Source organism: Stenotrophomonas tumulicola (assembly GCF_014117215.1).
Lineage (GTDB): Bacteria > Pseudomonadota > Gammaproteobacteria > Xanthomonadales > Xanthomonadaceae > Stenotrophomonas > Stenotrophomonas tumulicola.
The window spans coordinates 56430-113043 of record NZ_JACGXS010000012.1 but is presented as its reverse complement, the minus strand read 5'-3'; the positions used below and the strand labels follow the sequence as shown (position 1 = coordinate 113043).

Sequence of the window (56614 nt, the reverse complement as noted above, 5' to 3'; positions counted from 1 at the left end):
CCGACGTTTCCGTCGTTGCGAGCCGCCCATTATAGCCGGCTTTTCCGCTTCGTCAACACCTTTTTCAAGGTCGTTTCGCCGTAGCGATCCGTGGTTGACTCTGCTGCTTCAGCGGTCTGCCCGAAGGGCTTTCCGTTGAAGCGAGCCGCCTATTATGACGGACTTTTCCAGTCCGTCAACACCTTCGTTCGATTGGATCGTCCGGCGGTGCTGGCGTCCCTCTTTGTCGCTGGAGGCCCCTGTTGGCGACCCCTGCGACGGGGGAGGGAAAGTATGTCCCTTTCCGTAGGGTTTGGGAAGGGGTTCGAGCAATTATTTTCACATATCTGAAGGAAGTGGCCGGCCATGCCCGCCATCGCACGGCATGGCCAGTCACGGCGGGGCATCGCCCCGCCCGACCGGCCCTTGTTCAGCCCGCGACCAGGCGAACCCGGGCGAAGGTGCGCTTGCCCACCTGCAACAGGCCTTCAAAGCCTGGCTGCAGGACCTGCTGCGCGTCTTCCACCACCCCGCCATCCACCTTTACCGCGCGTTCCTTGAGCTTGCGGTTGGCCTCGGAGTTGCTGGGCGTCAGCCCGGCCGCGGTCAACAAGGCGACGATACGCAGGCCTTCGGCCGGCACCACCACGTCCTGCAACGGCAGTTGGGTGATGTCGCCCTGCCCGGTCACGGCAGCGTTCCAGCCGATGACCGCCTGCTCGGCGGCGGCCGCATCATGGAAGCGGGTGGCCAGCTCGCGCGCCAGCCGCAGCTTCACCTCGCGCGGGTTCAGCCCGCCCGTGGCGACCTGGTCACGCAGCGCGGCGGCCTCGGCCTGGCTGATGTCAAAGGACAGCAGCTCGATCCAGCGCCACATCAGGCTGTCGTCCACCTTCATGGTCTTGGTGACGATGTCGATGGCCGGTTCACTGACACCTATATAGTTGTCGAGCGACTTGGACATCTTGTTCACCCCGTCCAGGCCTTCCAGCAGCGGCATGGTCAACACCACCTGCGGCTTCTGCCCGTGGTGTTCCTGCAGGCCACGGCCCATCAGCAGGTTGAACTTCTGGTCGGTTCCACCCAGTTCGACATCGGCCTCCAAGGCGACCGAGTCATAGCCCTGCACCAGCGGGTAGAGGAATTCATGGATGGCGATGGACTGCTGGGCGGCATAGCGCTTGGCGAAGTCGTCGCGCTCCAGCATGCGTGCCACGGTGTGCTGGCCCGCCAGCCGGATCATGTCGGCCGCGCCCATCTTGCCGAACCACTCCGAATTGAAGCGGACTTCGGTCTTTTCGCGGTCCAGCACCTTGAACACCTGCTCTTCATAGGTGCGCGCATTGGCCAGCACGTCTTCGCGGCTGAGCGGCTTGCGGGTCAGGCTCTTGCCCGACGGGTCGCCGATCATCCCGGTGAAATCGCCGATCAGGAAGATGACCTGGTGGCCCAGGTCCTGGAACTGCCTCAATTTGTTCAGCAGCACGGTATGGCCCAGGTGCAGGTCCGGGGCGGTGGGGTCGAAGCCTGCCTTGACCCGCAGTGGCTTGCCGCTTTGCAGGCGCGCGCGCAGGTCCTCGATCTTCAGGATCTCGTCGGCTCCGCGGCCGATCAGGGCAAGGGCTTCTTCAATGGACGACACGTGACTACTCCCGGCAGAGGCCGTTTTTACGATGGGGGTGTTAATAGCAAGTTAACCGAATCGGCTTCACAAAAGCCAATAGGCACAAGGGTTTGACGCGCTTTTCATACCTGTCTATGGTAACCGGCGAACCAGCCCGCGCTCCCGGGCCAGCCAGGAAAAATCGTCTGATGCTCAATTCCGATCATGGCCATGCGCGTAAACAGCGCTTCAAGGAACGGCTCCACGTCCTTCACGACAACGCCCTGCACCGGAAACTGAGGCAACATCTCCCCGCCGCCTTCAATGAGCGCTGGACGCGCCGCCATTGGATGCACGCGACCCTGTTCGCGACCATCGGCGCGCTGGTGGCGACGATCGTGCCCGGTTTTTCCAGCACCATCGATTCGCCATTCCCGGATGCACATACCAGCCTTGCGCTGCCCCTGCCGCCGATCGCCACTTCGCGCCAGCAGCACACCCCCGGCGACAGCTGGCACGTGCTGCGCGTGGAGCGTGGCCAGACCCTGAGCGACCTGTTCAACGAGGCAGGTATCCCGGCGACCACCATGCACCGCGTGCTGGATTTCCCTGGCGCGCGCGACGCCCTGGTGAAGCTGCGGCCAGGCACGGAGATCGCCTTCGACATGCCGCTGTCGGGCGAGCTGCGTTCGATCCGCTTCAACCGGGACAACGAGAACCGGGTGGAGCTGGCATTGACCGGTGACACCATCAAGGAAACGGTCAGCAAGCGCGAGACCAGCACCCGCACCGTGGTGACCAGCGGCGAGATCACCAGTTCGTTGTATACCGCTGCACGCAAGGCAGGCCTGTCACCGTCGGCGATCGCCACGATGACCGACGAAATCTTCAAGTACGACATCGACTTTTCCAAGGAAGTACAGCCAGGCGACCGCTTCAGCGTGGTGATGGACGAAACCTGGCGCGAAGGCGAGCGGGTGGACACCAGCAACATCCTTGCGGCCACCTTCACTTCCGGCGGCAAGACCTATTCCGGCTTCCGCTTCGATCGCAACGGCAAGTCCGAGTACTTCGATGCTGACGGCCGGCCGTTGAAGAAAAGCTTCATCCGCATGCCGATCCAGTTCGCGCGGCTGAGTTCCAACTTCGGTGCGCGCAAGCACCCGGTACTGGGCAAGATGCGCATGCACAAGGGCGTGGATTATGCCGCCCGTACCGGCACGCCGATCATGGCCGCCGGCGACGCACGCGTACAGTTCGCCGGCGTGCAGCGCGGCTACGGCAACGTGGTGATCCTGGACCATGGCCGTGGGCACACGACGCTGTATGGGCATATGTCCCGCTTCGCCAAGATCAAGACAGGCCAGCGGATCAACCAGGGCACGGTGATCGGCTATGTCGGCTCGACCGGCCTGGCGACCGGCCCTCACCTGCATTACGAATTCCGCGTCAACGGCGTGCACCGCAATCCGCTCAGCGTGACCATGCCGCCGCCCGAGCCACTGAAGGGCGCCGAGCTGGCCGCGTTCCGGGCGCAGACGTCGCCGGCCCTGGCGCGCATCCAGGGCATGGAGAAGATGATCTACGCCGATGCCAGCCCGGCATCGAAGCCGCGCGAGGTGGCCAGCGCGGCACCCCGCAGCAACGGCAACAAGCGCGGCTGAGCAGCGCATTGACGGGTAACGACGGGGCGCCCAAGCTGGCGCCCTCGTCGTTTCTGGAGCCACGATGGCCGCTTCCCATGACCCCACTGCCCCGCTCTACCTCGGCCTGATGTCCGGCACCAGCGCCGATGGCATCGATGCGGCCCTGGTGCAGTTCCCCGCAGCGGGTGGCTGCCGCTTCGTCGACGGGCTGACCACGGCGTGGGAGCCGACATTGCGCAGGCAAGTGGTGGCGCTGGGCGAAGGCGGCGAGGTGGCCTCGCTGGACGAGCTGGGTGATGTCGACGCGCGCATCGGGCTGGCCTTCGCCGGGGCCGCCAACGCACTGCTGGCGCAGGCCGGGTTGCCTGCAGCGGCCGTCCGCGCGATCGGCTCGCACGGGCAGACAGTGCGCCATCGCCCCACTGCATCGCCTGCCTTCACCCTGCAGCTGGGTGATGCCAATCGCATCGCCGAAGGCACCGGCATCACCACCATCGCCGACTTCCGCCGCCGCGACGTCGCCGCAGGCGGCCAGGGTGCGCCGCTGATGCCGGCGTTCCACCTGGCCATGCTGGGTACCGCCGACGAAGACCGTGCGGTGCTCAACCTCGGGGGTATCGCCAACCTGAGCCTGATCCCACGCCAGGGCACGCTGCTGGGTTTCGATACCGGTCCGGCCAATGCGCTGCTGGATGGCTGGTGCCAGCGCCACACCGGAAGGCCCTTCGACGCCGACGGTGGCTTCGCGGCCAGCGGCAGGGTAATCGAAGGATTGCTTGCACGCTGGCTGGCCGACCCCTGGTTCGCACTGCCGCCGCCCAAGAGCACCGGGCGCGAACAGTTCCACCTGGCCTGGGCCGAAGCCTCCATCGGCGAGGGGCAGCATGCCGCCGCCGACGTGCAGGCGACGCTGCTGGAACTGAGCGCGGCGACCGTGGCCGATGCGCTGCTGCGCTACCAGCCGGCGACGCGCCGGGTGCTGGCCTGTGGCGGTGGGGTGCGCAACCGGGAGTTGATGCGCCGGCTGGCAGCACGCCTGCCGAATGCCGTGGTCGAATCCAGCGCCGGGCACGGACTGGACCCGGATTACATGGAGGCGATGGGATTTGCATGGCTGGCCCATCGCACCCTGACGGGGCTGCCGGGCAACCTGCCCAGCGTTACCGGCGCGCGCGGACCGCGCATCCTCGGCGCGATCCATCCGGCCTGATTTGGCCTGATTTGGCCTGGAAAGGACCGCGCCATGGTCGCCGGGCATGGCCCGGCCGTTGCGGCGCCAGCCGACGCGTTGCCGCCGCCTAGAAACCTTGCCCGGCCGGCAGCGCCTGCAGGGCGACGATGGCATCGGCCAGCGCATCCACTTCCCGGTCGGCAAAGCCACTGCGCACTTCCAGCTCGGTCGAAAACAGCCCCTGCTCCAGCACCGCCACGCAGGCCTGCGCCTGCGTCCAGCCACGGGCCACGGCCAGCCGATCGATCCGCTCCAGCATCATGGGATCCACTTCCCGCAACAACAGCTCCGCCATGCTCACTCCCCATTCCGCAGGGCGCCGCCCCCTCGGCGCTGAGGGCCGATCATCCCGCACGGCGCGCGTGCAGGCAATCAGGGGGCAGGTGCACCACGATCGGACAGCCGCGGCCACAGCCATGCCAGCAGCAACAGGGTAGGCACCACCGTCACCGCACTGAGCATGAAGAACGTGCTGTAGGACGTGGCCTCGACGATGTAACCGGACACGCCGCCGACGAACTTGCCCGGCAGGTTCGCCAGCGACACCAGCAACGCATACTGCGTAGCGGTGAAGTTGCGGTCGGTCAGCGAGGACATGAAGGCCACCAGCACCGTGCCGGCAAACCCCTGGAACAGGTTGTCCGCACTCAGCGCCGCGTAGAACGCCCACAACTGGCCCGGGTTGTGCGCCATCAACAGGAACGCCAGGTTGGACAGCGCCACGCCCAGCGCCGCCACCAGCAGCATGCGGCGGAAACCGAAGGCGGCCACCGCGATGCCCCCAAGGAACGCACCGCCAATCCCCATCCACACGCCGAACAGCTTGGAGACAGTGGCGATATCTGCCTTGTCGAAGCCTGAGTCCAGGTAGAAGGGACCGGCCATCACCCCGATCACCTGGTCGGGGAACTTGTACATGCCGACGAAGGCCAGCAACGCCAGCGCCAGCACGATGCCATTGCGGGTGAAGAAGCTGGTGATCGGCTTCAGGAACGCCTCGCCGACGTCGATGCGCCGCTGCACGGCGTTCGCCGGACGCGCTGGCTCACGGCACGACAGCGTGGCCACGATGGGCAGCAGCATCAAGGCAGCCATCGCCAGGTAGGCGATGATCCAGCCTTCGTACTGTGCCAGGTAGAGCGCTCCGGCGCCGGCCAGGATCAGGCCGATGCGATAACCCAGCGTGTAAGTGGCCGCCAGTGCGGCCTGGGAGGTTTCCGGCGCGATCTCGATCCGGTACGCATCCACCACCGAATCCTGGGTGGCGCCGGCAAAGGATGCGATCAGCACCCACGCCACCAGCGGCCAGACGCCCTGCTCCGGGCGGACGAATGCCAGTGCGATCAACCCGACCAGCACCACCACCTGCGAGGCCAGCAGCCACGAGCGGCGGCGCCCCATGAACGCCAGCAAGGGCAGCGCGTAACGGTCCAGCACCGGTGCCCAGACGAACTTCAGCAGGTAGAAGAAGCTGGCCAGGCTGATCAGGCCGATGCTGCCCAGGTCCAGGCCCACGTCGCGCAGGCGCGTGGACAGGGTCTGCGAGGCGATCAGCAGGAACGGCAGGCCGCTGCCGAACCCCAGCAGCGCCATGGTCAGGGCCGATGGCGTGCCGAAGGCGCGCTTGATGCCCGCCCAGCCCTTGTAGGAGGCTGGCGCTGCCGGATCACTCACGGAGCGAAGTCCACGCTGAACGGGGCGTGGTCGGAGAAGCGCTCGTCGCGGTAGATCGAGCAGCTGCGCAGGCGCTCACGCAGACCGGGGCTGACCAGTTGGTAATCGATGCGCCAACCGACGTTGTTGGCGCGCGCAGCGCCACGGTTGCTCCACCAGGTGTAATCCTCGCCGCTGGGGTGCAGCAGACGGTAGGCATCGGCCCAGCCGCGGCCGTTGGCCAGGTCGGTGGCCTGGCCATGGTCGGCACACAGGGCATTGAGCCAGTCGCGCTCCTCGGGCAGGCAGCCGGAATTCTTCTGGTTGGATTTCCAGTTCCTGATGTCCAGCGCCGAGCGGACGATGTTCCAGTCACCGCACAGGACGTAATCGCGGCCACTGTCCAGCCACTGGTCCAGGATCGGCCGCAGCCATTCCATCACTTCGAACTTGAAGCCCTGGCGCAGGTCGCCGGAACTCCCCGACGGAATATAGAAGGACACCACGCTCAGGTTGCCGAAGCGTGCTTCGATGTAGCGGCCTTCCTCATCGAAGGGCGCCCAGCCCAGCGAAGTGATCACCTGGTCGGGTTCACGCTTGCTGTAGATCGCCACGCCGCTGTAGCCCTTCTTGGTGCTGGCATCGCGGTAGAAGCAATGGTGGCCATCGGGTCGGAACATCGGGTCGGACAACTGCGCCTCCTGTGCCTTGGTTTCCTGCAGGCACAGGACGTCGGCGTCCTGGGCCCGGAACCAGTCGAGGAAGCCCTTGTTGGCGGCCGAACGGATGCCATTGGCATTGAAGCTGATGATGCGCATGCGGTTACGTCGGGTTGCGGCGGAAACCGGCCAAGCATACCTGTTGCCACGGCGGGGCAGATCCCTTCTGCCATCGGGGCCAGGCCCCACCTACCCCGGCAAAAGGGGCCTGGACGCGGGAAGTACAGTACGATTTGCGCTCCAAGATGAAGATAGATCGAGTTAGATGAGCGACCATCGCCACCGTTTCCTGCAGCTGGCCCTGAGCGCCGATGCGCTGCGCTTCGGCCAGTTCACCCTGAAATCCGGCCGTCTGAGCCCTTATTTCTTCAATGCCGGGCGATTCGATTCCGGCTCCCGCATGGCGCAGCTGGCGCTGTGCTATGCCGATGCCGTCGATGCCGCCGGCCTCAAGTACGACGTGGTGTTCGGCCCGGCGTACAAGGGCATTCCGCTGGCGACTGCGATGGCCTGCGAACTGGCCCAGCGCGGCCGCGACCTGCCCTTGTCGTTCAACCGCAAGGAAGTGAAGGACCACGGCGAAGGCGGCCAGCTGATCGGTGCCGACATGACCGGCAAGCGCGTGCTGATCGTTGATGACGTCATCACCGCGGGCACCGCGATCCGCGAGGCGATGACCATCATCCGCGCCGCCGGCGGCATCCCGGCCGGCATCGTAGTGGCGCTGGACCGCCAGGAGATCGCGTCGGAGTCCGATCCGCGTTCGGCCGCGCAGGCCGTGGCCGAGGAAGCCGGCATTCCGGTGATCGCCGTGGCCACGATGGCAGACCTGCTTGATTTCGCCTCGGGAAACCCGGAACTTGTCGGCTACAGGCAGCCGCTGGAGGACTATCGTTCCCGCTACGGTTGCCGACCCACGCGCTGAACGACCCAAGGGGGGGTGGTCGCCATGTCAAGGGTGGTTTCCAACATCGCCATCGTCCTGCTGCTGGCCGCGCCGTGCGTGGCCAGTGCACAACGCCAGGGCCAACCGCAGCCCAAGAAGCTCTATTGCTGGACGCAGGCTGGCGAGCGCATCTGTACCGATGCCCTGCCTGCCGATGCGGTGAACAACGCCCGCGAAGAGTTCAACGCCCGCAGCGGGCTGCGCAGCGGACAGGTCCAGCGCGCGCTGACCGATGACGAACGGGCCGAAGCCGAGGCAGCCGAAGCACAGCTGCGGCTGGATGAGATGGCGCTGGAGACACGGCAGCGCACCGAACAGGCGATGTTGTCCACCTACGGGAATGAAGCCGACCTGCGCCGGGTGTTCGCCGAGCGCGTGGCCATCCTGGAAAACAACATCAACACGGCCCGCTACAACGTGGCCAGCCTGCGCGATGCCCTGTTCACCGCACTGGCCGGCGCCGGCGACAACGAGCTGGCAGGCCGCGCGGTCAGCGAAAAGCAGGCCGGCACCATCCGCCAGCGCCATGCCCAGCTGCTGGTCCAGCAACGCATGCAGGCCAGCTTCGAACGCCAGCGCCAGGAGCTGGATACCGAGATCGATGCAACGGTGCAGCGGTTCCTCCTGCTGAAGGGAACCGCCCCCACCGCCTGAGCCCTGGGCCGAGGTGGGCCGGATGCCGTTGGCCGCCGGCCAAAGGGATCCGGCCCCATCCTGTCAGAAGCCCAGGTCCTGTTCGCCGAACAGGGGCTGCAACTGGTCGCGGAACTGGGTCTTGATGCGCTCCAGCGCCTCTTCGGTATCCGCTTCGAAACGCAGCACCAGCACCGGGGTGGTATTGGAGGCACGAACCAGCCCCCAGCCGTCGGCGAAGTCCACGCGCAGGCCATCGATGGTCGAAACGCGCCCGCCCGCGAACGGACCATCGGGTGCCTGCACGGCACCGACCACCAGCGACACCAGCGCATGCGGCGTGCCGTTGGCCACCGGCACCTTGATCTCCGGGGTCGCCACGCTCTGCGGCAGTTCCTCCAGTACTTCCTGCGGCGTCTCCTCGCGCAGCGCGAGGATTTCCAGCAGGCGCGCCGCGGCATACAGGCCGTCGTCGAAACCGAACCAGCGTTCGCGGAAGAAGAAGTGGCCGCTCATCTCGCCGGCCAGCTCCGCATCGGTTTCGGCCATCTTCGCCTTGATCAGCGAATGCCCGGTCTTCCACATCATGGGGCTGCCACCGTGCCGCAGCACGAAGTCGGCCAGCCTGCCGGTGCACTTCACATCGTAGATGACCATCGCACCCGGATTGCGCAACAGCACGTCGGCGGCAAACAGCATCAGCAGGCGGTCGGCGAAAATGATCGTACCGTCCGGCGTCACCACGCCCAGGCGGTCGCCATCGCCATCGAACGCCACGCCCAGGTCGGCACCGAAACGTTTGACCGTCTGCACCAGGTCCTGCAGGTTGTCCGGCACGCTCGGGTCGGGATGATGGTTGGGGAAGGTGCCATCCACGTCGCAGTACAGTGGAATGACGTCCGCGCCGATGGCTTCCAGCAACGGCTGCACCAGTGCACCGGCGACCCCGTTGCCGGCATCGGCGACCACCTTCAGCGGCCGCTCCAGCTGCACGTCGTCGGCGATGCGGCGCACATAGTCTTCATTGACGTCGCGCTGCTGGTAGCCACCCGGCGAGGTGGCAAGCGCCAGGCGGCCTTCGACGATACGCTGGTGGAGCGCGGTCACCGCATCGCCCGACAGCGTCTGCCCGGCGATGACGATCTTGAATCCGTTGTACTCGGGAGGATTGTGGCTGCCGGTCACCGCCACGCAGCTGCCGGCGCGCAGATGGTGGCTGGCGAAGTACACCACCGGCGTAGGCGCCAGGCCGATGTCGATGACATCGCAGCCCGCCCTGCGCAATCCTTCGGCCAGCCCTGCGGCCAGTTCGGGACCGGACAGCCGGCCATCGCGGCCGATCACCACCTCGCGCAGGCCCTGTGCCACGACTTCACTGCCGATGGCCTGGCCGATCAGTGCCGCGACTTTCGGCGTCAGCTCTTCGCCGACCACGCCGCGGATATCGTAGGCGCGGAAGATCCCAGCCGCCAACGTCGCCGCAGCAGCAGGCGGCGATGCTGCAGCACCGGAGGCATCGCCGGTTGCAGGGCCATCGGGCGCCTCGGCGGCGGACAGCGCCAGGCTCTCGCTGAGCGTCGGCCCCTGTTCTTCGGCCGGCATCCGCGCCCCGCGCACAGGCAGCAGCGGCAGGCGCGACCTGCCGACCAGCAGCAGCACGGCGATCAGGACCAGCAACAGGCACACGATGGAGGCCGCGAGCGGTCCCAGGCCAAGCGGGCCCGGCTCGATCGACGGCACGCCTGCGGCAAGCCGCAGGCTGCTGTTGCTGATTGGACGCGCGAGTACTTCGCCGCTGTCGGCCAGCGCGCGGTTGCCACGCTCAAGCACGTTGAAGCTTCCCTGGCGCAGGGCCAGGTAACCCGCATCCGGCGCCTGCACCGCAGCCAGCGGACCGGTCAGCTGCATCAACGGCTGGCGCACATAGGCGACCATCGGACCGTTGTCGGTCTGCATGCGCGCCGCCAGCCCAAGGCGCGCACCGTCGCCATCGCGGACCACGCGGGCGACCGGCACCTCCGCACGCAGCGCTGCCTCCAGCAACGCCAGGCGCGCATAACCGAATTTCTGCGGGTCCGCATAGGCCGCATCCAGCGACGCCGGCCACACCTGCGCGTCTTCCACCCCGGTCCAGCCCTCGCGCAGCGCAAGCGCGGCCGCCGAGGCGTCGCCCGCTTGCAATGACTGCTGCACGCGTGCCGATTGCAGGTGCTTGCCAAACTGCAGCAGCTGGCCATCCAGCGCCCGTTGCAACCCCTGCAGGGCAGTATCACGTGCCTGTTCCAGCTGCGTGCCGGTGTTGGCCTGCCGCCATTGCTGCACGGCGCTCCATCCGAAAACCACAGCCAGCAGCACGAGCATCGCCGCGAGCAGTGGCCCCGTGCGTCCGCTGACCGCCAAACCCTTCCCCTTGCTGCCGATCATCCTTCCCCCCGTGGTCAGCGCACTCCGGTATGGCCGAATCCACCCGAGCCGCGTGCGCTGTCACTGAAAGTATCCACTACCTGCAGCCCCACGCGCACGATCGGCAGCACCACCAGCTGCGCGATGCGGTCACCGGGTTCGATGGTGAAGGCCTCCCGTCCCCGGTTCCAGGTGCTGATGAGCAGGGGCCCCTGGTAATCAGCGTCGATCAGGCCGGTGCCGTTGCCGAGCACGATGCCGTGGCGATGGCCCAGCCCTGAACGCGGCAGGATCACCGCGCACAGGGTGGGGTCGGCCACATGGATGGCCAGCCCGCTCGGCACCAGCGCGGCGTCACCCGGCTGCAGGGTCAGCGGCGCTTCCAGGGCAGCGCGCAGGTCCATGCCGGCACTGGCCTCGGTGGCATAGGCCGGCAGCGGCCAGGTGTCACCGAAACGCGGATCCAGCAGCTTCACCTGCAAGGGCTGCAGCGGCGGGGAAATCGTGGAAGTTGCTGCATTCATGCCTTGAGCCTTTGCGCGATGAGCGCGAGCAGTTGTCCGGCCAGTTCGATCTTGGACGTTGCGGGGAATACCTGTTCGCCATCCTGCCAGTAAGCGGTGGCGGCGTTGTCATCGCTTTCGAAGCCGCCGGTGCCCTGGCCGACCTGGTTGGCGATGACCAGGTCCAGGCGCTTGTCCACCAGCTTGCCGCGCGCGTACTTCTCCACGTCATGCGTTTCGGCAGCGAAACCGACCACCAGCTTCAGCGCCTGGGTCTGCGTGGCGACCTCGGCCAGGATGTCCGGCGTGCGCACCAGTTCGACCACCAGCGACTGGCTGTCGGCATTCTTCTTCAACTTCTGCGGCGCGACCTGGCGGGGGGTGTAATCGGAAACGGCGGCCGCGCCAATGTAGATGTCCGCCGGCAACGCACCCAGTACGGCCTGGCGCATCTGCGCAGCCGAACGCACGTCGATGCGCTCTACCCCGGCCGGCGTGGCCAGGTGGACCGGCCCACTGACCAGCACCACGCTGGCGCCCAGGCGCGCCGCTGCCGCTGCCAGCGCATAGCCCATCTTGCCGCTGCTGCGGTTGCCCACGTAGCGCACCGGGTCGATGTCCTCATAGGTCGGGCCAGCACTGATCAGCACCCGCAGGCCGGCCAGCTCGGGGGCCGGGGACGGAGACGTGCTGCTACCTGCTTCGCCCCGTTCCACGGCCACCAGCGCAGCGACGATGTCGCCCGGTTCGGCCAGGCGGCCAGGACCGGATTCACCTTCGGCCAGCGGACCGTCCACGGGACCGACCACCTGCGCGCCGCGGTCGCGCAACAGCGCGATATTGGCCTGCGTGGCCGGGTGCAGCCACATGCGGTGGTTCATCGCCGGGCAGACGGTGAGCGGTGCCGTGCTGGCAAGGCACAGCGTGCTGACCAGGTCGTCGGCATGGCCCTGCGCCAGGCGCGCCAGCAGATCGGCGGTGCCCGGCGCAACCACGATCCGGTCGGCCCAGCGCGCCAGTTCGATATGCCCCATGGCCTGTTCGGCGGCGCTGTCCCACAACGTGGTGCGGGTGGGCTGCCCGGACAGGGCCTGGAAGCTGAGCGGGGTGACGAACTGCTGCGCGCCAGCGGTCATCGCGACCTGTACCAGCGCACCGGCATCGCGCAGGCGGCGAACCAGCTCCAATGCCTTGTACGCCGCGATCCCGCCGCCGACACACAACAGCAGCCTGCGCCCTTCCAGCGGGCGCTGCGGCGCCGGGGAAGCCTTGGGTGAGTCAGCCACCGGGAAATCCTATGCATACAAAGGCATTAGCTTACCCGAAGGGCCGGTTGACGCCGTATTGGAGTCCATATGACCGCCGGATATAAGTACATGTGTGCAAGCATCAAACGAAGGCAATTGACGCCCGCGCCATGCCCCGAGCGTGGCCGATACCTCACCCGCGTCGACGCAGGACCGCACCCGTGTTCATCCGTACCATCATCGCCGACGACCATCCGATCATCCTGCACGGCGCACGTGTCCTGTTGCGCAATGCCCGGATCGACGTCGTCGGGGAGGCGCCCGGAGGCGAATCGTTGCTGACCCTGCTGGCCCGGCAATCCTGCGACGTGGTCCTGACCGACCTCACCATGCCCGGCGAAGGACTCGATGGACTGGAACTGCTGGACCGCATCCAGTCCGTCCATCCGGGGCTGCCGCTGGTGGTGCTGACCGGAACGGCCAGCCCCAGCGTGCTGGCCACGTTGATGCAGCGGGGCGTCCGTGGCGCGCTGGACAAGGCCGCCGACTTCGACGAGCTGGCCCAGGCCGTACGCACCGCCGCATCGGGCCAGAACTACGTTTCGCAGAATCTGCGTTCGCACCTGGAAGCCCGCGACCTGTCCCACCGCGCGCGTCCGGCCACGTTGTCGCAAGGCGAGCGCGAGGTGCTGGAGGGTCTGCGCAATGGCTTGAGCATCAATACGATCGCGCAGCAGCGGGGGCGCAGCCCGAAGACGGTCAGCCGGCAGAAATCCGACGCGATGCGCAAGCTCGGGCTCACCCGCAACCACGAACTGCATGCTTTCCTGCAGACATGCCCCATAAGCGGAAGCAGCAACGACTGAGCCGTGACCAGGTCCATGCCCCATGGGCCGCAGCGGCCAGGCGGACGACACTGTGGGCATGGCAATCCATGACTGGCCCGCCCAGGAACGTCCCCGCGAACGATTGTTGGCCCATGGCCCCCGCGCGCTGTCCGATGCAGAACTGCTGGCCTTGTTCCTGGGGTCGGGGACGCGCGGACGCGATGCGGTACAGACCGCGCGTGACCTGCTGGGCACCCATGGTCCGTTGCGTCGGCTGCTGGACCTGCCTGCAGCGCAGTTGGCGCGCCTGCCGGGATTGGGGCCGGCACGCAGCTGCGCGCTGATGGCGGGTATGGAACTTGCCCAACGCCACCTGGCTGCACGCCTTCAGCAAGGTGAATGCGTCGGCCAGTCCGTCGCCGTGGCGGCTCGTTATCTGCAGCACCGCCTGCGAGGGAGGCCCAACGAGGTCTTCGTGGCGCTGTTCCTGGACAACCAGCACCGGCTGCTGGCCTGTGAAGAACTCTTCCACGGCACGGTCAATGCTGCCTCCATCCATCCACGGGAAGTGGTCCGGCGTGCGCTGGCGCTCAACGCAGTGGCGGTGATCGTCAGCCATAACCATCCATCCGGGAACGCGGAGCCCTCGCGTTCCGATCGCGAGGCGACCAACGCGCTGCAACGCGCCCTGGCGCTGGTGGATGTGCGCCTGCTCGACCATCTGGTCGTCGGGGAAGGCCCTCCGGTGTCGTTCGCCGAACGCGGCTGGTTGCCGGAGCCCGGGGCCGCCAGCTGAGCGCCAACCCCCTGCGCGGCATCCACAGGCCGCTGAGCGCGGGCAGATCGGCTAAAATGGTGGATTCCGCCGCTCACTTCACAGCAGGCCTCGTGAAAAATCTCCTCCGCGCCCTGATCAGCCAAGGCATCGAAGCCCTGCGTGCCAATGGCACCCTGCCGGCCGACACCCTGCCCCCGGAATTCGTGGTTGAACGCCCGAAGACCCGTGAACACGGTGACTTCGCCACCAATGCCGCGATGCTGCTGGCCAAGGCCGCGCGCAGCAATCCCCGCGCCGTCGCCCAGGCCCTGGTCGAGGCCCTGCCGAAAAGCGCAGACGTCAGCAAGGTCGAGATTGCCGGACCGGGCTTCATCAATTTCCACCTTGCCGCCAGCGCGTTCCAGCGCGAAGCCAGCACGGTGATCAAGGAAGGCCACGACTACGGCCGCAACCTGTCCGGCAACGGCCGCACGGTGGGCGTGGAGTATGTCTCGGCCAATCCGACCGGACCGCTCCACGTTGGCCATGGCCGTGCCGCCGCCATCGGCGACTGCATCGCGCGGGTGCTCGATGCCAATGGCTGGAATGCCAAGCGCGAGTTCTACTACAACGACGCCGGCGTGCAGATCGAGAACCTGGCGCTGTCCACCCACGCCCGGCTCAAGGGCATCAAGCCCGACGAAGCCGGCTGGCCTGAAGGTGGCTACCGTGGGGATTACATCCAGGACGTGGCCGATGCCTACATGGGCGGCGCCGCCGTGGACCTGGAGGGCACCACGGTGGTCGGGGCCAAGGATCCGGACGACATGGCGGCGATCCGCCGTTTCGCGGTGGCCTGGCTGCGCAACGAGCAGAACCTGGACCTGGCCGCGTTCGGCGTCGATTTCGACATCTATTTCCTGGAAAGCTCGCTGTACAACGATGGCAAGGTGGCCGAAGCGGTCGCCCGTCTGCAGGAATCTGGCCATACCTACGAAGAGGGCGGCGCGCTGTGGCTGCGCTCGACCGATTTCGGTGACGACAAGGACCGCGTGATGCGCAAGTCCGACGGCACCTTCACCTATTTCGTACCGGACGTGGCCTACCACCTGTCCAAGTGGCAGCGTGGCTACGAGCGCGCCATCACCGAGCTGGGGGCCGACCACCATGGCTCGCTTGCACGCGTGCGTGCCGGCCTGCAGGCGATGGGCGTGGGCATTCCGCAGGGCTGGCCGGAATATGTGCTGCACCAGATGGTGACGGTGATGCGCGGCGGCGAGGAAGTGAAGCTGTCCAAGCGTGCCGGCAGCTACTTCACCCTTCGTGACCTGATCGACGAAGCTGGCCGCGATGCCACGCGCTGGTTCCTGATCGCGCGCAAGCCGGATTCGCAGCTGACCTTCGACATCGACCTGGCCCGCCAGCAGAGCAATGACAACCCTGTGTTCTACGTGCAGTACGCGCACGCACGGGTGTGCAGCCTGCTGCGCCAGGCGCAGGAAAAGGCGCTGGTGTACTCGCAGGCAGAGGGGCTTTCGACCCTGCGCACGCTCGACGATGCCAGCTCGCTGAACCTGATGAATGAGATTTCGCGTTATCCGGAAGTGGTGGACGCCGCCGGCCTGGCCCTGGAGCCGCACCTGGTCGCGCAGTACCTGCGTGAATTGGCACACGCATTCCACACGTGGTATCACGGGACGCCTGTACTGGTGGAAGACGCTGGCGACCGCAACGCCAAGCTCACCCTGGCCTGCGCTGCACGCCAGGTGTTGGCCAATGGCCTGGAACTCCTGGGCGTGACCGCCCCGGAAAAAATGTAAGCACGGGAGAAGCAGTAGACATGGCAGCACGACGCGGCAAGAGTCAGGCACGGCGCAACAGCAGCCAGGGAACGCCCGGATGGGTGTGGCTGGTCGCGGGTGTGGCGATCGCGGCCGTTGTGTTCCTGGCCGCCCCCAACCTGCTCAAGGGCGATGCCGAAGGCTTCCTGCGTTCGGGACCACGGCCGGACCCGAACGCGCAGCCGGCACAGGTAACCGACGTCGACGGCGACGTGGGTGCCCAGTTGGAGACGCCAGCCGCCAAGCCGGCAGAGCCGGCCAAGCCCGCCGCCACGCAGTACGATTTCTACACGCTGCTGCCGGGCAAGGAAGTGGAAATGTCCGATGCCGAGCTGGCCGCCAGCACGCGTGCAGAGGACCAGCGGCGCGCGCGCGCGGAAGCCCAACGCGCGCAGGCGGCGCTGGAAGGCCGGCCGGTGGTGGCAGCGCCGGCACCCGCTTCGACCGCCGCCGCCACGTCCGTGGCCGTGGCCAGCACGGCTTCGACCGGCACGACCACGCTGCCGCCGCCGTTGAGCGAGCGCGCGCCGACCAGCACGATGGCGACCACGCCACCGGCCACCACGGCAGCCACGCCGCCGGCCGCCAGCGACGCCACGCCCGCAGCCAGCAACGTGCGCTACATCCTGCAGGCAGGCGCGTTTGGTGCATCGGGCGATGCCGAAGCGACCAAGGCCAAGCTGGCCATGATCGGCCTGGCTGCGCGGGTGGAATCAGCGCAGATCAACGGCAAGACCGTGTACCGCGTGCGCATGGGACCTTACGGCACCGCCGGCGAATTGTCCGAAGCCAAGCAGAAGCTCGACGGTACCGGCCTGCAGGCGATGGCCATCAAGGCACAGTAACCGTGCGAACGCAGCGCCGAGCGATGCCCGGCGCTGCGGCGGCTTTCCAACAGGCCTGTTGCAACGGGCCACTGCAGCGCCCGCTGGCAGGCGCCGCCGCGTGCGTCCTCAGCCTTCGCGTGCGACCTGGAAGCCAGCGAACGACTGGCTGACCGGCATGATTTCCAGGCGATTGATGTTGAGGTGCGGCGGCAGGCTGGCCACCCAGAAGATCTGCTCGGCGATGTCTTCGGAGGTCATCGGGTTGGCGCCTGTGTACAACTTGTCCGATGCATCCTGGTCGCCGTGCGTGCGGACCACGGTGAACTCGGTTTCCGCCATGCCCGGCTCGATGGTGGTCACCCGCACGCCACTGCCATGCAGGTCAGAACGCAGGCCGAGCGAGAACTGGCTGACGAATGCCTTGGTGCCGCCGTAGGCATTGCCGCCCGGGTAGGGATAGACGCCTGCCACCGAGGATATGTTGATGATCGCGCCCTTGCGCTGCACCAGCTGCGGCAGCAGGCGATGGGTGAGCGTGACCAGTGCGGTGACGTTGGTATCGATCATCGTGCGCCAGTCTTCCAGCGTGGCGTGCTGTGCCGGCGCCGTGCCCTGCGCCAGGCCTGCGTTGTTCACCAGCAGGTCGATCTGCGCGAACGCCGGCGGCAGGTTGGCCAGCGCCTGTTCCATCGCCACGGCATCGCGCACGTCGAACACGGCCGCATGCACCGTATCGGCGCCATAGGTGTCCACCAACGGCTGCAGGCGCTCGCCGCGACGGCCGGTGGCGATCACTTTCCAGCCTGCCTTGGCGAAGCGATGGACGGCAGCGGCACCGAAGCCGGAGGTGGCGCCGGTGATCAGGGCAGTACGGGTCATCAGACAACTCCAGAGATATCCAGGCCCACATTCTGGCACTGTCGGCCGGGACCTGCGTTGCCGGACGTGGCGCGGCCGATCAACGCACGCGGAACACGCGCGCCTTCGGCAGGTCCGGGTCGACCTGCAAGAACCAGCGTCCGGCGATGCCAGGGACCACTTCGACCTGGGGGTCCTGCACAGGGCGGCGCAGTGTCATCTGGCCCTTCAGCACCTGCCATTGCTGGCCATTGTCGAGGGTGAACAGCGTGCCGGGCTCCCAACCGCCGATGGTGCCGGTCGCCCGTGCCTTTACCGGGCCCTCATCCAGCCCGATATGCATCGGCGCCGGCCCCAGCGCTGCGCCGGTGGACGGTGCGGCGCCGGCGGACGGCACCGTTGCCTCGGCCTGTTCCAGCAGGCGATTGAGCGCACCCAGCTGGCCCGCGCTGAGGCCCACCTCGGCCAGGCCAGTGGGATCCAGGCGCTGTTCCAGCGGCACATAAGGCCGTTGTGCCCATGCCGGTGCTGCCCATGATGCAACCAGCATCGCCAACGGAATCCAGGCACGCATTGGAACTATCCTGCTTCAAGGGGTCGAGGGCAGCACTATGCTGCAGTTCGATGACGACCGGATGACAGTGGCGGGGGCGGTACAATGCGCATCCCGGCGCGCCGTGCCGGCGGTGTGGAAGACGATGATCAACAACGATGTCCTGCGCAGCCTGCGCTATGCCCTCGACCTGAGCGACAACCACGTGGTGGTGTTGTGCGAACTGGCCGATCCCGCTTTTCCGGTGACTGCCGAGCAGGCCCACGCCTGGTTGAAGCAGGACAATGAGCCGGGATTCGACCCCTGCAGCGATGCCGCGCTGGCCCATGTGCTGGATGGCCTGATCGTGCACCTGCGCGGTCGCGATGAAAGCCTGCCGCAGCGCGCGATCGAAACGCGTATCGACAACAACCTGATCCTGAAGAAACTGCGCGTGGCATTCCAGCTGCGCGACGTGGACCTGCAGGAGATCTTCCAGGCAGCCGGCTTCGCGGTCACCAAGCCAGAATTGAGCGCCGTGTTCCGGCAGCGCGACCACAAGAACTTCCGCAAGGCCGGCGACCAGTTGCTGCGCTATTTCCTGAAGGGACTGGTACAGCGCGTACGCGGCGGCTGATTGACGGGCATGGCCCGTCACTATCCGGGCCGTGCCGCCCGGCGCGGTATCATGCGTGCCTGTTCAACGGAGTACGTGCGTGGACGCGATCCTGACCCCGGTGTCGATCGGCGAGCTGATCGACAAGATCACCATCCTGGAAATCAAGGCCGAGCGGATCGGCGATGCGGCGAAGCTGGCCAATGTGCGTACCGAACTGGACGGCCTGTTGCCGCTGTTCGAAGGGCAGCGCAGCAGCCAGCCTGCGCTGGAGGCGCTGAAACAGCGTTTGAAGGCCATCAATGAACGCATGTGGGACATCCAGGACCAGCTGCGCGACAAAGAGGCTGCGGAAGTCTTCGACGACGCGTTCGTACAGCTGGCGCGAGGCGTGTACCAGACCAACGGCGAGCGCGTGCAGGTCAAGAACGAGATCAACCAGGTCGCCGGATCGGCGCTGGTGGAAGAAAAACAGTACCAGGGCGAGTAGCCCCGCGGCCACTGCACCGAAACGAAACAGGCCCGGCAGTCGCCGGGCCTGTTTCGTTCATGCGGGATGCCTGCGCTGGGCAGGCGCGCACGGCATTACCAGCTGAAGCGCGGGCCGACCGACCATTCCTTGTCGCCGTCTCCGTTCATCTTGATGTCGCCGTTGATGCCCCAGTTCTGGTTCAACTTGACCTGGGCGCCGAGGCGGCCATAGAACTCGCCGTCCGGATTCACGCCGTGCTTCTTGCTGTAGTCCTCGTAACCGGCCATGGCATACACCTCGGCATGCTGGCCGAACGCGGTGCGGATGCCGGCTTCGGCGCTGTAGCCATTGAAATCCAGGCCGTCATCCTTCGGGTCGTACTTGTTGTAGGCGGCACGGGCCACGAAGTCGGTCGACGGGGCGATCTCGACGTTGTAGCCGACGCCCAGGCGCCACTGGTCGACGTCTGCGCGGGTCGCGTCCACTTCCTGCCTGCTGTACTCACCGAACACATGCATGTTCGGCAGCACGCTGTAGGAACCCTTGACGCCCCAACCATCGGACTTGCCACCGGCGGCATCGGTCTTTACGTAGTCGCCTTCGGCATAGTTGTAGGACAGGTTCTCGGCAGCCGATGCAGCGAACGGCAGTGCGGCGGCCAGGGCCAGGGCAATCAGCGAAGTCTTCATGGGTACAACCTCTTGTCTTTCTGGTTTTGGTGCAGCGGCGCCGGAACGCCATCGCATCGGGTATGTAAAGTTTCCGTTTTTCGGCCTAACCCATCCTGAAAGCAGGAAAGAGATTTTGGGCTGCTATTCAGCTGTTTTCAGGCATACGCGCGCGCATTTCATGTTTCTGCGCAGCCACCGCGTTCACGCCGCCCCCCACTCATGGCGGGTACACCGGCCGAGCACGTCAGATTGCATCGCGGCCAGGCGCGCCGTCGTTGTCGATTCCGGCGCCACTGGTTCGTCGTACCCATGAAGGCGCTGCATCCGCAGCCCATCCGGAGGACCCACATGAGCTACATCGACGGTTTCGTGTTGGCAGTACCCACCGCCAACAAGCAGAAGTTCATCGACCACGCGCGCACCGGCGATTCGGTGTGCATGGAGCTGGGCGCGATCCGCGTGGTGGAATGCTGGGGCGATGACGTCCCAAGCGGAAAGCTCACCGACTTCCAGCGCGCGGTAAAGGCCGAAGAGGGGGAGACGGTGGTGTTTTCGTGGATCGAATGGCCGGACAAGGCCACGCGTGATGCCGCCATGAAGAAGATGATGGACGACCCGCGCATGGATCCGGCCAATAATCCGATGCCCTTCGATGGCAAGCGGATGATCTATGCCGGTTTCGTGCCGGTGGTCGAACTGGGCGCATAGACCGGGGACGCCATCACGGCGTTCGCGTGTCGGATTCATCGGTGCCGTGCGTACCCAACATCACGCCGGCACCCATCCCACCCATCGCCCCCATGCCCGCGCCGCCGCCAGCCCCACCGCCCTTTCCGCCCCCAGCGCGGTCGGCGCCTTCAGCGCGGCCCTTGCCACCACCGGCGGACGCGGGTCGCGTCGGCCCTTGGTTGGGAATGGACAGGCCGGCAGGGATCGGAGCCAGGTCCAAGGCTTCACGGATGAAATCGCGCAACGACAGCACCAGCGCATGGGTATGCACCGGTCGTCCCTCGACCAGGTCGGTGGCGGCATGCGCGGCCAGCCGGACCTGCTCGTCGGTACCCAGCAGCAGGATGTCCGACAGCGCCGCCTCGACTGCGTCGCGGATGCGCCGTGCACGGTCCGAGCCGGATTCAAGGACGCCTTGGCCATGCGTGCGATCGCGCAACTGGCGCAGGTGGGTAGGGTCGACGCCAAGCTCGCCGGTGAATGAGCCGCCCAGCGTCTTGTAGGCCGCCATCAAGGTGCGCAGGCGTTCGTTGATCTGGCGGTTTTCGCGCTCGCGGCGTTGTTGCAGGGTCTGCATCACCAGCAGGCGGATACCCACGCCGAGCAATGTGATGATGGCCAGGCCAGCCAAGGTGGAGAGCACTGCCTGCCAGGAACTGAAATCAAGACCGCGCATCGGGGATCACCTCGCAGAAGAGGCCCCCATGATGCCCTGAACCTTGTGTGCGGCAGCATCACCCTGTCCCTGCCGCCAGCGATGGCGGCAGGGACAACGGGGAACTTACTTCGCGCGCTTGGCCACGGCCTTGCGGCCAGCCGCCTTCTTGGCGGGGGCTTTTTTCACTGCGACAGCCTTCCTGGCGGCAACAGTCTTCTTGCCCACGGCCTTCCTGGCGGCGACGGCCTTCTTGCCGACAACCTTCTTGGCAGCGACGGTCTTCTTGCCGACGGCCTTCTTGGCGGCGACAGTCTTCTTGCCCACGGCCTTCTTGGCGGCGACAGTCTTCTTGTCGACGGCCTTCTTGGTGGCGACGGTCTTCTTGCCGACGGCCTTCTTGGCGGCGACAGTCTTCTTGCCCACGGCCTTCTTGGCAGCGACGGTCTTCTTGCCGACAACCTTCTTGGCGGCGACAGTCTTCTTGCCGACGGCCTTCTTGGCGGCGACGGGCTTCTTGCCGACAGCCTTCTTGGCGGCGACGGTCTTCTTGCCGACAACCTTCTTGGCGGCGACGGTCTTCTTGCCGACAGCCTTCTTGGCGGCGACGGCCTTCTTGCCGGCCGTCTTCTTCACGGCAGCCACCTTCTTGGTGGTCGTCTTCTTCACTGCGGCAGCCTTCTTGGTCACGGCCTTGCCAGCGTCGGCCTTCTTCTTGGCAACAGCCTTCTTCAGTGCAGTGGCCTCGGCCTTGGCGTTCTTCTTGGCCGCTTCCAGCTTCTGCCGGGCCTTGGAGATCGACTTGCCCACCGACTTGGCGGCTGCGTCGGCCTGCTTCGCCACGGCCTTCTCGACCTTGGCAACGGTGGTCTTCGCCTTGGCGACGCGCGTGGTCGCTGCCTTGCGCACGCGCTTGGCAGTGGTCTTGACGACGGCCACTGCGTCTTCGGCGGTGTGGGCGATGGTCTCGCCTACGTTGGTCGCGGCTTCCTTTACGTTCTCGACGGTCTCGCTCAGCGTCGTCGTCACACCATTACCGTTGCTCATGTTGCCCTCCTGGGGGGCTGGGATGTCAAAACGGAGGCGATGCTATACCGGCGAAGTGCATCGTGGAACGGGCAGTGCGGCGCATGCAAGCAAGCCTGCACTGGCAGTGACATGGCGCAGGCATCGAAAGCATCCGCGGCACTGGAGGAAAAGTGCTTCTTTTAAACGGTTTCGTGCATGCCACCAGGTTGCCCGACCTTCACCGCACGACGGTTGCACGGCATCGCCGCCGCAGCATGCCGATGCGTCATCGACGTCGGTGTTTGCGCGGAACTGCGCAGAAATGCCAGCGCCCTGCCGCCCTCTTTCATGGCGGGTTTATCCCTTGCAGGGGACACTCCGGGCGCTTGCCCCCGCACACGGGTGGGTGCGCGTCGGCCAGGTCGATCGACCGGACACGCCGCCGCTTGTAGTCAGGCCGGCACGACCCTACCGTATGCACCGACGGCCCCACACCAGCCTGGACCTTTATTCCCATGCGACCCATTCCGACCCTGCTCACGCTCGCGCTGGCCGCCGCTTTCGGCGGCTTTGTCGCCAGCGGCCTCAATGCGCACCTGGACAACCGCGCGGAGGCGGCGCCCGCCCCGGTCAGCATTCCGGCCGCCAGCGCATTGCCGGCATCGGTCGCCGGCCAGCCCGTGCCATCACTGGCGCCGATGCTGGAGAAGGTCACTCCCGCCGTCGTCAGCGTCAACACCAAGCAGGTGGTGCGGGTCCGCAATCCCTTTTTCGACGACCCGTTCTTCCGTCGCTTGTTCCCGGACGTACCGCAGGAACGCATCAACGAGTCGCTTGGCTCCGGCGTGATCATCGATGCCGCCGAAGGCCTGGTACTGACCAACCACCACGTCATCGACAATGCCGACGATGTCCAGGTAACGCTGGCCGACGGGCGCACGATGAAGGCGGAGTTCCTCGGTTCGGATGCCGACACCGACATCGCGCTGATCCGCATCCCGGCGCAGGACCTCACCGGCATCACCCTGGGCAACAGCGACCAGTTGCGCGTCGGCGACTTCGTGGTAGCCATCGGCAATCCATTTGGCTTCACCCAGACGGTGACCTCGGGCATCGTGTCCGCCGTCGGCCGCAGCGGCATCCGCGGGCTGGGTTACCAGAACTTCATCCAGACCGACGCGTCGATCAACCCCGGCAACTCCGGTGGCGCGCTGGTGAACCTGCAGGGGCAGCTGGTCGGCATCAACACGGCCAGCTTCAATCCGCAGGGCAGCATGGCCGGCAACATCGGACTGGGCCTGGCGATTCCGTCCAACCTGGCACGCAACGTCGTCGACCAGTTGGTCAAGCATGGCGTAGTGGTGCGCGGCACGCTGGGTATCGAAAGCCAGAACCTGACCCAACAACTGGCACAGGGACTGGGGTTGTCCGAATCGCGCGGTGCGCTGGTCAGCCGCGTGCTGGCGGGCTCCGGTGCCGCCGCTGCCGGCGTCCGCGCCGGAGACGTGGTGCTGAACGCCAATGGCCAGCGGGTGGACAGTGCGCAGGCGCTGCACAACATCGAAGGGCTGGCGGCGGTGGGCAGCACGATGAACCTCGAACTGCGGCGCGACGGCAAGCCGCTGCAGGTGAAGGTCACCTTGAAGGAGCAGGCCCGCGCCGTGGCCGGCGACACGCTGGATCCGCGCCTGGGGGGTGCCACCTTCGTCGACCTGCCCGAGTCGCTGCGCCAATCCGGCATCACCGGGGTGCTGGTGAACGAGGTGGCCCGCGGAAGCCGCGCCGCCGCTTCCGGCCTCGCCAAGGGCGACATCATCACCGAGGCCAGCGCAGGCGAGTTCGCCGACCTGGCCAGCTGGAAGGCCAATTTCCAGCAGCGCCCGCAGCAATTGGTGCTACGTATCGTGCGCGGCAATGCCCGGGGCCAGTTGGTGATGCGCTGACGGCATGGCGTACCGTAACGTCCCCTATACCCGGCCGATGGTATCCATGTCGTCCGTGGCCATCGCGCGCCGATGGCGGCTGCCATTCCCACTGAACAGGAGATTCCGATGAGCCCCACCAATACCGAGAACCTGAAGGACCATCTGGGCGAAGCATCCGCCCACCTGAAGACGGCTGCCAACGCCGCCGGTGGTGCCATCAAGGGGGCTGCAGGTGCCGCCGGCGATGAGCTGCGCATCGGCAAGGCCAACGTCAAGGCTGAACTGTCAGACACCGCGCTTTCCGGCCTGGCCGCTGCCGAATTCGGTGGCGCTGCCGCCAAGGAACAGGTCGATGCGCTGATGGACAAGGGCAAGGACCTGGTCGACAGCGCGGCCGAGCTCATCCGCGAGCGTCCGCTGGCCTCGTTCGGCGTGGCCTTCGCGGCCGGCTGGCTGATCGCCAAGCTGGCCCGCAGCGGCGGCGACAAGTAAGCCGCGGCGTGAGCGAAAGCGACGATACCGCGCGCGAGCCCGATCCAGCGGCGACCCCGCCGCTGGAGGAGAGCATCCGCCAGGTCACCCAGGCCAGCCGTGCGACGGCAGACGCCGCGAAGCATTCGCTGCGGTCGTTGCGTCGGCTGGCGTCAGCGGATTTCGCACTGGCGCGCAGTGCCTTTGGCCGGGCGTTGGCATGGTCCGGCGTGGCCATCGTGTTCGGTGCGTCGGCGTGGCTGTTGATGGCCGCGACCCTGATCGCGCTGTTGCAGAGTTGGGGCATGTCCTGGCTGCATGCACTGCTGATCACCTCGTTGCTGAGCCTGGCGGTGACCTGCCTGGCGGCGTGGCGCGTTTCCTACTTCTTCCACCACACCGGCATGCACTCCACCCGCCGGCAGCTTTCCAGGCTGGGGCTGTTCGACGAACCCAGCGACGAAGATCCCGACGCAGGCGTGCAGTTGCCGGAGGGCAAGCCATGAAGTTCAGCAGGCTGCGCGACCGCGTGAAGCGTTGCGAACAAGTAGTGGCCGTGCGCCTGACCGATACCCAGGACAACTGGGGGGTGTTGAGCCAGGTATGGCGCAGCGGCTGGTCGCCACTGCGGATCATCCTGGTGGGGGTGGCCAGCGGCTTCGTGGTCGGCAAGCTGGAAATTCCCGGCAAGGTCAACGGCGCACGCTGGCTGCAGATGGTCGGCTCGGTCTCCAACCTGTTCGCCAGTGCACAGGCGGCGTTTGCATCGGCCATGGCGGCGCACGCAGCCGACAGCGCCGACGATGCCGCCGCCCAGGCCGACACGGCGGCGGACAAAGCCGACGCAGCGGCCGCTGCGAATCCGCCGACCGGGGCCACGCGCGCAGCGGCCAGCGCAGCGGAACACCCTGCGCCGCGCCCGGCCGAAGCGGCCACCGAATTGTCCGAACGTTGACACGGGCACCCCGCCGCGTTGATCGCGGCGGGAGGATAATCGTCCTTCTTTCCCTGCCGGTGCGCCGATGAGCGAGTCCCAGCCCTCCGTCCCGGCACCCCTGGCTTCGGCCCTGCCCACTCCACCTCCACCTGCACGTCCGCGCGCGCCGGTGTCGCTGCTGGTACTGGCCACGCTGGCGGTCGCTTTTACCTTGTGGGCGGCGCAGACGGTGGTGCTGCCGATCCTGCTGGCGGCGTTCTTCGCCCTGGTAGGCAACCCCATATTGCGCCTGCTGCAGCGGGTATGGATTCCACGCGCACTGGCGGCGTTGATGGTCATCACGGTGGGACTGGGGGCAACCACCGCGCTGGCGGCGCAGTTGGTGGTGCCGACCATGGAATGGGCGCAGGAGGCGCCACAGCAGTTGCGCAAGATCGGACGACAGCTGCAGAACCTGACCAAGCCAATGCAGCAGGCCAACCAGGCAGCGGAGAATTTCGCGCGCGTGGCAGCCGGCGAAGGCAGCCGCCGGGTACAGGTGGTGCGCACCCAGCTCGACGATCCCTACAAGGTCATTACCCAGGCCCCCCGCCTGCTGGCCGCGGTACTGGCGGTGGTGCTGCTGACGCTGTTCTTCATGATCTATGGGCAGAACCTGCAGCGGCATGCGATCGCGTTGTTTCCCAGCCGCCACCAGCAGCGCTTCACCAGCGACATCCTGCGTTCGATCGAACGCGAGGTATCCCGCTACGTGCTGACCATCACCTTGATCAACACCGTGGTCGGCCTGCTGTTCTCGGGCGTGCTGGTGCTGCTGGGCCTGGAGCTCCAGGACGCACTGTTGTGGGGAACGGTGGCCGCCCTGCTCAACTTCGCCCCCTACGTAGGCCCCCTGATCGGCGTGGCGATGATGCTGCTGGTGGGCTTCGTGGAGTTCAGGGAGCCACTGCAGGCGGTGCTGCCGGCAGCCTGTTACCTGGCGCTGCACACGCTGGAGGGGCAACTGGTCACCCCGATCGTACTCGGCAGGCGAATGAAGCTCTCGCCGCTGGTGCTGATCCTGGCGCTGATGATCTTCGGCTGGCTCTGGGGATTCATCGGCCTGCTGCTGGCGGTGCCGCTGCTGGTGTGCATCAAGCTGGTGCTGGCCCGCCTGGAAGGCATGCAGGGCTGGGCCCGCCTGCTGGAATGAAAGCCATTCACGACGGGCGTAGAATGGCGGCGTGAACTTTCCTGTCCTCGCCATTACCCTCGACCTCGACGACACCCTGTGGCCCTTCGCTCCGATCGGCGCACGCATCGACCAGGTGCTGCACGACTGGATGCTGGAGAACAGCCCCGCTACCGCGGCCATGTTCCCGGTGGCGGCCATGCGCGAGCTGCGCGACCGCGCGTTCGTCGACAACCCCCATCTGCACCATGACCTGAGTGCACTGCGCCGGCTGGCGCTGCACCGGGCATTGCAGGCCAGCGGCGCCGACCTGGCCCTGCTGGAGCCTGCATACGAAGCGTTCTTCGCCGCGCGCAACCAGGTGGAGTACTACCCCGATGCCCTGCAGGCGCTGCAGCGGATGGCCGCGAAGGTGCCGGTGGCCGCGCTGAGCAATGGCAATGCCGACCTGGAACGGATCGGCGTCTCGCACCTGTTCGCCTTCCAGCTGGGCGCACGCGAACACGGGGCCGCCAAACCGGCCGCCAGCATCTTCCACGCGGCCTGCACGCGGCTGGGCATCGCACCTGCCCAGGTGTTGCACGTGGGCGACCACGTCGACATGGACGTGGCCGGCGCCATGTCCGCCGGCCTGCGCGGCTGCTGGATCAACCGCGACGCCGCGCACTGGAACCATCCCTCGCTGCAGCCCGACCTGCAGTTCGACACCCTCACCGGGCTGGCCGACTGGCTTGATGCCAACGTCGCCGCCACCGCATCCAGGAGTCCCTGATCCATGAGCGACATCATCGGTTTCACTTCCCAGTCCGAACACGCCCTGCCACTGCACGTACTGGACCGCGACGGGTTCAAGGCGTGGAACGCCGCCCAGCCGCCTGCGCTGCAGGCCTGGCTGCAGGCGCAGGGGTTCACCGGCAGCGCGCACAGCGTGGTGCTGCTGCCTGGCGAACAGGGCATCGCCGGCGCGGTGATGGGGGTGGGCGATGCCGCCGATGCCTACAGCTACGCACATGCGCCGCATGCCCTGCCGGCAGGCACCGTGTGGCGGCTGGCCAGTGAACTCGATGCCGCCCAGCAGGCCCTGCTGCAGTTGGGCTGGGGCCTGGGCAGCTACCGTTTCGATCGCTACCGCAAGCGCAACCGCGCACCGGCACAGTTGCTGGCCAGCCCCACGGCGGAAGTGGCGGCGCTGGTCGAGGCCAGCCTGCGCGTGCGTGACTGGGTCAACACGCCTACCGAAGACATGGGCCCGCAGCAGCTGGAAGATGCAGCACGTGCGTTGGCCGATGCACACGGCGCGCAGGTCGAAGCCATCACCGGCGAGGCCCTGCTGCAGCAGAATTTCCCGGCGATCCATGCCGTTGGCCGTGCCTCGCATCGCGCACCGCGGCTGGTGGTGCTGCGCTGGGGCAAGGCCAGCGACCCGTCGCTGGTACTGGTTGGCAAGGGCGTGTGCTTCGACACCGGCGGGCTGGACATGAAGCCGGCCGATGGCATGCGCAACATGAAGAAGGACATGGGCGGTGCGGCACACGCGCTGGCGCTGGCCGGACTGGTGATGGCGCAGGGCCTGCCGGTACGGCTGACCCTGCTGGTGCCAGCCGTGGAGAACGCAGTAGGCCCGGATGCGTTCCGCCCGGGTGAAGTGATCGCCACGCGCAAGGGCCTGAGCGTGGAGATCGACAACACCGATGCCGAAGGCCGGGTGATCCTGTGCGACGCGCTGACCTTCGCCAGCGAGCAGCAGCCGGACCTGGTACTGGATTTCGCCACCCTGACCGGTGCCGCACGCATTGCACTGGGCCCGGACCTGCCGGCACTTTTCAGCAACGATGACACGCTGGCCCAGCAGTGGCTGCAGGCCGGCGAAGCGACCCGCGATCCGGTATGGCGGATGCCGCTGTGGCGCCCTTACCTGCGCTACCTGCACAGCAACATCGCCGACCTGGCCAATGCCGGTTCGCGCATGGCCGGTTCGGTGACGGCGGCACTGTACCTGGAGCGTTTCCTCGCCGAAGGCCAGCGTTGGGCGCACCTGGACGTATATGCCTGGAATGACGGCGAGCGTCCCGGCCGACCGGCCGGCGGCGAAGCGCTGGCCCTGCGCTCGGCCTGGGCGATGCTGAAGACCCGCTACGCCTGAGAGAGAAAGGGGACGGAGGGGATTAAGGCGCAAATGGCCCTGAAGGGCCATTTGCGCCTTAATCCCCTCCGTCCCCTTTTTACAGCCAGCCCTTCTGGCGGGCGAGGCGGTAGGCTTCGATGCGGTTGGCCACGCCCAGTTTGCCGATGCATTCGGACAGGTAGTTGCGCACGGTGCCGTGCGACAGCCCCAGTTCGGCGGCGATCTCGCTGGCGGTGCGGCCTTCGCCGGCCAGCCGCAGCACGCGGCGCTCGCGGTCGGTCAGCGGGTCGGCCTGCGACCAGGCATCCAATGCCAGTTGCGGATCGATCGCGCGCAGTCCGTTGCTGACCCGGCGCAGCGCGTCGGCCAGGTGATCGGCCGGGGCATCCTTCAGCAGGTATCCCAGCACCCCGGCTTCCAGGGCGCGACGCAGGAAACCAGCACGCGCAAAGGTGGTCACGATCACCACCTTGATCGGCAGCGCGTGGCGGGTGATGCGCTGGGCCAGTTCCAGTCCGGTCAGCCCGGGCATCTCGATGTCGGTGACCAGGATGTCCGGCTTCAGCTGCTGCAGCATGCGCCAGGCCGCCTCGCCATCCGGCGCCGAACCCAGCACCTCGATGTCCGGCTCCAGCCCCAGCAGTGCCGACAGCGCGCCGCGTACCATCGCCTGGTCTTCGGCCAGCACGATGCGGATCATGTGCCCTCCTTCGATACGGCATCCAGCGGGACCGCCGCGGCCATTGCAACAGCCGTTGCCTCAGGGGGCAATGGCACCCGCACCGCGATACAGGTGCCTCCCTGCGGCAGCGCCTTGACCTGCAGCGTCCCACGAAGCGCGTCGATGCGCTCACGCATGCCGATCAGGCCGTTGCCTTCGGTGTGCACGCCACCGCGGCCATCGTCGCGGACCTGCATGGCCAGCTCGTTGCCATCGCGCTCGAAACGCACCTGTGCCGTGGTGGCGCGCGCATGGCGGGCGATGTTGGTCACCGCCTCGCGCAGCACCAGCGCCAGCGCCCGCTCGACGTCCACCGGCATCGCCGGCGGTGGCAGATACTCCAGGTGCACCTGCTGGCATTCCAGCAACAGCCGTGCCGATGCCAGTTCAGCTGCAAGGTCGCTGGCACGGATACCGGTCACTGCGCTGCGCACCTGTGCCAAAGCCTGCCGTGCAACCTCCTCGGCCTCGCCGATTTCCAGCCGCGCGCGCGCATCCCCGCGGTCGTACAGCTTGCGCGACAGTTCCAGCTTCAGCGTGATCAGCGACAGCGTGTGGCCCAACAGGTCGTGCAGGTCACGACCGATGCGCTCGCGCTCGGCGGTGGCGGCCAGCCGGCGTACTTCTTCCTGCGAAAGCTGCAGCTGCGCATCACGTTCCTTGTTGAGTGTTTCCACGTTCACCACCAGGCCGATCACCAGTGACATGAAAGGGATCCACACCAAGGTCTGCCAGGGCCACCCAGACAAGTGCGTCGTGGTGACGAAGACGGCGTTGAGCGCCAGCAGCTGCACCACGTACACCCATGTCCTGCCATTGCGGCAGACACGCAACATCACGCAACCGAAGATGAAATAGCTGATGCCCGACGGGTACCACGGCACCAGCACCAGGCTCATCGCCACCATGCCCATCGCATAGCGCGGTGCGTGGTGCCGGGACGACAGCAGCGTCCGCGAATACAGCCACAGGAACAGTGGATAGCTGGCCAGCGTCAACAAGGCCCAGCGCAGCGTATAGCCGGGCCCGAACAAGGGCGTCAGGAACACCCACGACGTCCACAGCAGGTGCACGTAGTCGCTCCAGCCCGACTTGCCGAGCCGCAGGTTCTCGGCCACGGCCGAGTCCGGTGCGGGGCGCAGGGCATTGGCGAGCCAGTTCGACGGCACGGCGGATTCCAGGCGGGGACGGTCGCGGCCGATCATGCCATGTCAACCGATACGGCGCAGGCGCCGCGCGGCGAGCAATGCGAACACCACCGTCACCGCCAGCAGCACCAGCACGTGCGCCCCCCCGTTGCCGCTGGCAGCATGGCCCATGATCGGAAGTGCCAGCTGCGCGGCATGCCACGTCGGCCATAGCGGCGCGATGCTGCTGAACACCACCGGCAGCACCGACAGCGGAATCCACAGGCCAGACAGCAGCGCCAGCGGCAGGTAGACCAGGTTGACCACGGCCGGCGATGCCTCGGCACCGACATGGCAGCCGATCAGCATCCCGACCGCACCCAGCGGCAGCGCGACCAACGCCGCAACACCGAGCAGCCCGACCATCTGCATGGCCACCAGCGGAACGCCTCCCACCGCCATTGCCGCGATCATCAACAGTGCCGCCACGCCCATCGCGAACATCACGGCCATCAGCATGCGGGCCAGCAGCGGTGCGAGTGGCGGAACGGGTAGCGCCCGTTTGAGGGTCAGCAGCCCGGTGGCACGGTCCATCGCCAACTGCACGCCGAAGCCAAACAATGCCGGGCCCATCGCACCGAATACGCAGTAGGTGGCCAACAGATAGCTCGCCGCCTGCCTGTTCCCCAGCATCACCCCGAACACCAGGTAGAACAGCACCGGGAACAGCAGGCAGGGCAGCACGAAGGCGGGCGTCCGCCAGGCGCGGCGCAGTTCGGCCTTCAGTTCGGCGACGTAGGGCGCAAGCAGGCGCCCGGCCGCACCGCGCGGGGACGAGGTCGCCAAGGCGTTCATGCCGCCTCCCGGGTCAGTTCAACGAAGGCCTCGGCCAGCCCGCCACCACGTACGTCCAGCTCCTGCAATGAAGGATCCTCGGCCAGCAGGCGGGCCACGACCGGTTCGGCCGGCTCGGCCAGCAACCGCAGGTGGTCTCCGCTGCGTTGTACTTCCCGCACGCCGGGCCAGCGCTGCACCTCCTTTTCGCTCAGCACGCTGCGGCAGCGGATCTGCCGGGGCGCCAGCTGCGGGCGGAACGAGGCCAATGGCCCATCGGCCACCACGCGCCCCTGTTCCAGCACGATCACCCGTCCTGCCAGCGCTTCGGCTTCTTCCAGGTAATGCGTGGTGAGCACGATGCCGCAGCCTTCGGCCACCAGCTGGCGGATGGCCTGCCACATCGCCTGCCTGGCTTCGATGTCCAGGCCCGTGGTCGGCTCATCCAGGAACAGCAGCCGCGGACGCCCGCACATCGCGATGGCGAACTGCACGCGCCGCTGCTGGCCACCGGACAGCTCTCCGTAAAACCGTTGCCGTAGCGGCGCCACGCCGGCCAGCGCCAGGCAGTCGTGCAATGCGCGCGGATGCGGGTAGCTGGCGCGGAACTGGTCGACCAGCTCGCCAACCCGCAGTTTTTCCGGCAACGCCGTGCTCTGCAGCATCACCCCGACCTGTTCGCGCTGGCGACGCGACTGCGGGTCGCCCCCGAGCAGCTCGACATGGCCTTCATCGGCACGCCGCAGCCCGAGCATCACCGCGATCGCAGTGCTCTTGCCGGCACCGTTGCGGCCGAGCACGGCCAACACCTGGCCGGGATGCACCTGCAGGCTGATACCGTGCAGGGCCTGGGTGGCGCGATAGCGCACCTGCACGGCGTGCAGGGCGGCCAACGGCAATGGGGCGTGCGTCTGCATGAAAGTGCTCCACGGGGATGTGCGGGCCACGATGCCGCCCCTGCCATGGCCGGGGCAGTAGCCGCCGTCAGCCACATCGGGTGACAGCTGTCACTGCCCCGCCCCGCCCGGACGCCGCATGCTGTGCCTGCACGGGAGTGGCGGTTTGCCCCATCCGGGCGTTGCGGTCACACTCCGCTCGATCCATCGTCATGGTCCCTATGAACGCCTCTACCGAACTGTTGAAGGAACTTCGCATCGACCGCAAGACGCCGACGCCGCCTGCTCCGGGCAGCCGTCGCTGGCTGTGGATCCTGGTCGTCATCGTGGTGCTGTCGTGCGCCGCAGTCGCTGCCTGGACGCTGCGCCCGCAGGCCATCGAAGTGCAGGCCGCGCCGGCCGTGGCGCTGGGCGAGGCCGGCACCACCGCCTCGGTGCTCGACGCCAGTGGCTACGTGGTGGCCCGCCGCATGGCCACCGTATCGGCCAAGATCACCGGCAAGGTCCGCGAGGTGATGATCGAAGAAGGCATGCGCGTGGAAGAAGGCCAGGTGATGGCAACGCTCGACCCGATCGATGCCGATGCCGAGCGCGACCTGTATGCCTCGCAGGTGCAGGCAGCGCGCAGCCAGGTCGCAGGGCTGCAGGCGCAGCTGAAACAGGCCGACGCCGAAGCAACCCGGCTGCAGGCGCTGGTCGACCGGCAACTGGTGTCGCGCTCGCAGTACGACCAGGCCATCGCCCAGCGCGACAGCCTGCGCGCGCAGCTGGACACCGCACAGCGCAACGTCAAGGTGGCCGGCAACCAGCTGGCCATCGCCGACCTGGGCGTGGACAACAACGTGGTGCGCGCCCCGTTCTCCGGCGTGGTCACGGCCAAGGCAGCCCAGCCGGGCGAGATCGTGTCACCGCTGTCGGCGGGCGGCGGCTTCACCCGCACCGGCATCGGTACGATCGTGGACATGGAATCGCTGGAGATCGAAGTTGAAGTCGGCGAAGCCTTCATTGGCCGGGTGCAACCGAAGATGCCGGTGGAGGCCACGCTCAATGCCTATCCTGACTGGAAGATCCCCGCCGAGGTCATCGCCATCGTCCCCACCGCCGACCGTGGCAAGGCGACGGTGAAGGTACGCGTGGCGTTGAAGGCCAAGGATCCGCGCATCGTGCCGGAAATGGGCGTGCGGGTGAGCTTCCTGGAACAGCCGAAGGCCGAAGCGCAGGACAAGCCGCAGGGCGTGCGCGTGCCTGCCGATGCGGTGGTCAAGCGTGACGGTGCCGATGTCGTGTTCGTGCTGGGCGATGACAGCGTGCAGCAACGCGCGGTGAAGCCGGGCATGGCACTGAACAGCGACCGCCAGATCCTGCAGGGCGTGCGCCCGGGTGAGCTGGTGGTGACCGGCCCACCGGATGAACTGCGCGACGGCAGCAAGGCCACGCAGAAGCCGTAATCGAGCGATCGGCGGCCAGCGGCCGTCCCTACACAACGTGGAGAAGCAGCATGTCGACCCTCGTTTCACTGCGCAACATCACCAAGACCTACCAGCGCGGCCCGGAGCAGGTGAAGGTCCTGCACGGCATCGACCTGGACATCGAACAGGGCGACTTCGTCGCGCTGATGGGGCCTTCCGGTTCGGGCAAGACCACGCTGCTGAACCTGATCGGCGGCCTGGACTCACCCAGCGGCGGTGAGATCACCATCGAAGCCGAACGCATCGACAGGATGAGCGCCGGCCAGCTGTCCACCTGGCGCAGCCACCATGTCGGCTTCGTGTTCCAGTTCTACAACCTGATGCCGATGCTCACCGCGCAGAAGAACGTGGAATTGCCGCTGTTGCTGACCCACCTGGGCGCGGCCCAGCGCAAGCGCAACGCAGAGATCGCATTGACCCTGGTGGGCCTGGCCGACCGCCGCTCGCACCGTCCCAACGAACTGTCCGGTGGCCAGCAGCAGCGCGTGGCGATCGCCCGCGCGATCGTCTCCGACCCCACCTTCCTGATCTGCGACGAGCCGACCGGCGACCTCGACCGCCAGTCCGCCGAAGAAATCCTGCAGTTGCTGCAGCTGCTCAACCGCGAGCACGGCAAGACCATCATCATGGTCACCCACGATCCAAAGGCCGCCGAGTACGCAACGCACACGGTGCACCTGGACAAGGGCGAACTGGTCGAAGCAGCCCCCGCCCACTGACAGGAGAACGGCGATGAAGTATTTCTCCCTGGTCTGGGCCCAGCTGTTCCGCAGCCGGACCCGGACCCTGCTGACCCTGCTGTCGGTGGTGGCCGCGTTCCTGCTGTTCGGCATGCTCGATTCGGTGCGCGTGGCGTTCACCTCTGGCGGCAATGTCGAAGGTGCCAACCGGCTGATCACGGCTTCGCGGCTGTCGATCACGCAGTCGCTGCCGATCCGCCTGGACGCCCAGATCCGCCAGGTAGCGGGCGTGCGCGACGTCACCTACGGCATGTGGTTCGGTGGCATCTACCGCGACCCCAAGGATTTCTTCCCGAACTTCTCGGTGGCACCGAACTATTTCGATATCTACCGGGAATTCGAGATCGCACCTGACCAGCTCCAGCGCTGGCAGGACACGCGTACCGGCGCCATCGTCGGCGAACAGCTGGCCAAGGACTTCGGCTGGAAGATCGGCGACACCATTCCGCTGCAGGCCACGATCTTCCCGCGCGACGGCAGCAACGACTGGCCGCTGGAACTGGTGGGCACGTTCCGTTCCAGGGACCGCACGGTAGCGGCCAACGAAGAAAGGCAGCTGATGATGAACTGGAAGTACTTCGATGAGTCCAACGACTACATCAAGAACCAGGTCAGCTGGTACACCATCACCTTGGACAACCCGGACCATGCGTCCCGTGTCGCGCAGGCCATCGACGCGATCTCGGCCAACTCCGACCACGAGACCAAGACCCAGACCGAATCCGCGTTCCAGCAGGCCTTCCTCAAGCAGTTCGCGGACATCGGCATGATCGTCACTTCGATCATGGGCGCGGTGTTCTTCACCCTGCTGCTGCTGACCGGCAACACCATGGCCCAGGCCGTCCGCGAACGCATCCCCGAACTTGCCACGCTGAAGACGCTGGGCTTCCAGGACCGCACGGTACTGACGCTGGTGATGGTCGAATCGATCCTGCTGGTGGGGCTGGGCGGGGCGATCGGCATGGGCCTGGCGGCGTCCATCCTGCCGGTGCTGGCACCGAAGACACGCGGATTGCTGCCGCCACACGTACCCAGCGCCACCTGGCTGGTCGGCGTCGGCTTGATCATCGTCATCGGCATCGTGGTCGGACTGCTGCCGGCGCTGCGCGCCAAGCGGCTGAAGATCGTCGATGCCCTGGCCGGACGTTGAGGAGGACGCGACATGAAGAACACACTGAAGAAGTGGCTGCTCAACACGGGAATGCTGGCGCTGCTGGCGGTCGGCCTGGGCGCATGGATCTGGCTGCCCTGGGCTGGCGTGCTGGGCGTGGCCGTGGCGGTTGCGCTGTGGCTGATGCTCAGCCGCAGTGGGCGGCTGGCGCTGGCCGCCACCCGGATCGGCGTCGCCAGCCTGCCGCAACGCTGGGGCGCCTCGTCGGTGATCGTGGTCGGCATCGCCGGCGTGGTCGGCGTGCTGGTGGCGATGCTGGCAATGGGCGAAGGATTCCAGTCCACCCTCAACAGCACCGGCGATGACACCACCGCCATCGTGCTGCGCGGCGGTTCACAGGCCGAAACCAATTCGGTGATCACCCGCGAGCAGGTGCCGCTGTTGTCCACCCTGCCCGGCGTGTCCCGCGACGAGAAGGGCCACGCGCTGCTGTCGCCGGAACTTTCACAGGTGGTCAACCTGGAGTCGAAGGCCGATGGCACCGACGTCAACGCGCAGTTCCGCGGCGTTGGCGAGATGGCCTGGGCGGTGCATGACAGGGTCCGTATCGTGGAGGGCAGGAAGTTCGCCACCGGCAAGCGCGAAATGGTTGTCGGGGAGGGTGCCAGGTCCCAGTTCAAGGGCATGGAGGTCGGCACCACGCTGACCCTGGGCAACCAGGCCTGGACCGTGGTTGGCGTGTTCGCGTCAGGCGACGCACACGATTCGGAGCTGTGGACCGATGCCGATACCCTGGCCACCACCTACCAGCGCAGCGCTTTCCAGTCGATCAGCGTGCGTACCGATGGCAAGCCGGGCTTCGAACAGTTCAAGACCGCCGTGGCTGCAGACCCGCGCCTGAAGCTGGACGTGGAAACCACCCGCGTTTACTACAGCAAGCAGGGAGGCGGGCTGACCACGCTGATCAACATCCTCGGCAAGGTGATCGGCGCCATCATGGCCATCGGTGCCGTGTTCGGCGCATTGAACACCATGTACGCCGCAGTGGCCACGCGGGCCCGCGAGATCGCCACCATGCGTGCGATCGGCTTCCGTGGCCTGCCGGTGGTGACAGCGGTGATGCTGGAGACAATGCTGCTGGCGCTGGTGGGCGGACTGCTGGGCTGCGCCGTTGCGTGGCTGGTATTCAATGGCTACAGCGTGTCGACCATCGGCAGCAACTTCAGCGCGGTGGTGTTCAAGTTCCATGTGTCACCGGAACTGCTGTGGAGCGGACTGAAGTGGGCCTTGGGCATCGGCCTGGTAGGCGGACTGTTCCCCGCCCTGCGCGCAGCACGGCTGCCGATCACCACCGCATTGCGCGAAGTATAGAAAAAGGGGACGGAGATAAAAAGGGGACGGAGGGGATTAAGTCAAAAATGGCCCTCTCGGGCCATTTTTGACTTAATCCCCTCCGTCCCCTTTTTATCTGCGGGCTTTCCACAGGCCGTCGAAGACGAACAGGCCCAGTCCCACCCAGATCGCGATGAAACCCATGGCCCGCGCGCCGTCGAAGGGCTCGTTGAAGAAGAACACGCCCAGCAGCAGGCCCAGGCTGGGTGCGATGAACTGGAGGATGCCCACCGCGGACAAGGCGATGCGTTTCACACCATAGGCGAAGCCGATCAATGGCGCAGCGGTGACCACGCCGCCAAAGATCAGCAGCAGATCGTTGCGCCAACCCCAGCCCCCGAAGAACGCACCACCGTGGCCGTTCTCGCTCCACAGGGCAAAGCCCAGTGCCGGCAGGAACAGGTACAGGCTTTCCACGGCCAGGCCCGCTACCGGATCCACTGAAATCAGCTTGCGCAGCAGTCCGTAAAGCCCGAAGGAGCCAGCCAGGCCGAGCGCGATCCACGGCGGCGCGCCGGCCTGCCAGGTCAGCCACGCCACACCCAGCGCCGCACAGCCCACGGCCAGCCACTGCAGCCGGCGCAGGCGTTCTTTCAACACCACCACGCCCAGCACCACGCTGACCAGCGGGTTGATGAAATACCCCAGGCTGGTGTCGATGACATGCCCGGCGTTGATCGCCCAGATATACAGGCCCCAGTTGAATGCGATCGCCACGCTGCTCAATGCCAGCGTCGGCAATGCGCGCGGCTGTGCGGCAATGGCCTTCCACCATTGCAGCCGGCTGCTCAGCAGCAGCCAGGCCACCACCAGCACCGTGCTCCAGATGATGCGGTGGGCGATGATCTGGAACGATGGCACCTCGCGCAGCAGGTGCCAGTACACCGGCACCAGCCCCCATAGCACGAAGGTGAATGCCGTGATGGTGAAGCCGCGACGCTGCTCCTGCTCGCTGATGGGCACCGCGCTCATCGGCGGGTCCTCGCCAGGGTCAGCACCAGCACGCCAGCCAGGATCACCGCCATGGCGACCATGTCGCGCCATCCAAAACGTTCGCCATTGAGCAGCGCGCCAAGCAGCACCGCGATGACCGGGTTGACGTAGGCATAACTGCCCGCCAACGCCGGACGTACGTTGTGCAACAGCCACACGTATGCAGTGAAAGCGACGATGGAGCCGAACACGCACAGATAGGCGACGGCAAGCAGGCCATCGATGCCAGGCAGCGACGTGGGGCGCTCGCCGACGGCCAGGCCGGTGATGACCAATAGCACGCCGCCACAGATCATCTGGCCGGCTGCCGTCATGAACGGGCCGGGCAGGTCCTGCCCGCGCACCCATACCGAACCGAATGCCCAGCCAACCGGTGCCACCAGCAGCAGCACCAGCCCGGTGGGTGACGCGGCAAGGCTGCTGCCGGCATTGAGCCAGACCACGCCGAAGAAGCCGATGGCAATGCCCAGCCATTCGCCACGACTGGCGTGCTGGCCACGGAGCGCGGAGAACAGTGCCATCCACAATGGCACCGATGCCACCGCCGTGGCGGCCAGTCCGGAGGACACATCGCGCTCGGCCAGCACCACCATGCCATTGCCCAGCAGCAGCATGGCGAACCCCATGACCGCCAGGTTGCGCCACTGCCGCAGGGTCGGCCGCGGCAGCTTGCGGAACAGGCGCAGTACGACATACATCAGGCTGCCGGCGATGATGAAGCGGGCGCCGGATACCGAGGTCAGCGGCAGTACGCCGGCCTGCAATGCCTTGGAGATGCCCAGGTAGGTGGATCCCCAGACCACGTAGACCAGCAGCAGGGCCAGGGCGACAGCACCGCCACGGGGGGCAGGGGGGGAATCAGGAACGACGGCCATGGGCCACCACGATACGGGAGAACGGAGATTCTAGGCCTTTGCCGGGCCTTGGGCAGCCTGTCCGGCAGCATGCTGTTTTTCGATGGGTGAGCGATGACGTGACTCGTACTCACCAACGACTCCGCAACATCGATGGCCGGTGTCCTGCGGCGAACCGGTAGCCCCACAGGCAGCAGCGAGCTTCACTGAATCGCTTCGCCTGGCAGCCCACACGGCCATCTCGCAGCCAGGCGACAAGCGGGCAGGGAAAATCGATGCCGATCCACATGGGGCGTCCCGTAAGCCGGACAACTGATGGCACGGAGCCGGTTACGTAGGGAATGTGCGCATTGAACTGCAAGCAATACGCACGACAGCGCAGAACGGCGATGCTCAGCACACTTCACTGAGCCGTTATCCAATGTAGTGAGCGTGCTCGCGCAGCCCGCGCGGCAGCAATCATATAAACAGGAAAACGATCATGAAGATTCCACCACTATCCCGTCCCGTCGGCATGTTTGGCACGGCCGAGGCTGCTTGTCCTACGAGTCCAACCCTTATTTTCGCAATCATCGTGATCGTTCGCCCCCGTCCAGTCCAGTAGCCCGGCCAGCAGAAGTCATATCAATCGCAGTGGGCGACCAGAGGCCGCCCACTGCAAGGAGGTTAACATGATCAACTGGGAAACCATGGATCAGCTGGCCAAGAGTCGGAGCCACACATGCGCCTTGTCTACCGCATATGCGAGAAGTCGCATCAAACGTTCGAAGATCGTTGATGAGGACATTGCGGAGCGAATCAATGTCCTGGCTGACGGTTTGATTGAAACATGCCCGCCCTCACGCTCATGCGAAATCATGCGATCGGTGGCCGATATCATCAAGGAAGAGTCGGTGATGCGCATTTTCACCGATGAGGCGCGCATGCATCTGGAGAACCCACTCTATTCAACTGCTGCCCAGGTCGTCGAAAGCGACATAGTCTCTGGCTTGGTTCTGCACCGGCATCCCCTGCTCAGAGTGACTTGCGCCACGACATCGTCGTCGCCACAGATGCGATTGCAAGCTGAAGATCTGAGCATTGATTCATCAATGGCAGTCGGAGGCTACGACTCCTTCGTCGTATTCCTACAGGCACGGGAATGCGCAATCGATTTGTTTGAAGTCGATCCGAGCATGGACGATCGGCAAATTCTCCTTCCTCCCGTTCGGAAAGAGATGCGTACTGGCGACCATCTCTTTCTGGAGGGTGGGAAACAGGGCTTTGTTCTGGCGACCCCCCAATGCAGGGTGAACATGATCCTGCTCGCGCGTCAGCTTCCCCGCGACCCCCTAAGCCGCCTCTACGACCGCAAGACGCGTGGACTTGTGAGAATCAGCTCAGCCTCCGTAAGGGATTCTCGCATACAGAATCTTGCAACTGCGCTGGCACGGCTCGAGGGCACAAGAAATGGCGACGCTCTGGAGCAGTTGACTCATCACGACTCCTACTTCGTCCGATGGCACGCCGTGCGCGAACTCTGTTCGATGGACGAGACCCGTGCCTACGCCCGGCTGAAAAAAATGGCTCACGGCGACCCACACGAAGAAATACGATCCCTTTCGAGACAACTTACAGCCAACGAAGGTGAGTGACATGCCGATCCATATCACAGACCCGTCGTCCGACCAGATCTGCATCGATTCCCTGGTAGATCATCTCATCGATAACAGATTCGATCCGACCGACCATCATTGCCTCATGGAGACCGCACCTTTTCTCAAACGGCTTGCAAACAACCAGACCTTCCTCTCCGACCTCATCTGCAGCGAGATTGAGAACTACCACGTCCTGCAGGAGGACAATCCTTATGTGCCGCAGGTTTTCATGCTTGACCATGACAGGCTGAAGGAGAAATCGACGTTTCTTCGAGCGTGCCTGTGGCCTGGAACAACCGATGAAATCCTGACTTCAAGTGGACACAAGGCCTTCTACTACGGGCTTCCCCATGACCACAATTTCAACTTCCTGACCGTTGGCTATGCGGGGCCCGGCTACGTAAGCGACTATTACGAGTATGACTACACTGCGGTGGTCGGGTTGCAAGGAGAGGAAGTCGACCTTCAGTTCAAGGAGCGATCACAGCTAACCAAGGGTCATATTCTCCTCTATCGCGCATTTCGCGATGTGCACAGTCAATATGCACCTGAGAGTTTTTCGGTGTCGCTGAACATCATGGAGAACACCTGCAGATCTGCTGTCATGGACCAATACACTTTCGAACCAGGTACCAATCGCATCTCGAGTTCATTCTCACGCTGCTCTCCCGGAGCACTATTCTCGATCATAGCCTCCACTGGCGGCGCAGAGGGACAATCCCTGTTGTCCCACATTTTTCAACACCATCCTGTTGACCGAATCCGCATGTCTGCACTGGAATCCCTGATGACCAGCGCCGCTGATACCAACACAGCCTTGGCGCTTGGGAGCTTGGTGAGCGTGAACCACAGTCGATTCATGCGCGAACGCGCACGGACACTTATTGGACGGATGGAAAGCGCGAGCCAGCGAGCTTCCTGAGGATGCAGGAAAGTTCAGACGTCATCACCCCAATTCGCCATACTGTTCGCCAAGGAATGGATCAACTGGCGAATGGTGCGCCGCTGATCGTGATGATCAGCGGCCGCCCCCGACCCACGGAGTGGGCCCATGACTCTCTGTCCGATCAACGACGCGCGGATTCGCTGGCATCGCGTGTCTTGCGGAACTCCGAGCCGTCCTCCCAACGTGGCCACGTGCGGCTGTTGGCCAGTTCAGCGCCCAGGTCATAGACCAGCAGCGTATCGGCGGCATGCCCCGCCGGGTCCCACGTCGGGGTCCAGGCATCGCAGGCCTGGTGGTAGCAGTCGGCGAAATACTTCTCGCGCAGCGCGCGGCCCGCTTCGACGCCGCCATCCAGCTTGTCCAGGCCCGGGCCAACGGTGATCGCCGGCACGCCAAGGCGCGCGAATGCGAAGTGGTCGGCGCGGTAGAAGAAGCCGGCTTCCAGGTTCGGGTCCGGGCTGTAGCTGCGCCCGCGCGCCTTGGCCACGCGCTCCAGGTCACCTTCCAGCGACACGCGGCCCTTGCCCCACGATGCGATGTCGCGGGTTGCGCCATCCGGGCTGAACATCTCGATGTTCAGCACCGCAGCGGTCTTGTCCAATGGCGCCAGCGGATGCGCAGCGTAATAGCTGGCACCAAGCAGGCCCTTCTCCTCGGCGGTCAAGGCAACGAAATACAGGGTGCGCTGCGGCTGCGGGCCGGCGGCGAACACGCGGCCCAGCTCCAGTACGGTGGCCACGCCAGTCGCATTGTCGATGGCACCACGGCGTATACGGTCGCCCTTCGCATCCGGCTGGCCGATGCCGAATGCATCCCAGTGCGCGGAGAAGATCACCGCTTCATCAGCATGCGCGCCACCGGGCAACTTGGCCACCACGTTGCGGGTCACCACTTCCTCGCGCTTGAGCTTGAAGGCCGCCGTGAGACGGGCGTTGTCCAGTGCGACCGGGGTGAAGTCGGCACGCATGGCCCTGCGCTTCTCGGCGTCGAAGTCCAGGCCCGCATCGGAAAAAATCGCCTCGGCCAATGAGCGCTGCATCCAGCCGCGCAGCGGGGTGTGCTGCGCCATGGCCTCGTCCTGGCTGCGCTGGATGTCGAACAACGGCGAGGTCCCCGAACTCTTCACCGTCGCCCAGCCGTAGGCAGCCGGTGCGGTCTCATGCACGATCAGCACGCCGGTGGCACCGCGCCGCGCAGCTTCTTCGAACTTGTAGGTCCAACGGCCGTAGTAGGTCACCGCCTTGCCATCGAAGGCGCCCGGGGCATCGGCTTCGAAGTCGGCGTCGTTGATCAGCATCACGGCGATCTTGCCGCGCAGGTCGACGTCCTTGTAATCGTTCCAGTTGCGCTCCGGCGCGTCGATGCCGTAGCCGACGAACACCAGCGGCACGTCATCCACGGCCACGCTGTCGCGCGGCTGCAGACTCTGCAGGGTGACGTCCTCGCCATTGACCAGCACGCGCTTGCCGCCCTTCAGCGACAGCGATGCGGTCGCCGTGCCGTCCAGCTGCGCACGCACCAGCGGCACCGGCTGCACCCAGCTGCCGTCCACGCCGCCCGGCTGCAGGCCGTAGCTGCGGAACTGCTCGATGAGGTACTGCACCGTGCGCTCTTCGCCTTCGGTAGCCGGCGCGCGCCCTTCGAATTCGTCGGAAGCGAGGATCCGTACGTGGCGCGACAATGCCTGCGGGTCGATGCCACCACCCGGCAGGTCATTGGCCGCATGCGCAAGGCCACCGACGAACAGGCAGGAAGACAACAGCAGCACGCGCATCGGATTCACGACTTCACCGGGCAGGAGACAAGGAGGTTCCCGAGTGTAACGTGACAGCGCGATGACGCGGAGATCAGCGCCGTTCGCGGTCCAGCCAGCAGGCCAGGCCCTGCGCATTGAGCTCGATGTCCATGGCCAGCACGTCGGCCACGGCATCCTGGTCCAACGGGCAACCGTGTGCCTGCGCGCGCTCCAGGTACAGCGCACGCAATGCGGCCAGCAGGTGCCGATGGCGATCCGGCCGCCCATCGCACTGGCGCCCTATCGCCACCATCGCGTCGATCTGCTCCAGCAGGTCCGCAGCCAGCTTCGGCACCTGTTCGACACGGCCGTAATGGGTCAGGTACATCCCTTCCGGCGCGTATGCCAGCATCCGGCGGATCGAAGCCTTGAGTGGCCCTGGATCGAACTGCACCGGCGAGGACGTCGGGATGATGAAGGCGCCCGCCGCGCTGTCCAGCTCGCGGTAGGACAGGCCAAAGGTATCGCCGGTGAACCAGCTGAGGCTGCGTGCATCCCATATGCAGTAGTGGTGCTGTGCATGTCCGGGGGTATGCAGCAGCAACAGTTCACGACCGGCCAGGTCGATGCGATGGCCGTCTCCTGCCACTACCACGCGATCTGCAGGTACCGGTTCGATCCGGCCGTAGCTGCGCGCGATTTCTTCTTCGCCATACACCGCCGTGGCGCCGGCGATCAGCCGCGTAGGGTCGATCATGTGCGGTGCCCCGCGGGGATGCAGCACCGCACGCGCGTTCGGCAGCTGCTGCATCAGCAGTCCCGCACCACCTGCGTGATCCAGGTGCACGTGGGTGAGCAGCAGCCAGTCCACCGCATCCACGCCCAGGCCGGCGTTCTGCAACGCCTGCAGCATGGCCGGCACGGCCAGCCCGGTACCGCAGTCGATGAAGGCCGCGCGGCCCTCCTCGACCACCAGGTAGGCCGCGTCGAAGTCTCCGCGCTGGAAACCGGTATCGATGGTGTGGATGCTGGGATCAAGCGACATCGGACGCTTCCTGGCTCAGGCAACAGCCACCATGTTAGGCATGTGGCAGGCCAGGCTTCGATCCGCCTTTGGTCGCAGCCTGCAACCAACGCGGCCGCAGCAGCAGCGCGATGACCAGCACCGCCAGGAAGGCGCCGTAGGCGTAGAGCACCGCCAGTACCTGCGGCCAGATCGGGCCGGCACCGGGTTGCGCCATGCCGATGCCGAACCCCCAGTGCATCGCCAGCACGCTCGACAGCAGCGCCAATGCCAGCGTCACGATGTCGAAGCCGCGTCGCCGGGCACCGCGCGGCTGGCGCGGATACAGCCAGAACAGGCTGCCGAGCAGGATGAACCAGGGCAGGAACAGCAGCAACGACAACCAGGCCATCAGCGAGCTCCATGTCAGCACGTCACCAGCGCGCGGACATCATGCCACGGCGTGCCTAGTCTTCGCGCAATGCCGCCAGCGCGGCCAGCACGGCGTCGACCTCGGCTTCCAGCTTGAACAGCTCGCTCTGCAGTGCATCGCCCTGCTCGGCCTGTTTCAGCACCGCGATCAACTGGCCGGCATCGCGTGGTGAATCGAAGCCCGCGCTCTGGACTAGCAGCGTGCCATCGCTGTCGGTCAGCTTGAAGTAGAAGCGCCCATCCTTCTCGCGGTACTGCTTGAACACCGGCAGCGCCACGCGCGCGGCCGTGGCAGCGACCGCCTTCGGTACGTCAGCCAGGTCACGCAGGCCGACGGCATGCCGGAGTTCCTTCAGCAGCGGCACGGCGAACTGTTCGCGCAGTTGCTGGCCACGCCGGCGCAGCAGCGCCTCGATCTTTTCCGGCTCGGCCATCAGCGCTTCATAGCGGGCGCGCAACGGCGACAGTTCTTCGTCGATGCGTTCGAACAGCTGCTGCTTCGCATCACCCCAGCCGATCCCCGCCGCGAAGGCCTGCGCGAATGCAGCGGTCTGTTCCGGCGTGGCGAACGCCTGGTACATCTGGAACAGCGGCGAGCCCTCGGTGTCCTTCGGCTCCCCTGGCGCGCGCGAGTCGGTCAGGATGGAGGACACCAGCTTCTTCAGCTCGTCGCGCGGGGCGAAGAGCGGGATCGTGTTGCTGTAGCTCTTGCTCATCTTGCGCCCGTCCAGGCCCGCCAGCGTGGCTACCTGCTCGTCGATCACCACTTCCGGCAACGGGAAATATTCCTTGCCGTAGACGTGGTTGAAGCGCTGGGCGAAATCACGCGCCATCTCGATGTGCTGGATCTGGTCACGGCCGACCGGTACCTGGTTGGCCTTGAAGATGAGGATGTCGGCGGCCATCAGCACCGGGTACATGAACAGTCCGGCACTGACACCGGCATCCGGGTCCAGCCCGTCGGTCTCGTTCTTGTCCATCGCCGCCTTGTAGGCATGGGCACGATTGAGGATGCCCTTGCTGGCCACCACGGTGAGGAACCACATCAGCTCGTTGGTTTCCGGAATATCGCTCTGCCGGTAGAACCACACCTGTTCCGGGTCCAGGCCGCAGGCCAGCCAGCTGGCGGCGATCTCCAGAGTGGAACGCTGGGTGCGCTCGGGCTCCTGTGCCTTGATCAGGCTGTGCAGGTCGGCCAGGAAGAAGAAGCTCTCGATTCCCGGCGCCTTGCTGGCAGCGATGGCGGGGCGGATGGCGCCGACATAGTTGCCCAGGTGCGGGGTGCCGGAAGGGGTGATGCCGGTAAGGACTCGGGTGGTCATGACTGCTCGACGGGAAACCTGCGGTGAACGGCTCCAGTTTACCCTCCACCGGGCAACCCCGTTGCGCCCGGCGGTGCGTTCCTGTGTTCACCCTGCCCTGGAGAACCGCGATGAAGCGCCTGCTGCCCCTGCTGTCCATCCTGCTGCTGTCCGGCTTCACGCCGGCCGCGCCGCCACCGAAGCAAGCGATCCCTGCCGACCAGGCCCTGGTCGAACTGAGCCTGGTAGACCGCGACAGCGGCAGGGTGCTGCCCCGCATCCCGCATGCCGGCCAGCGCTGGGTGCCTGGCGAGCGCGGCCACCGCTACGCCGTCCGCTTGCAGAACCTCAGTGCCAGGCGGGTACTGGTAGTGGTGTCGGTGGATGGCATCAACGCCATCAGCGGCGAACAGGCCACCCCCGACCAGACCGGCTACGTGCTGTACCCGTGGCAGACCACGGACATCACCGGCTGGCGGAAATCGAATGCCGACGTGGCCCAGTTCGTCTTCAGCAGTCCCGGCGACAGCTATGCACAACGGACCGGCCGCGGCGACAACCTCGGCGTGGTCGGCATCGCGGTATTCAAGGAGAAGGAGATGGCGCGTCCCGTGCGGCGGCCGGTGCGGCCGCCGGGCCGGGCGCTTCCTGCCTCGCCAATGGCCTCCGGCGACGCCGTGCGCGAGAGCGTTTCCCGGGCCACGACGCAGCGGCTGGGCACCGGCCATGGTGAGCGGGAGGATTCGGTGGTGACCGACACGCATTTCACCCGCGCCACCGCTGCTGCCAACCAGCAGACCCAGTTGCGCTATGACAGCGTGCGCAACCTGCGTGCGCGCGGCATCGTGGTCGCATCCTACCTGCAGGAAACGCGGGAACCGCAGGCGTTCCCGCAGCGGTTCGTTGCGGACCCGCCGGCACGATGAACGGCGTTCCTCCGCGCCCGACAAAAGAAAACGGGCCATATGGGCCCGTTTTTTCCTCGATGCATCTGCTGCCACGGCTTACTTGTAGTCCGGGTAATCCTTGCGCAGCGAGGCGTCGAATTCCTTCACCTGCTTGTCGGCCTCGTCGCGGGCGATGCCATAACGTTCCTGCAGGCGACCGGACAGATACTCCGCATTGCCTTCAGCGACCTTGAAGTCGTCGTCGGTAAGATCGCCCCACTTTGCCTGGGCCTTGCCCTTGAGCTGGGTCCACTTGCCTTTGATGATGTCGGTGTTCATTACTGGGCCTCTTGAGATACGACGGTGGGGTTACCGCACGCCAAGCATGCAGCGACGCGCGTTGCATCCCGGTCAAGCGTGGATGAAACAACTGCTCACGTGCTTGAACGGGACTGCCTCGCGATGACGATCCATCGGCCACGGAAAACCCCCGCGCACAAAAAAGGCCGGGAAATCCCGGCCTCTGCTGCTTGATCCCCCGAAAGCGATCAGTTACCGCGCGCGGCGTCTTCCACCTTCTCACCCGCACCCTGCACGTCCTTGCCGGCGCCGGCAACGGTGTTGCAGCCGGCCAGCATGGCTACCGAAAACATCGACAACAGCATCAGGGCAATAGCACGCTTCATGGACTTTCTCCTGGTTGACTGGATATATCACCGCGACAGCGGTTCGGGCGGCGGAGAGCCGTTGGTCAGCACTTGCCGTCCTTGCAATCCTGCGCCGTGTCATGGACCGCCTCACCTGCGCCCTGCATATCCTTGCCGGCACCGGCAACGGTATTGCAGGCGGTGAGCGAGCCGGCGGTACACAGCGCCAACAGCAATACGGAAATGATGCGCTTCATCGTCTTCTCCTGTTCAAGGCGCGGCGTCCGGGACGACCGGAGCGTGCCGCGTGAGGAGCAATCTGGCGCGCTCGGCGTGGAGCGAGCGTGAACGACTGGCTGATCCGTTCATGCAGGCCCAACCTCCCCTTGCTGTCAGTCGCGCATCAGCGTCGATTTGCCGAACAGGCTTTCCACCAGGTCCACGGCCAGCTCGGCCGTGGCGTTGTGGGTATCCAGCAGCGGGTTCAGTTCGACGATATCCAACGAGCCCATGCGGCCGCTGTCGGCAATCATCTCCATTACCAGTTGCGCCTCGCGGTAGTTCACGCCGCCAGGCACCGTGGTGCCCACGCCGGGGGCGATGCTCGGGTCGAGGAAATCGACGTCGAAGCTTACGTGCAGGTGGGTATCCGGCCCCAGGTCCGCCAGTGCGGCCTCCATGGTGCGCTTCATGCCCGCTTCGTCGATGTAACGCATGTCATAGACGTCCACCCGGTGATGCTTGATCAGGCGTTTTTCTTCCGGGTCCACCGAACGGATGCCGATCTGCCGGACCTGCGAGGGCAACAGCGCCGGGGCATCGCCGCCCAACCGGGTCAGCGCATCCGGACCCAGCCCGCACAGGCACGCCACCGGCATCCCGTGCACGTTGCCCGACGGCGTCACCTCGCTGGTGTTGAAATCCGAATGTGCATCCAGCCACAGCACGCGCAGGTCCTTGCCTTGTTCGCGACACCAGCGCGCCACCGCGGTGATCGAGCCGATGCCCAGGCAGTGGTCGCCACCGAGCATGATCGGCAGGCGGCCGGCACGAAGCTCGGCCAGGCTGGCCTCCATCAGCGCACGGTTCCATTCCACCACTTCATCCAGATGCCGATAGCCGGCGACCGGTGCGGTCCACGGGTTACGCGGGCCGTCCAGGTTGCCCAGGTCACGAACGTCCACGCCGCGTGCCGCCAGCGCTTCGGGCAATCCGGCAATGCGCAGCGCCTCCGGGCCAAGCCTTGCACCACGGTGGCCGGCACCGATGTCAGTGGGGACGCCGATCAGCGAGACGGGAATATGGCTGGCCATGGGGACTGCTCCGCGGGAAAAAGAAGATCAGTCTAGCCAGCGCAGCGATGGGCGACTCGCGGCAGTGCAGCAGGGTCGGCGATGCCGATGGCCATGCTGCCAGGCATGGCGGAGGGTTGCTTCGGCATTTATCCGCGCGTGGCGCGACGTTTTCTGCCGAGCCAGGCGGCGTCCGTCACTGCCATCATGAACCGGCACGCGGCCGCCTGCACGCCGGGACGTCGCGTGCCTCCATGACCTGCAGGAGCACGCCTTGACGATCCAACTGACCTTGGCCGACGCCCACGCGCTGGTGGCCAGCATCCTCTCCCGCGCCGGCTTTTCCCGGGCACACGCACGGGCACTGGCCAGCACCATCGTCGCCGGGGAACGCGACGGCTGCGCCTCGCATGGCCTGTATCGCACGCTGGTCTGCGTGCACTCGCTCCGGACCGGCAAGGTCGATGGCACCGCCCTGCCCACCGTGCATGAGCAGGCGCCGTCGATCGTGCGTGTCGACGCCCGTGGCGGCTATTCGCTGCTGGCATTCGAAGCCGGGCTGCCGCACCTGGTCGAGAAGGCACACAGGCAAGGGATCGCCGCCATGGCGATCAACCACTGCGTTCATTTTTCCGCGCTCTGGCCCGAGGTGGAACGGCTGGCCGAAACCGGGCTGGTCGCCCTGGCCTGCAACCCCAGCCACGCCTGGGTGGCCCCCGCCGGCGGGCGCGCGCCACTGCTGGGAACCAATCCCTTCGCCTTTGGATGGCCACGCCCGGACAACCATCCCTACGTGTTCGATTTCGCCACCAGCGCGGTGGCGCGCGGTGAGATCGAGCTGCGACGACGTGCCGGCCAGCTGATTCCCGAAGGGGTGGCCATCGATGCGGCCGGCCATGCCACCACCGACCCGCAGGCCGTGGTGGACGGCGGTGCCATGCTGACCTTCGGTGGCTACAAGGGCTCAGCGTTGTCGACGATGATCGAGCTGATCGCCGGGCCGCTGATTGGCGACCTGACCAGCATGGAATCACTGCGCCATGACGGCGGCGCCGGGGCATCGCCCTATCACGGCGAACTGGTGCTGGCGCTGGATCCGTCGCGCTTCATCGACGGTGATCCGTCGTCCCACATGGCGCGCGCCGAAGCCCTGCTGGAAGCCTTCGCCCCCAGCGGTGCGCGCCTGCCCTCGCAGCGCCGTTACCAGGCCAGGGCCTGCAGCCTGGCCGATGGCATCCGGATCCCCAAGGCGCAGCATGCCGAACTGGTGGCGCTGCGCGACGATCCACGGGCAACGGTGCTGCCCGGCTGAAGCCGCAGGTAGCGCAGGGGTCAGCCCAGCAACCAGGCACCGAATACCGGTCCCGCCGAGTAACCCGGCTCCGGCTCGATCCGCACCTGCCAGCCATCGGGTGACCGGGCATGCAGCGGCGCAGGGAGTGGATAGTCGACGTCGACGAAACGATCGCCACGGCCACCGTCCAGCACTTCGTTGGCAAGCACCACACCGTTGACCGCGATGGAAAATCGCCGACGATGCTCCTCGCCCCAGTAGCGCAGGCGCAGCGCGGTCGCCGGGCCCGCTCCCTGCAGCGTGAACTCGACCCGGCCGCCGCTGCGCACATCGCGCCCCCTGGTCCGCCGGTACAGCACCGGATAGGAGCTTCCACGCGCTGCCAGCCGATGTGCGGTCTCGCTGGCCTCGTCGCCCGGTTGCAGGTGATCCACCAGGCGGTCGGCCAACGCCGCCTGGCCAGCCGCATCGAAGGAGCCTGCAGCCGCCCGACGCCGCTGGGCCGCATCGTCCGGCTGGCGGAAGTAGACCGCGTGACGCCGATCGTGAAGCCCATGGAAGGGTGCGAAACGCACGGGCTGCGCATGGGACGGCAGCGGTACCTGGAAGCTGCCATCACCCGCTGGCTGGGCAAACAACGCAGCCACCGGCCCGGTCGCCAGCGTGGGCTCGACGCCATCCCATGGCTGGTCCGCCGGCCCCAGGTCTGCCGCGAGCACGCACGGCCCGCGCTGCAACGACACCAGCGTGGCCTCTCCGGCGCAAGGCTCCGCCCGCACCTCCATGGCAAACTCCAGCTGGATGCGTTCGCCCGCTTGCCACGGGCCCTGCAGTTCCAGGTAGCCATCGCGGACCCGTGGCACCTGCAGCCTGCCATTGCGCGTCACGCGCACGTTGCCGGCCCAGCCTGGCTGCCGGAACCGAAGCCATCGCAGACCGGCGTCGCGATCCTCCACGACCGTCAGGTCCACCTTGCCGGACTCGGGCAGGCTGGACTCCAGCCGCAGCGCCAGTCCCCGCGCCGGGTCGTCCAGCACGGCCGGTATGTACAGGTTGACCGCAATGTCGGCGCCTTCCTGCCAGAAGATGTCCTCGCTGAAACTGGCGTGGCTTTCCATGCCGGTGCCAACGCAACACCAGAACTCACCTTCAGGGCTGGAATACTTCCGCGCCTCACCGCCCAGCATGGGTGTCATGTAGGTGAAACGGCCACCGTCGGGATGCTGCTGTGACAGGACATGGTTGTAGACGGCCCGCTCGATGTAATCGTAGTAGGCCGACTGCCCCGACCATCGGTACAGGTAGCGCGACAGGCGGATCATGTTCAGGGTGTTGCAATGCTCGCAGGTCTGTTCGGTGAGGTAGCGCGAGACCGTGTCTGGCGCCTGGAAGTACTCGCGGTCGGCGTTGCCGCCGATCGCGTAGCTGTGATGTCCCACCACCCGCTGCCAGAAGAACAGCGCCGCCGCCGCATCGGCGCTGCGCCGCTGCAGTTCGAACTGGCGGGCGACGCCGAGCAGCTTGGGTATCTGCGTGTTGGCATGCAGCCGATTGAGCTGGTCGCGGCCGGCCGCCAATGGCTCGACCACCTGCTCATGCGTGAAACGTTCGGCCAGGCGGACCCAGCGGCCATTACCGGTGCGGGCGCCCAGCTCCGCCAACGATTCCTGCATGCCGCCGAACTCGCAGGCCAGCACTTCCTGCATCCGCGCATGGTCCAGCGGTGCCAGCGCTGCCTCCACGTAGCCGGCGATACCCTCCAGTACCGGCAACGCATCGGCATTGCCGCAGCAGCGATGCGCATCCAGCAGGCCGGCCAACAGCTTGTGCCAGGTGTAGAAAGGCGCCCAGCTGCCATTGAGATCGAAAGGCTGCGCACGGACATTCCCCAGCGACAGTTCCTCCAGTACCGCCCTTCCACCCTCCACCGTGCCATCGGCGCGTTTTCGCGTGAACCCGGCCACGTAACCATCGCCGCCGGCCTGCTGGCAGGCACGCAGTTCGTCGACGATGTAATCGACACGCGCCTTGCAACCTTCCTGCTCACTGCCCGCGTGCATCAGCGACAACGCGCTCAGGTAGTGGCCAAGGGTGTGTCCGGCGATCGTGTCGGCCTCCCATCCTCCATAGGCCTCGGCCTTGGGCTGCAGCCCCGCCTGCGAACGGAAGTTGTGCAGCAGGCGATCGGCGGACAACTGCATCAGATAGCGGTGCGTTACCTCCACCGAGGCCCGGAACACCGAGGGAGACAGGCGGACGCCCGCGACGGCCTGCCTGGGGGCGCCGGTGGACAATGCTGCCACGGCACCCGGGAAGCCGACCAGCCCGGCGGCGGCAGCGGCGGAACTCCACGCCAGGAAGCGGCGCCGGTCCAGCGCCAGCACCGGCACCTCCCTACCCCTCCCCTCATCCTTCATCATCGACCACCTGCATGGGGGCGTCGGGCAGGCCAGCGGCAGCCTTGGCCTGGCTGACCATGCGACGCACATCTTCGCGCAGCCTGGCCGAGTCGTAGACGATGCCATCCTTGATGGTGAAATCGACGCCGCCGATGCGCTCCACCTTATCGCTCTGGTCATTGAGCCGTATCGTGCCGGTGCCGTACAGCAGCTTCAGGTTGGCGACGGGATTGCCGCGCACCAGCACCAGGTCGGCCTTGCGCCCCACGCGGACAGTGCCTGCACGGTCTTCATGCCCGAGGATGCGCGCGCCGGCGCCGGTGGCGGCATGCAGCACTTCCAGCGCGCTGAATCCCGCCTCGCGCAACAGCTCCATTTCCTGCACGTAGCCGAAGCCATACAGGTTGTAGATATAACCGCTGTCGCTGCCCACCCCCACCAACCCGCCGCGGTTCTTGTACGCGTTGACGAACTGCATCCATGACCGATAGTTGTCGCGCCAGTCGACCTCGTTTTCCAGCGTCCAGTCGAACCAGTAGGAACCATGGTGATGCCGGCTGGGGCGATAGAAATCCCACAGTGCCGGCAGCGTGTAGGCGTCGTGCCAGGTGGCATTGGTCATGCGCATCAGGTCACGGCTTGCCAGGTAGGCCACGAAGGTAGGACTGAGCGCGAAATCGTGCTCCAGCATTTCGTCCATCACCTCGTTCCAACGTGCGCTTCCCGGTGCTGCCGCCTGGCTCCACAGCCGGCCGGCTTCGGCAAAGCGCCACTGCTCGTCGGTATTGTTGAAGTCGACCGGCCATTGCTGCAGGCGACGGTCGGTGAACATCGCCTCCGGCAGGCCATACCAGTGTTCCATGGAGTCCAATCCACGTGCCGCCGTCTTGAGGACGTTGGCATAGGCAACCATCTGCTGCGAATGGTGCATCGTAGTACGCATGCCGATCTCCTCGGCTTCGTCCAGCGCAGCGAACAGGACGTCCTCCGGTATCGCACCGATGAACTTGATGCCGTCGGCGCCGCGTTTTCGTGCGCTGCGCACGGCTTTCCGCGCGGCGTCAGGCGTATTGATGCCCGGCTCGATCGCGTTGAAGAACGGATAGATGTCAAGCCGCGGCGCGACGATCTCATTACGCTCGCTGCGACGCTTGACGTCGGCCATCCATTCGATCGGCCTGCTGCTGCCGAGCTCACGTGCGGTGGTCACGCCATGCGCCAGCCACAGCTTCAGCACGTACTCCGGCGCCACGCCCTGGCTGTCGTCGTGTCCATGCAGGTGTACGTGGGTGTCCACGAAACCGGGAAGCAGGGTGAAGCCCGTTCCGTCGATCTCACGATCACCAGCGGCTACGCGTTTTCCGGCGACTATGGCCCCGGGCGCACCGATGGATCGTATTTCGGCAATCCGGTCATTCTCGATGACGACATCGTAGGGGCCCTGTGCCGGGGCCCCCGTGCCGTCGATGACATCGACGTTGCGGATCACCAGGCGTGCATAGGGGCCCTCGCCCGCATCACGCGCCGGTATGTCGCCTGCACTGGGTCCTGCGCGCGCCACCATCATCGCCTGGCACAACGCCACGCCCAGCGCGGCCGATATCCATCGCTTGCTGAGTTCCATTGCCTTCTCCCTCCATCGCCCATGAATGCCGCGTCGCCTCGACGACGCGGCACCCGGGTGGTCAGAACTTCACGCGCACGCCGAAGTTGTAGCGGCGACCAAGGACGTCATACACACCCACGTCGGTATTGGCATCGCCGGCCAGCGCGGTGCCCAGGATGGGGGGCTGCTTGTCGAGCACGTTGTCGATGCCCGCGAAGAGCTGGATGCTGTCATTGAAATCAAAGGTCGCATTGGTGTCGACGTACCACACGCGCGGCGCCTTGTTGACCGCGGCGGTAAGGCCAGGACGCAGGTCGAAACCATCTATCATCCGGCCCTGCAGGCGTACCGCCAGCGGCCCACTCTTGTAGCCAGCGGTGAAGTTGACCTTGAAGTCCGGAATCATGATGGCCCCGGTGCCGCCGCCACAACCTCCTCCCATGTAGCCGGCGCAGTCCAGCTCACCCTGGTCGGCGATCACCTGCATGGAACGCTCGAACAGCCAGCTGGTCAACAGGGTCAATGAGACGTTGCCGTCATTGCCACCGATGCCCCATGGCACGGTGAACCGGTAGTCGGCCTGGAAGTCCAGGCCGCTGGCCTTGATCAAGCCGACGTTCTGCAGCGTCGAGCGCACGTCGTCGATCTGGCCGTTGGGCAACCGGATGATGGCGCGGCAGGTGGGCGAGTTAGCATCCAGCCGGCTGAAGCAGTCGCTGAGCATCTGGTTCGCGCTCAGGCTGGTGATCGCATCCTCGACCTCTACTTCGAAGTAATCCACCGCGAAGTTCAAGCCCTCGACCTGGGGAATGGAGAACACCGCGCCGACGGTGAACGTGTTGGACTTCTCTTCCGACAGGTCCGGATTGCCGCCGCTGGTGCGTTCGAAGCCCACCGAACCCTGCGAGAAATTCGGCAGGTCGGCTGCCGGCACGCCCTGCTGTATGCACAGCTGCTGCTGGGCCTGGCTGGGATTGGCCGCTGCGGTGCAGGGGTCCACGCCGGCGGTGAAGCCACGAGACTGCGGTGAGTACAGTTCGTTCAACGAAGGTGCGCGGATGGCTACGTTGTACGCGGTGCGGAAGCGCAGCCAATCCGACGGTGCCCACTCCATGCCGATCTTCCAGGTGTTGACCGCGCCGATCGTGGAGTAATCCGAATAGCGTGCCGCGGCCTCGATGGCGAGGTCATCGGCGAACCGTGCGCCGCTGAGCAGCGGCACGCGGAACTCGGTGAACAGCTCGCGGACACTGAACTCCCCCGACATGGGGGCCTGCGAGACGGCACCGTACTCGCCCGCCACGTCCATCGCACTGGGCTGGAACGCATACTCGTCCTTGCGGTACTCCGCACCGAAGGCCATCGCCACCGCGCCGGCGGGCAGGTCGAACATCGAGCCACTGATGCTGGCACCGACAACGGTACGATCGAAAGTTTCGTAATGGGCACGCTGCGGCGTCAGGAAGGCCGCCGATTCCGGACTGATGGAGCCCAGGCCGAAGATGCTGGCCGGTACGCAGCCACTGGCCGGGTTGACGCACGCCAGGTTGCCGGCGCCATCCACGGTGGCATTGAGCGCCTGCGCCAAGCGGGCCTGGTTGATCATGTTGTTCTGCGTGGTATCGGTGCGGGTGCTCTGGTCCTGCACGAATGCATCCCAGCGCCACCAATGGCCGCCACTGGCCTCGAAGTCCCCGCGCAGCCCGCCGACCAGGTTGTGGCTGGTACGGTCATAGGTATAGAAACGCGTGCCGAGTTCGTCGGCGCGACGTCCTGCGCCGACGATGCTCGCGGTTCCATCGCCGTCCGGATCGAAGATGTGCGCGTTGTCGGAGAAGAACTGGCGGACCGATGGCAACAGCACTGGGTTGTTGGCGAAGTTCGGCACCAGCAACGTGGACGATGCGGCACCTGGCGTCACCGGGGTGAAGGAATCCGGCGCCTGCTGGTAGCGGTTGGCCGAGTCGGAATAGTAGACCTCGGCATAAGCCTCCACAGCGTCGTTGATCTTGAAGTTCGCCAGTGCGGTGACCTGGGTGCGTTCCAACGGCCGCTGCAGGAAGTTCAGGTCGGCATAGTTGTAGGCATCCTGCGGATTGCAGTAGACCAGCGGCGTGCCGTTGTCACCGAAACGGATGCCGGTGGCTGCACTGCACTCACCAGTGGGGGTCAGGTCCACGCCCACCAGCGATCCGAGCTGGCTTCCGCTCAGGCCGATGCGCGTACCTGGAATGGAACCTGAGCCGCCCGGGACCAGCTCGCCATCCACCGTGTCCAGCGGCACCCGCGAGAATCCGCGCTTGCCCTGCAGCA

General features: G+C 66.0%; 55 protein-coding genes (1 of these 55 running past the window's edge). 26 read left to right on the top strand and 29 right to left on the bottom strand.

Translation table 11 applies throughout. The annotated features are described in order from the left end of the window. Nucleotides 1-409: 409 nt before the first annotated feature. Nucleotides 410-1621, bottom strand: coding sequence for a tyrosine--tRNA ligase (gene tyrS, locus H4O11_RS17205; protein WP_182341324.1), 1212 nt, complete (start codon nt 1619-1621; stop codon nt 410-412). 170 nt (nt 1622-1791) lie between these two features. On the opposite strand from tyrS, the gene H4O11_RS17200 reads away from it, so the two are divergent. After that, nucleotides 1792-3246, top strand: coding sequence for a M23 family metallopeptidase (locus H4O11_RS17200; protein ID WP_182341321.1), 1455 nt, complete (start codon nt 1792-1794; stop codon nt 3244-3246). Between the two features lie 64 nt (nt 3247-3310). Further along, nucleotides 3311-4438, top strand: coding sequence for an anhydro-N-acetylmuramic acid kinase (locus tag H4O11_RS17195; RefSeq protein WP_182341318.1), 1128 nt, complete (start codon nt 3311-3313; stop codon nt 4436-4438). Between the two features lie 88 nt (nt 4439-4526). Here the strand turns inward: H4O11_RS17195 and H4O11_RS17190 are convergent, their stop codons facing one another. From H4O11_RS17190 to H4O11_RS17180, 3 genes are all read right to left on the bottom strand, one after another. Next, nucleotides 4527-4754, bottom strand: coding sequence for a hypothetical protein (locus tag H4O11_RS17190; RefSeq protein WP_182341314.1), 228 nt, complete (start codon nt 4752-4754; stop codon nt 4527-4529). A 77-nt stretch (nt 4755-4831) separates the two neighbouring features. Next, the gene (locus tag H4O11_RS17185; protein WP_182341311.1) at nt 4832-6133 is read right to left on the bottom strand and encodes an AmpG family muropeptide MFS transporter; all 1302 of its coding nucleotides are present in this window, start codon (nt 6131-6133) and stop codon (nt 4832-4834) included. Then, nucleotides 6130-6930 carry an exodeoxyribonuclease III gene (locus H4O11_RS17180; RefSeq protein ID WP_182341308.1) on the bottom strand — a complete coding sequence of 267 codons (801 nt, stop codon included), beginning with the start codon at nt 6928-6930 and terminating at the stop codon, nt 6130-6132. Before H4O11_RS17180 ends, H4O11_RS17185 begins: the two co-directional genes overlap by 4 nt. A gap of 166 nt (nt 6931-7096) precedes the next feature. On the opposite strand from H4O11_RS17180, the gene pyrE reads away from it, so the two are divergent. Together pyrE and H4O11_RS17170 are read left to right on the top strand one after the other, a co-directional pair. Then, nucleotides 7097-7756: an orotate phosphoribosyltransferase gene (gene pyrE, locus H4O11_RS17175; protein WP_182341305.1), complete on the top strand. Its 660-nt coding sequence runs from the start codon at nt 7097-7099 to the stop codon at nt 7754-7756. Between the two features lie 24 nt (nt 7757-7780). Beyond that, on the top strand, nt 7781-8431 hold the full coding sequence (locus H4O11_RS17170) for a hypothetical protein (protein ID WP_182341302.1): 651 nt from the start codon (nt 7781-7783) through the stop codon (nt 8429-8431). 63 nt (nt 8432-8494) lie between these two features. On the opposite strand, the gene H4O11_RS17165 is transcribed toward H4O11_RS17170, so the two are convergent. The 3 genes from H4O11_RS17165 to coaBC are packed head-to-tail and all read right to left on the bottom strand — an operon-like array spanning nt 8495 to nt 12602. Next, entirely contained in the window at nt 8495-10834 is a 2340-nt protein-coding gene (locus H4O11_RS17165; protein ID WP_182341299.1) for a phosphomannomutase/phosphoglucomutase, read from the bottom strand. A 14-nt stretch (nt 10835-10848) separates the two neighbouring features. Beyond that, nucleotides 10849-11316 carry a dUTP diphosphatase gene (dut, locus tag H4O11_RS17160; RefSeq protein ID WP_182341358.1) on the bottom strand — a complete coding sequence of 156 codons (468 nt, stop codon included), beginning with the start codon at nt 11314-11316 and terminating at the stop codon, nt 10849-10851. Between the two features lie 17 nt (nt 11317-11333). After that, nucleotides 11334-12602, bottom strand: a complete 1269-nt coding sequence (gene coaBC / locus H4O11_RS17155) for a bifunctional phosphopantothenoylcysteine decarboxylase/phosphopantothenate--cysteine ligase CoaBC (protein ID WP_182341296.1) — start codon at nt 12600-12602, stop codon at nt 11334-11336. A 182-nt stretch (nt 12603-12784) separates the two neighbouring features. On the opposite strand from coaBC, the gene H4O11_RS17150 reads away from it, so the two are divergent. From H4O11_RS17150 to H4O11_RS17135, 4 genes are all read left to right on the top strand, one after another. Then, nucleotides 12785-13429 (top strand): response regulator, encoded by a 645-nt coding sequence (locus H4O11_RS17150; RefSeq protein ID WP_182341293.1) that lies wholly within the window; start codon nt 12785-12787, stop codon nt 13427-13429. 58 nt (nt 13430-13487) lie between these two features. Then, a complete protein-coding gene (radC, locus tag H4O11_RS17145) occupies nt 13488-14186 on the top strand; it encodes a RadC family protein (protein ID WP_182341291.1) in 699 nt (232 codons plus the stop codon). Between the two features lie 92 nt (nt 14187-14278). Continuing rightward, nucleotides 14279-15967 carry an arginine--tRNA ligase gene (gene argS / locus H4O11_RS17140; protein ID WP_182341288.1) on the top strand — a complete coding sequence of 563 codons (1689 nt, stop codon included), beginning with the start codon at nt 14279-14281 and terminating at the stop codon, nt 15965-15967. A gap of 20 nt (nt 15968-15987) precedes the next feature. Continuing rightward, on the top strand, nt 15988-16833 hold the full coding sequence (locus H4O11_RS17135) for an SPOR domain-containing protein (RefSeq protein ID WP_182341285.1): 846 nt from the start codon (nt 15988-15990) through the stop codon (nt 16831-16833). A gap of 108 nt (nt 16834-16941) precedes the next feature. Here H4O11_RS17135 and H4O11_RS17130 read toward each other — a convergent pair whose 3' ends face one another. Together H4O11_RS17130 and H4O11_RS17125 are read right to left on the bottom strand one after the other, a co-directional pair. Then, the gene (locus H4O11_RS17130) at nt 16942-17694 is read right to left on the bottom strand and encodes an SDR family NAD(P)-dependent oxidoreductase (RefSeq protein WP_182341282.1); all 753 of its coding nucleotides are present in this window, start codon (nt 17692-17694) and stop codon (nt 16942-16944) included. 79 nt (nt 17695-17773) lie between these two features. Beyond that, a complete protein-coding gene (locus H4O11_RS17125; RefSeq protein WP_182341279.1) occupies nt 17774-18247 on the bottom strand; it encodes a hypothetical protein in 474 nt (157 codons plus the stop codon). 124 nt (nt 18248-18371) lie between these two features. Here H4O11_RS17125 and H4O11_RS17120 point away from each other — a divergent pair, with 124 nt between their 5' ends. Then, the gene (locus tag H4O11_RS17120) at nt 18372-18842 is read left to right on the top strand and encodes a YehS family protein (RefSeq protein WP_182341276.1); all 471 of its coding nucleotides are present in this window, start codon (nt 18372-18374) and stop codon (nt 18840-18842) included. 79 nt (nt 18843-18921) lie between these two features. Further along, the gene (locus tag H4O11_RS17115) at nt 18922-19311 is read left to right on the top strand and encodes a DUF6165 family protein (RefSeq protein ID WP_182341273.1); all 390 of its coding nucleotides are present in this window, start codon (nt 18922-18924) and stop codon (nt 19309-19311) included. 95 nt (nt 19312-19406) lie between these two features. Here H4O11_RS17115 and H4O11_RS17110 read toward each other — a convergent pair whose 3' ends face one another. Next, nucleotides 19407-19982 carry an OmpO family porin gene (locus tag H4O11_RS17110; protein ID WP_182341270.1) on the bottom strand — a complete coding sequence of 192 codons (576 nt, stop codon included), beginning with the start codon at nt 19980-19982 and terminating at the stop codon, nt 19407-19409. Nucleotides 19983-20312: 330 nt separating this feature from the next. Between H4O11_RS17110 and H4O11_RS17105 the strand changes: the two genes are divergently transcribed. Further along, nucleotides 20313-20672, top strand: coding sequence for a DUF1428 domain-containing protein (locus H4O11_RS17105; RefSeq protein ID WP_182341266.1), 360 nt, complete (start codon nt 20313-20315; stop codon nt 20670-20672). Between the two features lie 13 nt (nt 20673-20685). On the opposite strand, the gene H4O11_RS17100 is transcribed toward H4O11_RS17105, so the two are convergent. Together H4O11_RS17100 and H4O11_RS17095 are read right to left on the bottom strand one after the other, a co-directional pair. Further along, nucleotides 20686-21369 carry a hypothetical protein gene (locus tag H4O11_RS17100; protein ID WP_182341263.1) on the bottom strand — a complete coding sequence of 228 codons (684 nt, stop codon included), beginning with the start codon at nt 21367-21369 and terminating at the stop codon, nt 20686-20688. 105 nt (nt 21370-21474) lie between these two features. After that, nucleotides 21475-22395 (bottom strand): histone, encoded by a 921-nt coding sequence (locus H4O11_RS17095; RefSeq protein ID WP_182341260.1) that lies wholly within the window; start codon nt 22393-22395, stop codon nt 21475-21477. A gap of 476 nt (nt 22396-22871) precedes the next feature. Between H4O11_RS17095 and H4O11_RS17090 the strand changes: the two genes are divergently transcribed. The 7 genes from H4O11_RS17090 (at nt 22872) to H4O11_RS17060 (ending at nt 29003) form a co-directional block, all read left to right on the top strand. Continuing rightward, nucleotides 22872-24299, top strand: coding sequence for a Do family serine endopeptidase (locus H4O11_RS17090; RefSeq protein WP_182341257.1), 1428 nt, complete (start codon nt 22872-22874; stop codon nt 24297-24299). A 108-nt stretch (nt 24300-24407) separates the two neighbouring features. Beyond that, a complete protein-coding gene (locus tag H4O11_RS17085) occupies nt 24408-24773 on the top strand; it encodes a hypothetical protein (RefSeq protein WP_182341254.1) in 366 nt (121 codons plus the stop codon). A gap of 8 nt (nt 24774-24781) precedes the next feature. Continuing rightward, nucleotides 24782-25258 (top strand): phage holin family protein, encoded by a 477-nt coding sequence (locus tag H4O11_RS17080; protein WP_182341250.1) that lies wholly within the window; start codon nt 24782-24784, stop codon nt 25256-25258. Continuing rightward, entirely contained in the window at nt 25255-25707 is a 453-nt protein-coding gene (locus H4O11_RS17075; protein WP_182341248.1) for a protein sip-5, read from the top strand. The genes H4O11_RS17080 and H4O11_RS17075 overlap by 4 nt, the downstream gene beginning before the upstream one ends. Nucleotides 25708-25774: 67 nt before the next feature. Beyond that, nucleotides 25775-26881 (top strand): AI-2E family transporter, encoded by a 1107-nt coding sequence (locus tag H4O11_RS17070; RefSeq protein ID WP_182341245.1) that lies wholly within the window; start codon nt 25775-25777, stop codon nt 26879-26881. Nucleotides 26882-26912: 31 nt separating this feature from the next. Beyond that, nucleotides 26913-27632 (top strand): HAD-IA family hydrolase, encoded by a 720-nt coding sequence (locus tag H4O11_RS17065; protein WP_182341242.1) that lies wholly within the window; start codon nt 26913-26915, stop codon nt 27630-27632. 3 nt (nt 27633-27635) lie between these two features. Beyond that, nucleotides 27636-29003 (top strand): leucyl aminopeptidase family protein, encoded by a 1368-nt coding sequence (locus tag H4O11_RS17060; RefSeq protein ID WP_182341239.1) that lies wholly within the window; start codon nt 27636-27638, stop codon nt 29001-29003. 79 nt (nt 29004-29082) lie between these two features. On the opposite strand, the gene H4O11_RS17055 is transcribed toward H4O11_RS17060, so the two are convergent. From H4O11_RS17055 to H4O11_RS17040, 4 genes are read right to left on the bottom strand one after another with little or no spacing between them, the layout of a single operon-like run. Then, the gene (locus tag H4O11_RS17055; RefSeq protein WP_182341237.1) at nt 29083-29685 is read right to left on the bottom strand and encodes a response regulator transcription factor; all 603 of its coding nucleotides are present in this window, start codon (nt 29683-29685) and stop codon (nt 29083-29085) included. After that, nucleotides 29682-30911 (bottom strand): sensor histidine kinase, encoded by a 1230-nt coding sequence (locus H4O11_RS17050; protein WP_182341235.1) that lies wholly within the window; start codon nt 30909-30911, stop codon nt 29682-29684. Before H4O11_RS17050 ends, H4O11_RS17055 begins: the two co-directional genes overlap by 4 nt. 6 nt (nt 30912-30917) lie before the next feature. Next, nucleotides 30918-31688, bottom strand: a complete 771-nt coding sequence (locus tag H4O11_RS17045; RefSeq protein WP_182341232.1) for an ABC transporter permease — start codon at nt 31686-31688, stop codon at nt 30918-30920. Further along, nucleotides 31685-32584: an ABC transporter ATP-binding protein gene (locus H4O11_RS17040; protein ID WP_182341228.1), complete on the bottom strand. Its 900-nt coding sequence runs from the start codon at nt 32582-32584 to the stop codon at nt 31685-31687. The genes H4O11_RS17045 and H4O11_RS17040 overlap by 4 nt, the downstream gene beginning before the upstream one ends. Nucleotides 32585-32784: 200 nt before the next feature. On the opposite strand from H4O11_RS17040, the gene H4O11_RS17035 reads away from it, so the two are divergent. The 4 genes from H4O11_RS17035 to H4O11_RS17020 are packed head-to-tail and all read left to right on the top strand — an operon-like array spanning nt 32785 to nt 37254. Continuing rightward, nucleotides 32785-34011, top strand: coding sequence for an efflux RND transporter periplasmic adaptor subunit (locus H4O11_RS17035; RefSeq protein WP_182341225.1), 1227 nt, complete (start codon nt 32785-32787; stop codon nt 34009-34011). Nucleotides 34012-34061: 50 nt separating this feature from the next. After that, nucleotides 34062-34751, top strand: a complete 690-nt coding sequence (locus H4O11_RS17030) for an ABC transporter ATP-binding protein (RefSeq protein ID WP_182341222.1) — start codon at nt 34062-34064, stop codon at nt 34749-34751. A 13-nt stretch (nt 34752-34764) separates the two neighbouring features. Next, nucleotides 34765-35922 (top strand): ABC transporter permease, encoded by a 1158-nt coding sequence (locus H4O11_RS17025; protein WP_182341219.1) that lies wholly within the window; start codon nt 34765-34767, stop codon nt 35920-35922. 12 nt (nt 35923-35934) lie between these two features. After that, entirely contained in the window at nt 35935-37254 is a 1320-nt protein-coding gene (locus tag H4O11_RS17020; RefSeq protein WP_182341216.1) for an ABC transporter permease, read from the top strand. 93 nt (nt 37255-37347) lie between these two features. Here the strand turns inward: H4O11_RS17020 and rarD are convergent, their stop codons facing one another. Beyond that, nucleotides 37348-38247: an EamA family transporter RarD gene (gene rarD, locus H4O11_RS17015; protein ID WP_246333572.1), complete on the bottom strand. Its 900-nt coding sequence runs from the start codon at nt 38245-38247 to the stop codon at nt 37348-37350. Continuing rightward, nucleotides 38244-39143: a drug/metabolite exporter YedA gene (gene yedA, locus H4O11_RS17010; protein WP_182341213.1), complete on the bottom strand. Its 900-nt coding sequence runs from the start codon at nt 39141-39143 to the stop codon at nt 38244-38246. The genes rarD and yedA overlap by 4 nt, the downstream gene beginning before the upstream one ends. Nucleotides 39144-39793: 650 nt before the next feature. On the opposite strand from yedA, the gene H4O11_RS17005 reads away from it, so the two are divergent. Further along, nucleotides 39794-40756: a HEAT repeat domain-containing protein gene (locus H4O11_RS17005; protein ID WP_182341210.1), complete on the top strand. Its 963-nt coding sequence runs from the start codon at nt 39794-39796 to the stop codon at nt 40754-40756. Between the two features lies 1 nt (nt 40757). Further along, on the top strand, nt 40758-41681 hold the full coding sequence (locus H4O11_RS17000) for a transposase (RefSeq protein ID WP_182341207.1): 924 nt from the start codon (nt 40758-40760) through the stop codon (nt 41679-41681). 145 nt (nt 41682-41826) lie between these two features. Here the strand turns inward: H4O11_RS17000 and H4O11_RS16995 are convergent, their stop codons facing one another. The 4 genes from H4O11_RS16995 to H4O11_RS16980 all read right to left on the bottom strand — a co-directional run bounded on the left by H4O11_RS16995 (nt 41827) and on the right by H4O11_RS16980 (nt 46197). Continuing rightward, on the bottom strand, nt 41827-43479 hold the full coding sequence (locus tag H4O11_RS16995) for a M28 family metallopeptidase (protein WP_182341353.1): 1653 nt from the start codon (nt 43477-43479) through the stop codon (nt 41827-41829). A 73-nt stretch (nt 43480-43552) separates the two neighbouring features. Continuing rightward, a complete protein-coding gene (locus H4O11_RS16990) occupies nt 43553-44485 on the bottom strand; it encodes an MBL fold metallo-hydrolase (protein ID WP_182341203.1) in 933 nt (310 codons plus the stop codon). Nucleotides 44486-44519: 34 nt separating this feature from the next. Beyond that, nucleotides 44520-44855, bottom strand: a complete 336-nt coding sequence (locus H4O11_RS16985; protein WP_182341201.1) for a hypothetical protein — start codon at nt 44853-44855, stop codon at nt 44520-44522. 55 nt (nt 44856-44910) lie between these two features. Next, a complete protein-coding gene (locus H4O11_RS16980) occupies nt 44911-46197 on the bottom strand; it encodes a tryptophan--tRNA ligase (RefSeq protein ID WP_182341198.1) in 1287 nt (428 codons plus the stop codon). Between the two features lie 110 nt (nt 46198-46307). Between H4O11_RS16980 and H4O11_RS16975 the strand changes: the two genes are divergently transcribed. After that, nucleotides 46308-47102: a hypothetical protein gene (locus H4O11_RS16975; RefSeq protein WP_182341195.1), complete on the top strand. Its 795-nt coding sequence runs from the start codon at nt 46308-46310 to the stop codon at nt 47100-47102. A gap of 78 nt (nt 47103-47180) precedes the next feature. Here the strand turns inward: H4O11_RS16975 and H4O11_RS16970 are convergent, their stop codons facing one another. From H4O11_RS16970 to rocF, 4 genes are all read right to left on the bottom strand, one after another. After that, on the bottom strand, nt 47181-47402 hold the full coding sequence (locus H4O11_RS16970; protein WP_182341192.1) for a CsbD family protein: 222 nt from the start codon (nt 47400-47402) through the stop codon (nt 47181-47183). Nucleotides 47403-47611: 209 nt separating this feature from the next. Then, the gene (locus tag H4O11_RS16965) at nt 47612-47749 is read right to left on the bottom strand and encodes an entericidin A/B family lipoprotein (RefSeq protein ID WP_182341189.1); all 138 of its coding nucleotides are present in this window, start codon (nt 47747-47749) and stop codon (nt 47612-47614) included. A gap of 65 nt (nt 47750-47814) precedes the next feature. Continuing rightward, nucleotides 47815-47967, bottom strand: coding sequence for an entericidin A/B family lipoprotein (locus H4O11_RS16960; protein ID WP_182341185.1), 153 nt, complete (start codon nt 47965-47967; stop codon nt 47815-47817). 135 nt (nt 47968-48102) lie between these two features. Next, a complete protein-coding gene (rocF, locus tag H4O11_RS16955) occupies nt 48103-49023 on the bottom strand; it encodes an arginase (protein ID WP_182341183.1) in 921 nt (306 codons plus the stop codon). A gap of 253 nt (nt 49024-49276) precedes the next feature. Here rocF and H4O11_RS16950 point away from each other — a divergent pair, with 253 nt between their 5' ends. Further along, nucleotides 49277-50314 carry an Ldh family oxidoreductase gene (locus H4O11_RS16950; RefSeq protein ID WP_182341181.1) on the top strand — a complete coding sequence of 346 codons (1038 nt, stop codon included), beginning with the start codon at nt 49277-49279 and terminating at the stop codon, nt 50312-50314. A 20-nt stretch (nt 50315-50334) separates the two neighbouring features. Here the strand turns inward: H4O11_RS16950 and H4O11_RS16945 are convergent, their stop codons facing one another. The 3 genes from H4O11_RS16945 to H4O11_RS16935 all read right to left on the bottom strand — a co-directional run. Further along, nucleotides 50335-52716: a glycoside hydrolase family 127 protein gene (locus tag H4O11_RS16945; RefSeq protein ID WP_182341178.1), complete on the bottom strand. Its 2382-nt coding sequence runs from the start codon at nt 52714-52716 to the stop codon at nt 50335-50337. Next, entirely contained in the window at nt 52703-54319 is a 1617-nt protein-coding gene (locus tag H4O11_RS16940) for an amidohydrolase family protein (protein ID WP_182341175.1), read from the bottom strand. The genes H4O11_RS16945 and H4O11_RS16940 overlap by 14 nt, the downstream gene beginning before the upstream one ends. Before the next feature lie 61 nt (nt 54320-54380). Beyond that, nucleotides 54381-56614, bottom strand: partial view of a TonB-dependent receptor plug domain-containing protein gene (locus tag H4O11_RS16935; protein WP_182341160.1) — the 3' portion only. The gene runs 676 nt beyond the window's last position; only the last 2234 of its 2910 coding nucleotides appear in the window; the start codon falls outside the window, past its right edge; it ends in the stop codon at nt 54381-54383.

Excerpts from the sequence above, each read along its gene's own strand:
- H4O11_RS17200 (WP_182341321.1), top strand. The coding sequence starts at position 1,792 with ATGCTCAATTCCGATCATGGCCATGCGCGTAAACAGCGCTTCAAGGAA.
- H4O11_RS17195 (WP_182341318.1), top strand. The coding sequence starts at position 3,311 with ATGGCCGCTTCCCATGACCCCACTGCCCCGCTCTACCTCGGCCTGATG.
- H4O11_RS17190 (WP_182341314.1), bottom strand. The coding sequence starts at position 4,754 with ATGGCGGAGCTGTTGTTGCGGGAAGTGGATCCCATGATGCTGGAGCGG.
- H4O11_RS17180 (WP_182341308.1), bottom strand. The coding sequence starts at position 6,930 with ATGCGCATCATCAGCTTCAATGCCAATGGCATCCGTTCGGCCGCCAAC.
- pyrE (WP_182341305.1), top strand. The coding sequence starts at position 7,097 with ATGAGCGACCATCGCCACCGTTTCCTGCAGCTGGCCCTGAGCGCCGAT.
- H4O11_RS17170 (WP_182341302.1), top strand. The coding sequence starts at position 7,781 with ATGTCAAGGGTGGTTTCCAACATCGCCATCGTCCTGCTGCTGGCCGCG.
- H4O11_RS17165 (WP_182341299.1), bottom strand. The coding sequence starts at position 10,834 with ATGATCGGCAGCAAGGGGAAGGGTTTGGCGGTCAGCGGACGCACGGGG.
- radC (WP_182341291.1), top strand. The coding sequence starts at position 13,488 with ATGGCAATCCATGACTGGCCCGCCCAGGAACGTCCCCGCGAACGATTG.
- H4O11_RS17135 (WP_182341285.1), top strand. The coding sequence starts at position 15,988 with ATGGCAGCACGACGCGGCAAGAGTCAGGCACGGCGCAACAGCAGCCAG.
- H4O11_RS17130 (WP_182341282.1), bottom strand. The coding sequence starts at position 17,694 with ATGACCCGTACTGCCCTGATCACCGGCGCCACCTCCGGCTTCGGTGCC.
- H4O11_RS17125 (WP_182341279.1), bottom strand. The coding sequence starts at position 18,247 with ATGCGTGCCTGGATTCCGTTGGCGATGCTGGTTGCATCATGGGCAGCA.
- H4O11_RS17120 (WP_182341276.1), top strand. The coding sequence starts at position 18,372 with ATGATCAACAACGATGTCCTGCGCAGCCTGCGCTATGCCCTCGACCTG.
- H4O11_RS17110 (WP_182341270.1), bottom strand. The coding sequence starts at position 19,982 with ATGAAGACTTCGCTGATTGCCCTGGCCCTGGCCGCCGCACTGCCGTTC.
- H4O11_RS17105 (WP_182341266.1), top strand. The coding sequence starts at position 20,313 with ATGAGCTACATCGACGGTTTCGTGTTGGCAGTACCCACCGCCAACAAG.
- H4O11_RS17100 (WP_182341263.1), bottom strand. The coding sequence starts at position 21,369 with ATGCGCGGTCTTGATTTCAGTTCCTGGCAGGCAGTGCTCTCCACCTTG.
- H4O11_RS17095 (WP_182341260.1), bottom strand. The coding sequence starts at position 22,395 with ATGAGCAACGGTAATGGTGTGACGACGACGCTGAGCGAGACCGTCGAG.
- H4O11_RS17090 (WP_182341257.1), top strand. The coding sequence starts at position 22,872 with ATGCGACCCATTCCGACCCTGCTCACGCTCGCGCTGGCCGCCGCTTTC.
- H4O11_RS17085 (WP_182341254.1), top strand. The coding sequence starts at position 24,408 with ATGAGCCCCACCAATACCGAGAACCTGAAGGACCATCTGGGCGAAGCA.
- H4O11_RS17075 (WP_182341248.1), top strand. The coding sequence starts at position 25,255 with ATGAAGTTCAGCAGGCTGCGCGACCGCGTGAAGCGTTGCGAACAAGTA.
- H4O11_RS17070 (WP_182341245.1), top strand. The coding sequence starts at position 25,775 with ATGAGCGAGTCCCAGCCCTCCGTCCCGGCACCCCTGGCTTCGGCCCTG.
- H4O11_RS17060 (WP_182341239.1), top strand. The coding sequence starts at position 27,636 with ATGAGCGACATCATCGGTTTCACTTCCCAGTCCGAACACGCCCTGCCA.
- H4O11_RS17055 (WP_182341237.1), bottom strand. The coding sequence starts at position 29,685 with ATGATCCGCATCGTGCTGGCCGAAGACCAGGCGATGGTACGCGGCGCG.
- H4O11_RS17050 (WP_182341235.1), bottom strand. The coding sequence starts at position 30,911 with ATGATCGGCCGCGACCGTCCCCGCCTGGAATCCGCCGTGCCGTCGAAC.
- H4O11_RS17045 (WP_182341232.1), bottom strand. The coding sequence starts at position 31,688 with ATGAACGCCTTGGCGACCTCGTCCCCGCGCGGTGCGGCCGGGCGCCTG.
- H4O11_RS17040 (WP_182341228.1), bottom strand. The coding sequence starts at position 32,584 with ATGCAGACGCACGCCCCATTGCCGTTGGCCGCCCTGCACGCCGTGCAG.
- H4O11_RS17035 (WP_182341225.1), top strand. The coding sequence starts at position 32,785 with ATGAACGCCTCTACCGAACTGTTGAAGGAACTTCGCATCGACCGCAAG.
- H4O11_RS17030 (WP_182341222.1), top strand. The coding sequence starts at position 34,062 with ATGTCGACCCTCGTTTCACTGCGCAACATCACCAAGACCTACCAGCGC.
- H4O11_RS17025 (WP_182341219.1), top strand. The coding sequence starts at position 34,765 with ATGAAGTATTTCTCCCTGGTCTGGGCCCAGCTGTTCCGCAGCCGGACC.
- H4O11_RS17020 (WP_182341216.1), top strand. The coding sequence starts at position 35,935 with ATGAAGAACACACTGAAGAAGTGGCTGCTCAACACGGGAATGCTGGCG.
- rarD (WP_246333572.1), bottom strand. The coding sequence starts at position 38,247 with ATGAGCGCGGTGCCCATCAGCGAGCAGGAGCAGCGTCGCGGCTTCACC.
- yedA (WP_182341213.1), bottom strand. The coding sequence starts at position 39,143 with ATGGCCGTCGTTCCTGATTCCCCCCCTGCCCCCCGTGGCGGTGCTGTC.
- H4O11_RS17005 (WP_182341210.1), top strand. The coding sequence starts at position 39,794 with ATGATCAACTGGGAAACCATGGATCAGCTGGCCAAGAGTCGGAGCCAC.
- H4O11_RS17000 (WP_182341207.1), top strand. The coding sequence starts at position 40,758 with ATGCCGATCCATATCACAGACCCGTCGTCCGACCAGATCTGCATCGAT.
- H4O11_RS16995 (WP_182341353.1), bottom strand. The coding sequence starts at position 43,479 with ATGCGCGTGCTGCTGTTGTCTTCCTGCCTGTTCGTCGGTGGCCTTGCG.
- H4O11_RS16990 (WP_182341203.1), bottom strand. The coding sequence starts at position 44,485 with ATGTCGCTTGATCCCAGCATCCACACCATCGATACCGGTTTCCAGCGC.
- H4O11_RS16985 (WP_182341201.1), bottom strand. The coding sequence starts at position 44,855 with ATGGCCTGGTTGTCGTTGCTGCTGTTCCTGCCCTGGTTCATCCTGCTC.
- H4O11_RS16980 (WP_182341198.1), bottom strand. The coding sequence starts at position 46,197 with ATGACCACCCGAGTCCTTACCGGCATCACCCCTTCCGGCACCCCGCAC.
- H4O11_RS16975 (WP_182341195.1), top strand. The coding sequence starts at position 46,308 with ATGAAGCGCCTGCTGCCCCTGCTGTCCATCCTGCTGCTGTCCGGCTTC.
- H4O11_RS16970 (WP_182341192.1), bottom strand. The coding sequence starts at position 47,402 with ATGAACACCGACATCATCAAAGGCAAGTGGACCCAGCTCAAGGGCAAG.
- H4O11_RS16965 (WP_182341189.1), bottom strand. The coding sequence starts at position 47,749 with ATGAAGCGTGCTATTGCCCTGATGCTGTTGTCGATGTTTTCGGTAGCC.
- H4O11_RS16960 (WP_182341185.1), bottom strand. The coding sequence starts at position 47,967 with ATGAAGCGCATCATTTCCGTATTGCTGTTGGCGCTGTGTACCGCCGGC.
- rocF (WP_182341183.1), bottom strand. The coding sequence starts at position 49,023 with ATGGCCAGCCATATTCCCGTCTCGCTGATCGGCGTCCCCACTGACATC.
- H4O11_RS16945 (WP_182341178.1), bottom strand. The coding sequence starts at position 52,716 with ATGATGAAGGATGAGGGGAGGGGTAGGGAGGTGCCGGTGCTGGCGCTG.
- H4O11_RS16940 (WP_182341175.1), bottom strand. The coding sequence starts at position 54,319 with ATGGAACTCAGCAAGCGATGGATATCGGCCGCGCTGGGCGTGGCGTTG.